We start from the raw sequence: 57,671 nt of genomic DNA, 5'->3' as shown, positions 1-57,671 counted from the left end.
CTCGGTTTGATGTTATTGTAACAGAAAATTTATTTGGTGATATTTTAAGTGATGAAGCATCTGTATTAGCAGGATCGCTTGGAATGCTTCCATCAGCAAGCCATGCAGAGAATGGACCTTCGCTATATGAACCAATCCATGGATCAGCGCCAGATATTGCAGGGGAAAATAAAGTGAATCCAATTGCGATGATGCGTTCGGTTGCGATGATGCTTGGACAGTCATTTGAATTAACAAGAGAAGGGAATGCGATTGAAGCGGCGATTGTTGCAGTACTCCAATCTGGAAAATATACATCTGATATAGGCGGAAATGAAACAACAACTTCGTTTACAGAGGCTGTACTTCAAGAAATGGAAGAACAAGCGCTAGTTGGGAGAGGGAGATAATGGGGAAAAGATTACTAGATAAGTTGTGGGAAAGGCATGTTGTCGAGACAAATGAAAATGGATTAGATTTACTATATATTGATCTTCATCTTGTACATGAAGTGACATCACCGCAAGCCTTTGAAGGCTTGCGGCTTGCGAATCGGAATGTGAGAAGACCTGATTTAACGTTTGCAACGATGGATCATAATATTCCAACAAAGGATGTTTGGAACATTACAGATCGCATTGCAAAGCAACAATTAGATACACTTCGTAATAATTGTAAACAATTTAATGTTCCATTAGCGGATATTGATGATGAAGCGCAAGGAATTGTTCACGTTATTGGTCCGGAGCTTGGACTGACGCAGCCAGGAAAAACAATTGTATGTGGTGATAGCCATACGGCAACTCATGGAGCTTTTGGAGCACTGGCATTTGGAATTGGTACAAGTGAAGTGGAGCATGTATTAGCCACTCAAACATTATGGCAACGAAAACCAAAAGCGATGGGCATTGAATTGAAAGGAAAGTTACCAAAAGGTGTATATGCGAAAGATATTATTCTACACCTACTCGCTACATATGGGGTAGCATTTGGAACAGGATATGTAATGGAGTTTTACGGCAAAGCAATTACAGATATGGAAATGGAAGAGCGCATGACGCTTTGTAATATGGCGATTGAAGGTGGGGCAAAAGCGGGAATAATTGCACCGGATGAAAAGACATATACTTATGTAAAAGGACGTCAGTATGCACCGAAAGAGTTTGATTTGGTAGTAGAAAACTGGAGTGAACTTTATACAGATCAGGATGCGGTATACGATATTGTTTATTCAGTTGATGTTACAACGCTAGCACCATATGTAACGTGGGGAACAAATCCAAGTATGGGTATGCGCATTGACGAATGTTTACCAGAAACACGTGATGCAAATGATGAACGGGCTTTTGCTTATATGGGGCTTCAGTCAGGGCAAAGTGCATTTGAAATTCCGATCCAGCATGTATTTATTGGTTCCTGTACAAACTCTCGTTTATCGGATTTAGAAATTGCCGCAGCTATTGTAAAAGGAAAAAAAGTAAAAGAAGGAGTACGGGCACTTGTTGTACCAGGATCAAAACAAGTGAGGGAGGCAGCGATGAAAAAAGGACTGCACCGTATATTTGAAGAAGCAGGTTTTGAATGGAGAGAGCCTGGGTGTTCTATGTGTCTTGGAATGAATCCGGATCAAGTACCAGAAGGTGAACATTGTGCGTCAACCTCGAATCGTAATTTTGAAGGAAGACAAGGAAAAGGTGCAAGAACACACCTTGTAAGTCCAGCAATGGCTGCAGCCGCAGCACTTTATGGTCATTTTGTTGATGTGAGAAAGGAGAGTTATGATGGAGCCATTTCGTATTCATAAAGGAACTGTTGCTGTACTAATGAACGATAATATTGATACAGATCAAATCATTCCAAAACAATATTTGAAGAGGATTGAACGAACGGGTTTTGGGAAATTTTTATTTGATGAATGGCGTTATGAGGATGATAGGAAAGAGAATCCGAATTTTCCACTAAATGCAGCTGAGCGAAAAGGAGCAAGTATACTCATTACAGGTGAAAATTTTGGCTGTGGTTCATCAAGAGAGCATGCGCCATGGGCACTTGCTGACTATGGATTTCGTGTTATTATTGCCGGGGGATTTGCAGACATTTTTTATATGAATTGTACGAAAAATGGCATGCTGCCAATCGTTATGGAAAAAGAAATGCGTGAAAAACTAGCAGCTGTTGATCCAAGAGATGTCATAGAAGTTGATTTAGAGAATGAAGTGATTACAACTCCACTACATCGTTTTCATTTTACAATTGAGACGATGTGGAAAGAAAAGCTATTAAGTGGCTTAGATGAAATTGGAATCACGCTTCAATATGAACGAAAAATTCAAGAATATGAACAAAAAACAGCTCGCTAATTTTCTTAGCGAGCTGTCATAAAAAAATACATATAAGGCTATAATTGTGTTTACATTCTGAATTTTGTATTATATACTATGTGAAAACAAGAGGAGAAAGGGAGTAAGGATAATGTTTACATTACAACCTATCAATATGCTTACACAATTACATCATCATATATAAACCCTTGAACCTAGCGTGAACAACGTGTAGGTACAAGGGTTATTCCCGTTGTACCTACACTCTATGAAAGAGCCTTGTAGGTATTTTTTCTACAAGGCTCTTTTTATTTTGTTCGTGATTGCTTTGGTGGGCATACACTAGAATAGGAAGCTTGCTAATTAGAGTTTAAAGGAGTGTGAAGCGGTATGACAAAATGGAAACGAGCAAATCCAGATGGAACAAGAGATTATGTATTTGAGGAGTGCACGTTAATAGAAGAAGTTGAACAAAAATTACGACGTGCTTTTTTAGAAAGGGGATATGAGGAAATTCGAACACCCACGATTGAATTTTATGATGTTTTTGCTTTTCGTAATAGGCCTATAGATGAAGAGAAAATGTATAAATTTTTTGATCAACAAGGGCGCATTATCATTTTGCGACCTGATATGACAATTCCTCTAGCAAGGGTAATGGGAACGCTTCGAGAGGATTTGGCTTTGAAACTAACATATAGTGGGAATGTATTTCGGGCAAACGAATCACTATCTGGAAAATACAATGAAATCATCCAAACGGGTATTGAAATCATTGGGATTGATAATATACGTGCTGAAATTGAATGTATCATAAGTGCAATTCATGCTCTTCAAGCTGTAGGGATTCAGTCTTTTACAATAGAATTAGGGCAAGTGCAGTTATACAAGTGTATTGTTAAAAAGCTGTCATTTGGAGAAGAAGAGGAGTCGCTCTTACGTACGTATATTGAAAGTAAAAATTATGCGGAGCTATCCCGTTTTTTACAAGAAAAGAATTTAGATCGAAGTGATGAAACGGTACAGTTACTTGAAAGGTTACCAAGATTATTTGGGAAACTTGAAGTAATTGAAGAAGCGGAAAAGCTCGCTTCAAATCATGAAATGAAGCAAGCGATCGAACGGGTAAAAGAAATCTATAAAACGATTGAAAAATTAGGATATGGTTCGTATATATCGATTGATCTTGGGATGATTCAGCATTTGCATTATTATACAGGAGTTATTTTTAGAGGATATATATATGACATTGGGGGAGAAATTGTTAGTGGCGGAAGATACGATGAATTGCTTGGTAATTTTGGAGAGCCGATGCCAGCAGTTGGGTTAGCTGTACAAGTAAATCAAATTGTTCGGACATTACAAGAACAACAAAAACCGTTCAAACGAAAAAAATTAGATATGATTATTCATTATTCGTTAGATATGATAGCCGAAGCAGAAAGACTAGGTGGTTTACTTCAGAAAGATGGATGGAAAGTGGAACTATCTATGTTTGAGAATTTGCAAGATACATTTCAGTTTGCAAAGAAGAATGGGATTGTAACAGTGATTGAAGCGACTGGAAAAGCATTAGTAGAATATGTGTGGAAAGAAAAATGGGTAATACAAAAGGAAGGGGACACTTCATGCGTAACATTCAAATTGCGTTAACAAAGGGGAGACTTGAGAAACATGTCATTCCACTGTTTGAAAAAGTCGGGATCGATTGTTCGGAACTGCTGGATAAAGGAAGAAAGCTTGTATTTCAAAGCGCTAGTAGAAATGTTTCATTCATTCTAGTGAAAGCAGTAGATGTTGCAACTTATGTAGAGCATGGTGTTGCAGACATTGGTATTGTTGGAAAAGATATTTTAATGGAATACGAGAAAGATATATATGAAATGGTTGATTTAGAAGTAGGGTGTTGTAAGTTTTGTGTCGCCTCTATCCCAACATATAATCCGAAAGGTTATCGGAAAAAGAGAATTGCCACAAAGTATCCGCATATTACTTCCAACTATTTTCGTGATAAGGGAGAAGATGTAGAGATTATAAAAATAGAAGGTTCTGTGGAAATAGCTCCATTGCTCGGGTTAGCAGATGCAATTGTTGATATTGTAGAGACAGGAAAAACATTACAAGAAAATGGATTGATTATATTTGAAGAAATGTATTCAATATCTGCTCGAATGATTGTTAATAAAGCTGCTTTAAAAACAAAAAAAGACGAAATATTCGATATTATCCATAAAATGGAGTGTACAATTGCCTCAGGTAAATAAAAAGGGGGGATTATGATGGAGGTTATTTATAAGGACTATATGGAAGCGCTGAAGAAAATAAAGAAGCTAAGAGAACAGGCTAATATAATAGAAGAAACTGTGCAGTTACGTGTAAGAAAAATTGTTGAACAAGTGAGAAAAAGAAAAGACGAAGCACTAATTTCTTATACAAAGACTTTTGATGGTGTCGCAGTAACAAAGTTTCGTATTACAAAAGAAGAAATTGAACAAGCAAGTAAATATGTAGATTTTTCATTTCTAGAAGCATTGCAAGAAGCAAAGAAAAATATCATCTCATACCATGAAAAACAAAAAAGACAATCCTTTTTAGATTGTGAAAATGAAGGTGTGATTCGTGGTCAACTGATTAGACCATTGCAAACAGTTGGGGTATATGTACCAGGAGGAACGGCATCTTATCCATCATCTGTATTGATGAATGTATTACCTGCCAAAATTGCCGGCGTTCAGAAAATTATTATGGTTACACCACCAGGAAAAGAGGGGATAGATCCGCATATTTTAGTAGCGGCTGAAATTGCTGGTGTAGATGAAATTTATACAGTAGGCGGAGCGCAAGGGATTGCAGCATTGGCATTTGGGACGGAATCGATTCCGAAAGTTGATAAAATTGTTGGTCCTGGGAATATATATGTGGCTTTTGCAAAACGGGAAGTATTCGGAGCTGTTCATATCGATATGATTGCTGGACCATCTGAAATCGTTGTAATTGCTGACAAAACTGGGAATGCGTCTTTTATTGCAGCAGACCTATTATCTCAAGCTGAGCATGATGTGAGAGCAACAGCAATTTGTATTACAACTTGTGTAGACCTTGCTAACGAGATAGAAAGAGAGATACAGCAACAACTTCGGGCATTACCGAGAAGTGAAATAGCTCGTGAATCGATAGAAAGAAACGGAGCAATTCTAGTCGTTCCTTCGCTAGAGCAGGCGTTTCAATTGTCGAATGAGATAGCGCCGGAGCATTTAGAGTTACACATAAATGAACCGATGACTGCCTTAGGCTATATTAAGCATGCAGGTTCAATTTTTATTGGCCCATATGCTCCAGAACCGCTCGGGGATTATTTTGCAGGCCCCAATCATGTATTGCCAACAAGTGGCACAGCACGTTTCTTTTCGCCGTTATCAGTAGATGATTTTGTGAAAAAATCAAGTTTTGTATCGTATACGAAGGAAGCGTTACAAAACGTTCAGCATCATATTACAACGCTCGCGGATAAAGAAGGATTACATGCACATGCAAGAGCGATTCAAATTCGGTTTGAGGAGGAGAAATAATGCGTGAGGCAAATCAAGAGCGAGGAACGACAGAAACAAAAATTAAACTGAGTATACAACTAGATGAAAGTACAAACGTTTCGATTCAAACGGGTGTTGGTTTCTTTGATCATATGCTAACTTTGTTTGCAAAGCATGGGCGATTTGGTTTGCAAATTGAAGCGGAAGGTGATGTGTTTGTTGACGCTCATCATACTGTTGAAGATGTTGGTATTGTACTTGGGAATTGTTTGAAAGAAGCATTGCAAAATAAAGAGGGAATTAACCGCTATGGAGCGGCATATGTACCAATGGATGAGGCCTTAGGTTTTGTAGCAGTTGATATAAGCGGAAGATCTTATCTTGTCTTTCAAGGTGAATTGAAAAATCCTAAGTTAGGAGATTTTGATACTGAACTGACAGAGGAGTTTTTCAGAGCGGTTGCCCATGCTGCGAATATAACACTACATGCTCGCATTTTATATGGAAGTAATACCCACCACAAAATTGAAGCGATATTTAAAGCATTTGGACGTGCACTGCGCGAAGCAGTAGACAAAAATGACAAAATTGTTGGTGTAAACTCTACGAAAGGAATGTTGTAATTGATTGCGATTGTAGATTATGGAATGGGGAATATTCGCAGTGTTGAACAAGCATTAACACGTATTAGAGCTAAGCATATTGTAACCGATGATAAAGAGAGAATATTACAAAGTCACGGTGTGATTTTACCAGGAGTTGGAGCTTTTCCAAAAGCAATGATTGCCTTGCAGGAAAAAGGTCTTGTTTCAGTGATTCAAGAAATTGGAGCGCAAGAGAAACCACTTCTTGGAATTTGTTTAGGGATGCAACTTTTATTTGAAGAAAGTGAAGAAATTGAGAGAACAAAAGGGATAGGTTTGTTACCAGGAGTGATCCGAAAGCTGGAAGTTCCTTATAAAATACCGCATATGGGCTGGAATCAATTAAAGAAGAAGCGAGAAATTGAATTGTGGAATAAAGTAGAAGATGGTTCATTTGTGTATTACGTTCATTCCTATTATGCAGATTGTCCAAGTGAGGTTGTATGTGGAAGTAGTGACTATGAAATTGATATTCCAGGATTTGTTGCGAAAGGAAATATATTTGGAGCGCAGTTTCATCCTGAAAAAAGTGGTGATATCGGGATACAAATATTAAGGAATTTTAAAGGAGTGGTAGAATCATGGAAATCTTCCCAGCTATCGATTTAAAACAAGGACGATGTGTTAGGCTTTATCAAGGAGAATTTCAAAAGGAAACGGTTATGAATGAAAACCCAGTCGCTCAAGCGTTATTGTTTGAAAAGTTCGGAGCAAGAATGTTACACATTGTTGATTTAGATGGAGCTGTTGCTGGGCAATCTGTAAATTTATCTGTAATTGAAGACATATGTAAAGCTGTTCGTGTTCCAGTCCAAGTGGGAGGTGGAGTGCGGTCTCTTGCATCAATTGAAATGTTATTGTCGGTAGGAGTAGAAAAAGTTATTTTAGGAACGGCTGCATTGTATGATCGTCCTTTTTTAGAAGAAGCGGTTCGTTTATATGGGGAAAACATTATCGTTGGTATTGATGCGAAAAACGGTTACGTTGCCACAAGAGGTTGGTTAGATGTGTCTGAAATTTCTTATATTGACCTTGCGAAGGAAATGGAAAGTGTCGGTGTGAAAGCTATCGTTTTTACAGACATTGCAAAAGACGGTACGTTAGAGGGACCGAACTTTGAGCAATTGCAATTACTACAGAAGGCGGTAGCGATCCGTATTGTTGCTTCGGGCGGAGTATGTTCACTGCAAGATGTAAAGAAGTTGAATGATATGAATGTATACGGTGTAATCATTGGTAAGGCGTTATATGAAAAAACAATTAATTTAGAAGATGCATTGCAGGTGACGAAGATATGTTAACGAAGCGAATCATTCCTTGTTTAGACGTGAGAGCAGGTCGTGTTGTAAAGGGTGTGAATTTTGTGGGATTACAAGATGTCGGAGACCCTGTTGAAATAGCTGCTTTGTACAATAAAGCAGGTGCAGATGAAATTGTTTTTTTAGATATTACAGCGACGCATGAAGGTAGAAAAACAATTGTGGATGTTGTAGAGAGGGCGGCGTCAAAAGTGTTTATTCCACTTACAGTTGGAGGGGGGATTTCAACTGTCCAAGATATGTATACTTTGCTAAGAGCAGGCGCAGATAAAGTTTCGCTGAACTCAGCTGCGGTGCGAAATCCAAAGTTAATTGGGGAAGGTGCCGAACATTTTGGTTCGCAATGTATTGTGGTAGCGATGGATGCAAGGAAAGTAAAAGAAAATAAATGGAATATATATGTAAATGGTGGACGGATTGATACAGGTATCGATGCTGTACAGTGGGCAAAACAGGTGGAACAGTTAGGAGCAGGCGAAATTTTACTTACAAGTATGGATGCAGATGGAACAAAGGATGGTTATGATCTTAGTTTGACAGAAAAAATTTCTAAAACGGTTTCGGTTCCAGTAATTGCCTCAGGAGGGTGTGGAAGTGCCGAGCATATTGTAGAAGTATTTCAAAAAACGTCAGCAAATGCCGCTCTAGCAGCATCTATTTTTCATTACGGTGAATCTACTGTGCAAGAAGTAAAGCGAAAATTACGAGAAGCGAAAATTGAGGTGAGATTATGACGCCAGATTTTTCAAAAGGACTGTTGCCAGCTATTGTGGTGGAAGAAGGAACAAAAGAAATTTTAATGTTAGCTTATATGAATGAAGAAGCATATGAAAAGACGTTAGAAACGAAAAAAACATGGTTTTATTCACGCTCTCGGCAAGCGTTATGGAATAAAGGAGAAACGTCCGGGCACATGCAGTATGTTCAATCTCTTTATTTAGATTGTGATCAAGATTCAATTGTAATTATTGTGAAGCAAGTAGGACCAGCTTGTCACACAGGAGAGAAATCATGCTTTCATTATAAAATCATATAGGGGGACCTTGAGAATGGAAGATGTACTGAAGTCTTTATATGAAACTATTGGGCAGCGTAAAGAAAATCCAATTTCGGAATCATATACAAATTATTTGTTTACAAAAGGTGAAGATAAGATTTTAAAAAAAATAGGGGAAGAGTGTACAGAAGTCGTCATCGCTGCAAAAAATGATAATAAAGAAGAACTTATAAAAGAGATGGTTGATGTTATTTATCACTGCTTTGTTTTACTGGCTGCAAAAAATATTCCATTAGAAGATGTGTTAGAAGAAATGAAAGAGAGACAAGGGAAGCTCTCAAAAATAGGAGAGCGTAAAAAAATTGATACGTTATAAGGAGGAGAAACTATGAAAGTGGATTATCACCTTCATTTAGAGGAAGGCCCGTATTCAATACGGTGGTTGGCGAGAATAAATGAAGCGCTAGAATATTATCAACCGCTCAAAGAGAAAAAGAATTCTATTAAATGGCTCATGAAAACACAAGAACGCTTGCAAAAAAGAGTGCAGGAAGGGCCATTTACAGTAGAGTGGATTGATTTCTATTTAGAAGAAGCGCTGCGAAAAGGGATAAAAGAAGTCGGTATTGTTGATCATCTCTATCGCTTTTATGAGGCAAAGGAGTATTACGAGAAATATGTAGATATTAGTGAATCAAAGCTCGGGCGTTTGCAGAAAGAATGGTTAGATCAAGTGCGGGTAGCATCGATTTACGATTTTACAAAGGCGATCCAAGAGGCAAAGGAGCGCTGGAGAAAACGAGGAGTAGTACTGCGTCTTGGAATTGAGGCTGATTATTTTATTGGTGGCGAGCGAGAGCTAGAAAATTTATTGGCATTAGGAGATTGGGATTACGTGATAGGTTCTGTCCATTTTATTAATGGCTGGGGATTTGATAACCCTGATACGAAAGAATATTTTGAAAATCATGAGTTACATGCATTATATGATACGTTTTTTGCGACGGTCGAAAAAGCAATTCGTTCCAGGGTATTTGATATTGTAGCTCATCTTGATAATATAAAAGTGTTTAATTATCGATTAGATGAAAATGTGCAGGTTCCATATTACGAAAGAATTGCTAAGGTATTACTAGAAACAAATACAGCAACGGAGGTAAATGCTGGGTTATATTATCGTTATCCTGTTCGAGAAATGTGTCCAAGTCCGCTTTATTTACAAGTTTTAGCAAAGCATAAAGTACCAATCACTCTTTCATCAGATGCTCATTATCCAAATGATTTAGGAAATTATGCCGAGGAAAATGTGAAAACATTACGTAATCATGGTATCTCTCATGTAGCTACATTTGAAAAACGGGTGAGGAAGATGCAGCTGCTTGAAAAAGAATCAGCAACTGTTTCAAATTGAAAAATGATTTTGTGATGAAAACCTTTCTTTTTGTTCAAAATAAGAAAGAATGATAAAGGAGGGTTTTAAATGGCAAAACAAAATAACAAACAGAACATGAAAGTGACGAATCAAAGTTATACTTCTCAAACAAACGAGGAAGTCAACTCTGTAATCCAAGAACAAATTAGTGATACGGTAGCAGAAGGAACGATTGATGCAAAGCTTGGAAAACAATCTAGTGAAGAACAATAAGGAAAAGGGAGATCTCCATCTCCCTTTTTCTTATGAGAAAAAGTGTCAGTTTTTAGAACTGTAATCAAATTCCTTGGCTTTTTTAACTTAGATTTCTTACAATATAATATAAGGAAATTCCTATTTTTTAATAGAAGAGGTGCTTAGTAATGGCAAAAGTATTAGTAGCAGGAAATATTCCAAAAATCGGATTACAGTTATTACAAAATCATGAAATAGAAATGTATGACAAAGAAGAATTAATTAGTAGCGAAGAATTAGTAAAACGTGTGAAGGATAAAGACGCACTGCTAAGCTTACTTTCTACAAAGGTAACAAAAGAGGTAATTGATGCAGCACCTAATTTGGAAGTCATTGCTAATTATGGTGCGGGTTACGATAACATCGATTACATGTATGCAGCAGAAAAAGGAATTACAGTTACAAATACACCGAAAGTTTCAACAGAAGCAACGGCAGAATTAACATTTGCTCTTCTTTTAGCTGCGGCAAGACGAATTCCAGAAGGAGATACATTATGTCGTACAGTGGGATTTAATGGCTGGGCACCACTCTTTTTCCTTGGTCGAGAAGTATATGGAAAGACAATTGGAATTATCGGTCTTGGGGAAATTGGAAAAGCAGTTGCCAAACGTGCAAAAGCATTTGGAATGAATATTATTTACACAGGTCCAAATCGTAAGCTAGAGGCAGAAAACGAATTGGAAGCAACGTATGTAACGTTAGAAGAACTGTTACAAACAGCAGATTTTGTTACGATTAACTGTGCGTATAATCCAAGTCTCCATCATATGATTGATGAAGAACAATTTAAAATGATGAAGAAAACAGCATATATTGTAAATGCAGCGCGTGGTCCAATTATGAATGAACTAGCGCTTGCTCATGCGTTAGAGACAAATGAAATTGAAGGGGCGGCTCTTGATGTATTTGAGTTTGAACCGAAAATTACAGAGAGATTAAAGGGATTGAAAAATGTTGTCCTTACTCCGCATGTTGGAAATGCAACGTTTGAAACACGTGATGCCATGGCTGAAATGGCAGTACGTAACATTTTAGCTGTGTTAGAAGGAAAAGAAGCATTAACGCCTGTGAATCAAAAGGAATTAGTTACAAAATAAAGAGACACCTTCCGGCTTGGAAGGTGTCTCTTTATTTTTCTTTATTTGCTCGTTTTTTATGAGAAGGTCTTTGCCTAATAAATTGAGATAACATATACAAAATATAAAGTGGGATGGCAATGAACAGAAATACTGAAATATTGCCAAAGCTTGTTTTATACATTGTATAAATAATTCCGATTAAAAAGAGTGTAACAATAATACTGTATCGTGGAATTGGTACATCTTTTAAACTTGGGATACGAATACGACTTACCATTAAAAATGCAAACGTTACAAATACCGTAATGAGGACAATTTTTGGAATGGTATGTGAAAATAGTGTTAAGAAGGCAACGAGTCCTCCTGCTGCAGTAATAGGAACACCAGTGAAATACTTCATAGAAGTAGATGAAGGCGTTACATTGAAGCGCGCTAAGCGATATGCTCCGAACAGAGGGAATAGTCCTGCTATGTATAGTCCGATAATTCCATAATTGGAAAAGGAAGTGTAGTACATTAAAACTGCAGGCGCAGCTCCAAATGTTACAACATCTGCTAGTGAATCAAGTTCTTTCCCCATTTGTGAATCAACACGCAATAAACGAGCTAGCCGGCCATCAAGACTATCTAACATCATCCCGATTAGTACTAAAATAGCAGCTGGTTTATAATACCCTAAAGATGCATAGCCGATTGATAAAAATCCACTGTATAAATTTCCGAGCGTAAATAAGTTTGGAATTGCTGCTCTATACAAAATCTGATCCCTTGCTTTCTGTAATAAATTCTTAATTAGTGTATGAAAGTTTACTTTTTTTATCATAACATAAATTTCTTTCCACGTACGAAAAAATTCCCATTTCATGAAAGATTTCACGAATAGTTTATCCAGTGCTTAGCTTCTTTATTTCTATTGGACCTTTGAAGTGAGAAGCTGTATAAATCCATTTTGATTTTTCGTCATCTAAGCTGCGGCTATGAATAACAAAAGGTGGCCTGCACTCGCCTTCTCTCTTTGTTTTCACTTGGCGTGGGGCAGGAAAAGGAGCTGATCGCTTCTATACATGGTCGGATACTCTCTCCCACCTAAAAAGAAAGGGTTTCTATCAGTTTTTTGATTTTTAACATATAAAAATCACTGCTATGACAACAAAAACAGATCTCCACTCATTTTCTCCCTTTGTTTTCATTCGGCATGGGGCTAAAAAAGGAGCTGACCGCTTCTATGCATAGCCGGATGCGCTCTCCCACATAAAGATTGGGTTTTATGTCAGTTTTTAAATTTGTATTCATATAATAAAGTTACCATGTTTATGAAATGGTAAAGATTTAGCTAAGAAAGAAGCACCCTCAAATTGTTATCCGAGGGTGCTTTTAAGGTTATTCAAATTTAGTTATCATTGTTCCCGTTTTGTATTTATTGTTAGGATCAAATCGTAATAAATCTCCATAGATAAGTTTATCAGAATAATTTAATTCTGTTTTCGCTTTTTCAATATACGGCTGGCAAATCGTTGAATCAATCAGTTCACCTGTGCTTTTTTTATAGCACATATTTTTTGTATAAACATAATCGTTTGTTACGAAACTACCATCACGCATAATCATAAGTGTTTGTTCATTTTTGGTAAATAAATCAGTACCAAATTCAATAGATTGGTTTGTTTTGATACCAAGTAAATGAAGTAATGTTGGTTTTATATCGATTTGTCCAGATACTTTTGAAATGACTTTTCCTTCTTGACCAGGAACGTGAATAATAAGTGGTACACGTTGCAACTGCATCGAATCAAATGGAGTTATGGATTCCTTACCGAGAAATTGTGCCATAGCAGCATTATGATTTTCAGAAATTCCGTAATGATCTCCGTAAATAACAATAACTGAATTATCGTATAAACCCTCTTCTTTTAATCGATTGATAAATAGTTTAAGAGCTTCATCTGTATAACGAACGGTTGGGAAATAACGATTTAGTACACCGCTCTCAGAATTATACTCACTAATATATTGATCTTCTGGATTTAAAAGAAACGGGAAATGATTTGTTAATGTAATAAATTTTGTATAAAACGGTTTTGGTAAAGATTTAAGTTTTGAGATCGATTGTTCAAAGAACTCTTTATCTTTTAACCCCCAACCAACAGACATTTGTTCTGTTCCTATATAATCCTTTAAGTTAAAGTAACGATCGTATCCGAGTGCTGGATACATGATATCCCGATTCCAAAAGGTTTTATCATTCGAATGAAAGACGGCGGAATAGTATCCATATTTTTTTAACAACTCAGGAGTTGCTGTGTATTCATTGTTTGTATGTGTAAAGAATACAGAGCCACGGTCTAATGGATATAATGAATTTTCTACAATAAATTCAGCATCGGATGTTTTTCCTTGTCCAGTTTGATGATAAAAGTTATCGAAGTAATAACTATCTTTTATAAACTGATTTAAAAATGGAGTAATTTCTTTTCCGTTGATTTTTTTGTTGATAACAAAATTTTGTGTTGATTCCATTGAAATTAGAATGACATTTTTTCCTTTTGCAACTCCAAATAAGCTTTTATCAGCTTGTGTATCTTTTGAATTCACGTAGTTCTTAATTTCAGAAAAACCGTCTCCACTTGCGAATACACGCTCTGCAGAAGATTTAGATTGAAGTGTAATGTCAAATAGATGATACGTGTATAAACCTAGATTTTTCACAACGGTTTGACGATCAAAAGAACGTGAAAACAATTGTGGCTTATGAACGACCGAAACAATAATTTGTAATGCTAATAGAGCTGTTATACCACCAAAAAAGCTCCGTTTTTCAGAACGAGATAGTGGCGTGTTATCACAAAAGTTTGGGAACTTACGTGAAATAAACATTAGAATAATTGCATCCGCAAATAGAAGTAATGTTTTGTACGTAAATAGTTCTTTAATACTTGTTCCTAAATCAGCCATGTTATTGGTTTGGAATAGAACAGGGAATGTGACAAAGTCATTATAAAACCCATAAAACATCGCGTTTCCAAATAAAATAAATGACAGTAAAAAGCTGATTCCAATAATAATTCGATTTCGATATTTTGATGCTAATAAAGCTAGACCAAAAAATAAAAGCAATGAAGCAATTGGATTAAACAATAGCATCATTTCTTCGAAGAAGCTATCAATTTTAATATCAAAGGCTAGCTTGTACACAATATATGTTTTTATCCATAATAAAACGACTGCAACAAGTGCAAATCGTAATTTTGGAAACAAATGTTGTAGCATAATATACTCCTCTCCTACTATAAGTGACGGTTCTAGTGATTGTATTTCTAATGATAGAAGTTTCACTTTATATATACGAACAGTCGTTTATCTTTATGTACTATTATACGAAAACAAAATAGAATTGTGGATGATTTTTATAAGAATTGGTTAGAAAAAAAGAAAACGGAGACAATAACCATATCGCATTTTGATACGGAGGTTATGATGAAAAAGTTATTTTGTTTCATATGTAGTGGTTTTTTATTCTTTTCCACTCCTACAGTTTTTACTGCACAATATGATGCGCCGTTATTAGAAGATGCTCTTTATTCCGTTTTGTTTCCACAAATAAATGTAGCGATTCAGAAGCATTATGGGAAACAAAAACCGTATGAATGTCCGAAGATTGTTAGTTTAAAAAAATTGTATAGTGGTACATATTTATTTCAAGCTGTAATTGAAGTGACGAAATATGAAGCAGGCATAGGTGGGAAAGTGCTTCCGCCATTTGAAAAAATAAAAATTACGTTTGATAATGATGAAGGAGAATGGACTGTGAAAAAAATAGATATAAAGCGCTTGCCAAATGATACGAAATTAAATTGTAAAAAAACAATGTGAAAAATTGTTTGACAAATAATTTATTCGTTTGGTATTGTTAATACCAACATAAGATGTTTGAAAATTAAATAGACTTACCTCATCTACTCTCAAAGGTAGAGGCCGCGATAGGAAAGAGTAAGCTATGGGAGATTTAGTGGAATCCGTGATCATAGATTGAAAGGGACTATTGCCGAAATATAAGAGTGACCACGTCATTCATATATTGGGACTACATTGAATAAATGTAGTACTGTCATAAGATTTTATTTTATGGAGAGCTATTTGGAGATGTTGATGCGGTTTCTTATTTGAGAAGATAACAACTCGTTTATTTTTTCATGATACATTATTCCTAATAAGAAACGCGTGTGAACATTGTTCCGCGCGTTTTTTGTTTATCTAAAAACGCGCTGCAATGAATAGAAGAAGATTGGGGTTATGAGTTTTAGAGGAAATAAGGGAGGAATTCAAATGTATTTACACGGCACAAGCCGAATCAATGAGCAAGGACACTTAGAAATTGGAGGCTGCGATACAACGCAGCTAGCTAAACAATATGGAACACCACTTTACGTATACGATGAAGCTTCTATTCGGGAGAAATGTCGCGCATTTCATCGTGCTTTCCAGGAAAGTGGGTTCTCTTACCAAGTAGCGTATGCAAGTAAAGCGTTCTTGTGCATGGAGATGTGCCGAGTAGCTCGTGAAGAAAATATGTCTTTAGATGTTGTTTCTGGAGGCGAATTGTACACTGCTTTGCAAGCTGGTTTTCCTGCATCACGCATTCATTTTCATGGTAATAATAAAACGGAAGAAGAGATTATAATGGCGCTGCAAGCAGATATTGGCTGCTTTGTGGTAGATAATTTCTTTGAAATGGAAATATTACATGACTTAGCACAGCAGTATGGAAAAATTGTAAATATATTAATCCGAGTTACACCTGGAGTAGAAGCGCATACACATGAATATATTACAACAGGGCAAGATGATTCGAAATTCGGTTTTGGAGTTTCTACCGGCCAGGCAATGCAGGCGATTCAAATAGCGTTAGAGAAATCAAATTATAATGTGTTAGGTATTCATTCACATATTGGATCACAAATTTTTGAAACAGCAGGATTTGTTCGGGCGATCGAAGTATTGCATAACTTTTTAGAAGAGATAAGAGAACAGACTGGTTATGTTGTAACAGTGTTAAACGTCGGCGGAGGTTTTGGAATTCGCTATACGGAAGCAGATACACCACTTACACTTGAAACATATGTGCATGCTGTAACCGAGGCAGTGAGAGACCAATTTACACGAAATAATTATCCTCTTCCAGAAATATGGATTGAACCAGGGCGTAGTATTGTTGGGGATGCAGGAACAACAATTTATACAGTGGGAGCTGTAAAAGATATTCCGGGTATTCGTAAATATGTGTCAGTCGATGGGGGAATGACAGATAATTTAAGACCAGCTTTATATGGAGCGCGTTATGAGGCAATGTTAGCAAATCGAGGAAAAGAAGAGGCTGAAGAAGTTGTTTCGATTGCTGGAAAGTGTTGTGAGAGTGGGGATATGCTTATTTGGGATATAAAACTGCCGCAAGTTGCTTCAGCAGATTTGTTAGCGATCTCTTGTACCGGAGCATATGGATATTCTATGGCGAATAATTACAATCGTATTCGCAGACCGGCTGTAGTATTTGCAAAAGGTGGAACATCACAAGTGGTTGTTGAACGAGAAACATATGAAAACATAATTGGGAACGATCGCATACGTATAAAAGAGCTTGTATAATGCTAAAAGGAGTTGTTCAAATGGAGCAACTCCTTTTAAAAAAATAAAAAATATAAAATATATCGGAAAACTAGGATTGAAAAAAATCAGAATTATGATAAAATACAAATACAAAGCTTATCAAGAGAAGCGGAGGGAACTGGCCCTACGAAGCTCAGCAACCTGCTTATAGAAGCAAGGTGCTAAGTCCAGCAAAATGGCATCCATTTTGAAAGATAAGGTAAATATATTACCGAACAGTCTTTTCGAAATGGAAAAGATTTTTTTATGAATAAAAAGGGGGGCTGTTCGTGGGAGTGCGTGGACATTTTGACGAAGTAGCTGAGAAAATTCAAACGATGCTTGCGGATATGAAATATGGTTCTATTACAATTGTTGTGCAAGATGGAAAAGTGATTCAGCTTGAGAAAAGTGAAAAAGTACGCTTAAAGTAAAAAGCGCTGACTAGAAAAACTAGAGGCGGTTTTAATCTATTTTATTAGATTAAAACCGTCTTTTTGCGTTACAGGGGGAAAAACATGCTGACGTATGAAATGTGGAAAGAGGATTTCGTTTCTTTTTCTGAGGAAGATGAAACAAAAGGAGCGTTACAAGTATTAGAGTGGGCCTATAAACATTATGAGAGTGAAATTGTATATGCATGTAGCTTTGGTGTAGAGGGAATGGTTTTGTTACATCTTATAAACCAAGTAAATCCATCTGCGAAAGTTGTATTTTTAGATACAAACGTTCATTTTCAAGAAACATACGATTTAATTAAACGAGTGCGCGAAAGGTTTCCGGATCTCGAAATTATTGAAAAGCAACCATCGCTTACGCTTGAAGAGCAAGCAAAAAAGCATGGCGATAAGCTGTGGGAGCATAATCCAAACCTCTGTTGTAAATTAAGAAAAATTTTACCGCTTGAAGAATCTTTATTGAATGGAAAAGCGTGGATATCAGGGCTAAGAAGGGAACAATCTGAAACGCGGAAACATACAAGGTTTATCAATCAAGACCATCGCTTCAAATCTATTAAAATTTGTCCACTTATTCATTGGACGTGGAAGGAAGTATGGCGTTACGTATATAAGCATGGTTTACCTTACAATCCATTGCACGACGTCGGTTACCCAAGTATAGGGTGTGAAAAATGTACGTTGCCTGTGGGAGAAGGTGGAGATTCAAGAGACGGACGATGGGCTGGAAAGATGAAAACGGAATGTGGCCTTCATTATCAATAAGGTCATGATTGATTTTAAATATATGTGAAAGAGGCGTACAGGAAGATGAATGAAACAAATGAATTAGTAAATCGTGTTGATGAAACATGTGAAACAAAAGGTATTGCAAAAGAAATTGAATTGGACAAAATTTCTTTAAGTGACTTAGAGCTTCTTGCAACAGGTGGTTATAGCCCACTTACTGGCTTTTTAAAGGAGAAAGATTATCAATCTGTTATAGAAAAAATGCGTTTAGTAAGCGGTGATGTATGGAGTATACCTATTACACTACCAATAACCGAGGAGCAGGCAGAACAACTTCAAATTGGTGAAGAGGTTCGTCTTGTCAAAGAAGGAATCACGTATGGTGTTATTCAAATAGAAGATATTTTTACACCGGATAAGGAAAAGGAAGCATTGCTTGTTTATAAAACGGCTGATACTGTCCATCCAGGTGTGAAAAAGTTATATGACAGGCCAAATATTTATGTTGGGGGAACAATTACGCTTGTGAAGCGTTTTGAAAATGATAAGTTTGATTCTTATCATTTAGATCCAAGTGAAACACGTGCCGAATTTGCGAAACGTGGCTGGAAAACAGTGGTGGGGTTTCAAACGAGAAATCCTGTTCATCGTGCGCATGAATATATTCAAAAGTCTGCACTGGAAATTGTAGATGGCTTATTTTTAAATCCGCTCGTTGGTGAAACGAAATCAGATGATATTCCGGCTGATGTACGTATGGAAAGTTATGAAGTGCTTTTGAAAAATTATTATCCAAGTGATCGTGTCTTTTTAAGTGTTTTTCCAGCAGCAATGCGTTATGCGGGGCCACGTGAAGCGATATTTCACGCGCTGGTTAGAAAAAACTTTGGCTGTACACACTTCATCGTGGGACGTGATCATGCTGGGGTAGGTAATTATTACGGTACGTACGAAGCACAAGAGATTTTTACGAATTTTACAGTAGAAGAGTTAGGGATTACACCACTCTTCTTTGAGCATAGTTTTTACTGTACAAAATGTGAAGCGATGGCTTCTACGAAAACATGTCCGCATGGTAAAGAAGAGCATGTTATTTTATCAGGGACGAAAGTAAGAGAAATGTTGCGAAATGGAGAAATTCCACCAAGTGAATTTAGCCGTAAAGAAGTTGTAGAAATATTAATTCGTGGTTTACAAAAAGAAGTCGTTACAAAATAAGGAGAGAGTAGGATGGACGTAAATATAACTTGGCATACAGCATCTGTTTCAAAAGAGGAAAGACGAAAGAAAAGTGGTCACCACAGTTTTGTACTTTGGTTCACAGGATTATCAGCTTCTGGAAAATCAACAGTAGCAAATGCGGTTGCCCGAAAATTGTTCGAAAAAAATATTGGGAATTATGTACTAGATGGCGATAATATTCGTCATGGTTTAAATAAAGATTTAGGATTTTCCGAAAGTGATCGGACAGAAAATATTCGCCGGATTGGTGAAGTGGCGAAGTTATTTGTAGATCAAGGGACAATTGTACTAACAGCATTTATTTCTCCATTTCGAGTGGATCGCCAACAAGTAAGAGATATTCTCGAAAAAAATGAATTTATCGAAGTGTTTGTAAAGTGTCCAATAGAAGAATGTGAGAAACGTGATCCAAAAGGACTTTATAAAAAAGCGAGACAAGGCGATATTAAGCAATTTACCGGTATTGATTCGCCATATGAAAAACCTGTAGAGGCAGAAGCAGTGGTAGAAACACATATTTATTCAATCGAACAATGTGCAGAACAAATTATCGGTTACTTACAAGAGCGTAGCTTTATATAGGGGGAATAAAAATGAGTTATGAAAAAGTGTGGGCAAACAATGAAAAGTTAAATGCTACAGAGAAGAAGAAATTAGAAAAAGATGGATTGGAAATCTTTAAAGCGATTCCGTATTATGCTGAAAATGGATTTGATTCTATTCCGAAAGAAGAGTGGGATTCCTTTAAATGGGCGGGGTTATATTTACAGCGCCCAAAAGAAGCAGGGTATTTTATGATGCGCGTTAATATTCCTTCTGGTATTTTAACGAATGAACAAGTGGAGGTATTGGCTTCGATTGCGGAAGATTATGGTCGTGATGTTCTTGATATTACTACAAGACAGGCGATTCAATTCCATTGGCTTGAAATTGGTCAAATACCAGATATTTTTAACCGCTTAGAAAAAGTAGGATTATCAACAGCCGGAGCTTGTGGTGATATTACAAGAAATATTATTGGGAACCCTCTCGCTGGTATTGATGGTGATGAATTATTTGATACAGCACCAATTGTAAAAGAGGTATATGAGTTCTTCCAACATAATGACGAATTTTCGAATTTGCCTCGAAAGTTTAAAATGTCAATTAGCACAAACGTATATAATGCAGCAAATGCTGAAATTAACTGTGCTGCCTTTACTCCGGCTACAAAAGAGATTGATGGAAAAACCGTGGAAGGATTTCATCTGCGAGTAGGCGGTGGATTATCTGCCCGTCCGTATTTAGCGCAGGAGTTAGATTTATTTATTCTTCCTGAGCAAGTGAAGTCGGTAGCAATTGCAATAGCTACAGTTTTCCGTGATTTCGGATATCGTGAAAAGCGACATTTAGCACGTTTGAAATTTTTAGTTGCCGATTGGGGTGCGGAAAAATTTAAAGAAAAATTATTAGAATATACAGAGCCTTTACATGATAAAGGAAAGGATGCTTTGAAAGGATGGAATGCGGGTTATTTCTACGGTGTTCATAAGCAAAAACAAGGTGATTTATCATATGTGGGCTTTAATGTACCGGTTGGGCGTTTACACTCTGAAGAGTTCTTTGAAATTGCTAGAATTGCGAAACAGTATGGGAATGGTGAAATTCGCACATGTAACTCACAAAACTTCATTATTCCGAATGTTCCGGAAGAAAATATAGAAGGGCTGTTAAAAGAGCCTTTATTTGAAACTATTTCTGCAAGTCCAAAATCTTTTATAGGATATGCAGTATCATGCACAGGTATTGAGTATTGTAACCTTGCATTAGTAGAAACAAAAGAAAGGCTACGTAATATTGCAGATTATTTAGATACACAGCTTGTTCTAGATGTTCCCGTTCGCATTCATATGGTAGGATGTCCAAATTCATGTGGACAAAGACAAATTGCGGACATTGGTTTGCAAGGAGTGAAATTAAAAACGAAAGAAAAAGGAATTGTTGAAGCGTTTGAAATTTATGTAGGTGGTACGTTATTAGATGGTGGTGTCTATAACCAAAAATTAAAAGGGAAAATTGATGGAGAAGATCTTCCGAATGTTCTTGTATCGTTTTTAACATACTTTAAAGAGCAGAAACTGCCAGCTGAAACATTTTATGAGTTTGTAGAACGCGTTGGAGTAGAAGATTTACAAGCAGCATTGAATCATATTTTAGAAGAAGTGATTGCATCTTAGGAGGGAGCAATATGGATTTGTATCGTTTTGAAGCAGTATTGGCAAATGATGTTGTTCCTGTAGTAGTTGTTGCACAAAGTGAGGAACAGGCATTTAGACTTGTTGAGGTAGAATTAGAGAAGTATTTTTTACCGCTGCCAGAAGTGAAGGAAATCTCTCTATATGAAAAAAAGAAGATTCGAAAAGGTGCAGCATTTGTCATTCATGAGCAGGAAACGTTGTAATACAAAATGACACTGATTTGAATAGAAACTTCCATTCGTAATAGGAATGGAAGTTTCACTTTACCCCGCACTAACGGGCAGTAATAACCTCAATTTAAGGTTTTAGGAAATCAAAGAAGCTAACTGCCCGTTAGTGCCCGATTTGTAGGGCTAGCCATCAGTGGGGGATGAAACTTTTCACTGATGGAAGTTTCACTTTATAGTAGAAATGAGGAGAGATGATGGGAAAGGTGTATATTGTTGGGGCAGGACCGGGAGATCCAGATTTAATTTCTGTAAAAGGAGTAAAGTGTATCGAGCGGGCGGATGTTATTTTATATGATCGACTTGTAAATAAAGAATTACTTTCTTATGCAAAGCCAGATGCTGACTTAATATATTGTGGGAAATTGCCAAACTATCATACGATGAAACAAGAAACCATTCACGCCTTTCTTGTTAAATATGCAAAGAAAGGAAAAATCGTAACGCGATTAAAAGGCGGGGATCCATTTGTATTCGGAAGAGGTGGTGAAGAAGCAGAAGCGTTAGCGAAGCATGGTATTCCGTTTGAAATTGTGCCTGGCATTACAGCAGGGATAGCTGCTTCGGCATATGCGGGTATTCCTGTAACACACCGAGATGCGAGCGCAAGTTTTGCTGTTGTGACAGGGCACCGAAAAGATGGTGCTGAAGAAGAAGTGAAGTGGGAAAACTTAGCGAAAGGTGTCGACACGCTTGCTGTTTATATGGGAGTAAGTAATCTTCCTTATATATGTGAACAGCTTTTGAAACATGGAAAAGGGGAAGATACGCCAGTTGCTATTGTAGAATGGGGAACTACATCATCTCAGCGAACCATTACAGGAACGCTAGGGACAATTGTAACGATTGCTGAAAAAGCGCAGATCCAAAATCCGAGTATGATTGTAATCGGGGAAGTTGTTCGTTTTCGTGAAAAAATCCATTGGTTTGAACAACAAGCTGACATTACGTATCCAGTAAGCGGAGCGCTATAAAATGAAAGCTGTGTTATATATATGTCATGGAAGTAGGCTGAAAGAGGCAAAAGAAGAAGCGATAGGTTTTGTTTCTTCTTGTATGAACCGTGTATCAGCTCCTATTCAAGAACTGTGTTTTTTAGAGTTAGCACAGCCTGTTATTTCAGAAGGATTTGTTAATTGCGTAAGAAGAGGAGCAACAGAAATTGTCGTTGTTCCTGTCTTTTTATTAGCAGCAGGGCATGTGAAAGAAGATATCCCAAATGAATTAAAAAAAATGCAAAATAAATTTCCTTACATTGCAATTACTTACGGAAATCCGTTTGGTGTTTCGGAATCACTTGTATCGGCTACGTATGAGGGAAGTGGCATTAAAGAGTATGAAAGTGAAGTGACTTTATTGCTAGTTGCAAGGGGGAGTAGTGATCCTGAGACGTTACAAGATATGAAGCGTATTGCTTCTCTGTTTGAAAAAGAGGAGAAAGTTAGAAAGGTAGAAGTATGTTATTTAGCCGCAGCAGAGCCTCGATTTGAGGGGGAATTAAAAGAAATTGTAGAACGAAATGAGGAGAATGTTGTCATTCTACCTTATTTATTATTTACGGGTCTATTAATGAAACATATTGAGAAGGAAGTGCGTGGATACCATTCTACAAATATATATGTAAGTCCTTATTTAGGGAAAAATCGTATGTTTCAAGAGATGCTAATTCAGAGAACGGAAGAAATATTAAGGGGAGATGAGTGTGTATCCACTTACAGTACGAATTGAAAAAAAACGTGTTGTTGTCATTGGTGGTGGAAAAGTGGCATCATTTAAAATCGCTCCTTTACTAAAAGCAGGGGCAAATGTAATTGTAGTGAGTCGTGCATTAGATGCGAGCTTAGTAAAACTTGTAGAATCGAGACATATTCGTTGGTTTCAAAAAGACTATGAAAAAGGTGATCTAGAAGGCGCGTTTTTAGTAGTAGCAGCTACAAGTGATGCAATATTAAATGAACATATTGCACAAGATGCGGCAGTAAACCAGCTTGTTAATGTAATTACTAACCCCGAAAGCGGAAATGTTCATTTTCCGGCAGCTATTCATCGAGGGAGGCTCAATGTTGCCGTTTCTACTGGAGGTGCAAGTCCAAAACTTGCGAAAAAAATTCGGGATGATATTGCGGCGAAATACGATGAGGTGTATGAAGATTACCTTGATTTTTTATATGAAGTGAGAATGAAAGTGAAGAAATTGTCTCTAGAAAAAAGAAGACAGAATATTTTATTACAAGAAGTGTTGAAGCTTGAATATATTCAAAATCAGCAGAAAAGGGAAAGGTTTTTACAAGAGTTAGATGAAAGGCTATGTGTAGAATAGAATACACGTATTGCTGAAAATATAAATAAAAAAACGAGATAAACCTTTCTTTTTAGGTGGAAGAGAGTATCCGATCATGCGTAGAAGTGTGCCCCATGCTAAGTAAAAACAAAGTGAGAAAACGAGAACAGGCGATCTTTTGGTTTTCATAGCAGCGATTTATATATGGGGAAATTAAAATGGATTTATCCCGCAAAAGCTCGATTGATGAGGGTTTTTCATCAGTGGGGATGAAGAACATCTCACTGATGGAAGTTTCACTTTATATAGCTGGATAAATTAAATTCTTCTTTACAAATATAATAATCTACTCTATAATCACAAGTAACTTCAATAGATGAAATCGATGAGCAAGAAGAGTACGTATATTTGATGCGTTCAGAGAGCTGGGGTAAGGTGTGAGCCCGGTACGATAAAATATACAGAATGGGCTTGCGAGAGGTATGCTGAACAGATTAGTAGGCAACCCGGGTTCCGCCGTTACAAGGATAGGGTATCGGAATTTTTCCTGTACCTGAACAAGTGGGATTTTTTAATCCAATCGAGGTGGTACCACGGTATTCTATTACATATATCGTCCTCTACATGCATAGTAGCGTGTAGGGGACTTTTTTATTTTCTAAAGGAGGTGGGCGAGTATGAAATGAAAGTGTATAATTGAGAAAAATAAAAATATTCAGAAAAGGAGAAGTTACGATGAAAGAAACACAGCAATGGACGTCGAAAATTGGTTTTGTACTCGCAGCAGCCGGAGCCGCAGTAGGACTTGGAGCGATATGGAAGTTTCCATACGTTGCAGGTAATGGAGGGGGAGGGGCATTTTTCCTAGTCTTCCTATTATTAACGTTATTTATTGGTATGCCTCTTCTTTTAGCGGAGTTTGTTATTGGTCGTAGTACACAAAAAGAAGCGGTTACGGCATATAAATTGTTAGTACCAAATAGTAAATTATATCCATGGATTGGTCGTATGGGAGTTGTCACTTGTTTTAGTGTATTATCCTTTTATAGTGTTGTCGGTGGATGGATTTTATTATATTTATATTATAGCGTGACAGGAAACTTTTGGAGTGGGGCAGTTGAATACGGAAAATTGTTTGAACAAACAATTTCGAATCCTGCTAGCGCAGTAGGTGCTCAGTTAATCTTTATGCTTTGTACGATTTTTGTTGTAAGTAAAGGTGTAGAAAAAGGAATCGAAAAGGCAAGTAAGTATATGATGCCGTTATTATTTATTTTGTTTATTGCTATTATTATTCGTGCTCTTACGCTTGACGGTGCTTGGGCTGGTGTAGAGTTTTTCTTAAAACCGGATTTTTCAAAGCTAACAGCCGATACGATTTTATATGCAATGGGACAATCTTTCTTTTCACTAACAGTAGGTGCTTCGGTAATGGTGACATACAGCTCGTACTTAAAGAAAGAAGAGCATTTAGCAAAATCAGCAACATCAATTGTGAGTTTAACAGTTTTTATTACAGTGCTTGCGGGACTAGCCATTTTCCCGGCAATCTTCGCATTAGGGGTTAAACCAACAGAAGGGCCTGGTTTATTATTCATTGTTCTTCCGGCTGTATTTGCGAAAATACCATTCGGACAATTTTTCTTTATTATGTTTTTAATTTTATTCTTCTTTGCAACGTTAACTTCCGCAATTTCGATGCTTGAAATTGTTGTGGCATCTGTAGCGAAAGATAATGAGAAAAAACGCCCTTCGGCATCATTTATTATTGGATTACTCATTTTTGCGGTTGGAATTCCGTCAGCCTTATCTTTTGGAGTTATGAGTGACGTCAAAATCTTTGGAAAAACATTTTTTGACTTAGTGGATTTTGCGGTAAGTAATGTATTGCTGCCGTTAGGAGTACTAGCGATTTCATTGTTTGTACCGAATAAAATGAGTAAAGATTTATTAATGAAGGAATTAGAAGTTACAGAAACGAAAGGGAAAACATTATTTAACGTATGGTTTTTCTTACTACGTTATATTATTCCGGTAACGGTAGTGATTGTATTTTTAAATGCAATTGGCGTGTTTAAAATGTTTACAAAATGAGCGGGGATCTTTCCCTGCTTTTTAATTTGAGTTTAGTTTTGTCGTTTTTATTCATTCTAATTGTTAGGTAAATGGTGCGTTTTAGAATATATAAAATGCTATATGTTGTTAAATAATGATGGGCGGGACAGTATAACTAAATTTAGGTTATGTATTATTTATATAAAAAACTCGGCATGTGCCGAGTTTTTTGTCGTTAAATATAAGGTGCTGGATCTACTGCGTTTGTTTTACCTACATTCCATTCACCAATATGAATTTCAAAATGTAAATGTTGACCAGTAGATTGTCCAGTATTTCCCATGAAACCTAATTGTTGTCCTTGTTTTACAGTTTGTCCGACAGATACAGAGCGGCTGCTCATATGAGCGTATACTGTTGTATATGTTTTGCCGTTCATACGATGTGATAAATAGACAACATTTCCATAACTAGATGACATGTCAGATCGAATTACAACACCATCAGCAGCTGCTGCAATTGGTACTGTACCAGAAGCTGCGATATCTAAACCAGCGTGGTGACCTCGTGAAGGGTCGTTAAATCCTGAACTGAATCTTCCGGCTGCTGGTTTTATAAAGCCACTTTTATTTGTATCGTGTGGTGTTGGAGCAGCTTGTACATCTTCCTTAGCAGAAGCGGCTTGTGAAGCCTGTTTTTGTGCTTCCTCAGCTTTACGAGCTTCCTCTGCCTTTCGTGCTTCTTCAGCTTTACGAGCTTCTTCTGCTCGTTTTTCTTCCTCAATTGCTTTTTGAACAGCTTGGCGTTGATTTTCTAAAATGCTTTTAGATTCTTCTAGACCTTCAATTTCAGAATCTACTTTTGATACTTTGGCGTGTAAATCGCTAATAAGTGCTTGTTGTTCTTGTTGATTTTTTTGAAGCTCTTGTTGTTTTTGCTCCAACTTTTGCTTTGATTCGTTCAGTTGTTGTTCTTTCTTTTCAACAGCTTCTTTTTCTGTTGTTACAGTTTCTTGATCGGTTGTTTGTTTTTTTACAATTTCTGTATCGTTGTTTAAAATCAAGCTAACGGAATACATATTATCTACAAGATCCGCGAAATTGTTTGAGTTCATCAATACTTCAGTTATGATATTTGTTCTTGGTTTTTCTTGCATGGATTGTAGTCGTTGTTTAATGACGTCCTGACGAGTGTCAATATTTGTTTGCAATTGCTCGATACGTTTCTTTTTCTCGGCAATTGTTTGTTGTGTTTTACTAATTTCTGTTTCTATATCGTTTAAATCAGCTTCATTCTTATTAATAGAAGCTGTTAAATCATCAATCTTTTTTTGTAAGTCTTGTATTTCTTTTTCTATCTGTTCTTTTTCTGCCGACTTGTCCTGTAATTCTTGTTGGTTGCCCTCTAATTCGGACTGAATATTAGATAATTTATCTTGACTTGTTTCCGCATATGCAGGTGATTGCAACGGAGAAACAAAAATAGTGCCTGCTGCTAAGACGCTGAAAGCTACAAATTTCTTTTTCATAATAGTGGTCTAGCTCCTTTCCCTATGATGTATATATCATAATTGGAAGAATACTGTCTATTGTTGTAATCATAATGTAAAGAAAGTTTTATAAATGTACTATGAATTGTCGGAAATGAGGTAATTTCTGTATATTATGTCGTTTGATATGATAGAAATAATGTAAAGAGAATATTGATAAACACTTTAAGGAATCGTTCTCATGTTAGGTTTTCTGACATGGGTTTTGTTCTTGTCAAGAAAAATATTTGCGTTCACGCAAACTTATTTTGTTGTCAGATTTCATTTTTTGATTTATCATTTTTAACAGGGACAAATGTAGTGAATTGTCGAATAATATGTAATACTCTTAATTTCTTGGCTTTATAGAAAGACAGAAAAATAGAGTTAAAGCATTTAAGAAGGGGGTTGCAGCAAGTTATGAAGAGAATTGGACTTGCATGGCAAATTTTAATAGGTCTTGCGCTTGGTATTACAGTTGGGGCGATTTTTTATGGTAATGACGCAGTTGCAGGATACTTACAACCAATTGGTGATATTTTCATTCGATTAATTAAAATGATCGTAGTACCAATTGTCGTAGCGAGCATCGTTGTTGGTGTTGCTGGCGTTGGTGATGTGAAAAAGCTAGGACGACTAGGCGGAAAGACAATTATTTATTTTGAAATTATTACAACAATTGCAATTGTTGTTGGTCTACTGGTAGCGAATATTTTCCAACCAGGAAAAGGCGTAAATATGGATGAATTAACAAAGACAGATATTTCAAAATATACTCAAACGACAGAACAAGTACAGAGTCACTCTTTTGCAGATACATTTGTAAACATTGTTCCGACGAATATTATGAAATCATTAGCTGATGGTGATATGCTTGCTATCATTTTCTTCTCTGTACTATTTGGTTTAGGGATTGCAGCAATCGGTGAAAGAGGAAGACCAGTTCTTCAATTTTTCCAAGGCGTAGCTGATGCAATGTTTTACGTAACGAACCAAGTTATGAAATTTGCACCGTTCGGTGTATTTGCTTTAATTGGTGTTACAGTTTCTACATTTGGTCTATCTTCATTAATTCCATTAGGGAAATTATTAATTGTCGTATATGGAGCAATGATCTTCTTTGTTGTAGTTGTACTAGGACTTACGGCGAAAATATTCGGAATCAACATTTTCCAATTCTTCAAAATTTTAAAAGACGAGCTGATTTTAGCGTATTCTACTGCGAGCTCAGAAACGGTTTTACCGAAAATTATGGAGAAGATGGAGAAATTCGGTTGTCCGAAAGCAATTACATCTTTCGTTATTCCAACAGGTTACTCGTTTAACTTAGATGGATCGACACTATATCAAGCAATTGCAGCAATTTTCTTAGCGCAAATGTACGGTATTGATTTATCCATTACACAGCAAATTACATTATTGCTTGTATTAATGGTTACATCTAAAGGGATTGCGGGTGTACCAGGAGTATCGTTCGTTGTATTATTAGCAACGCTTGGTACAGTAGGTATTCCAGCAGAAGGTTTAGCATTTATTGCAGGTATTGACCGAATTCTAGATATGGCACGTACAGCAGTTAACGTTGTAGGTAACTCTTTAGCAGCTGTTGTTATGTCTAAGTGGGAAGGTCAATATGACGCTGAAAAAGGACAAGCTTATTTAAAAGAGATTTCCAATAAACAAGCAGCATAATTATAATTTGAAAAGCTCTCACATAATATGTGAGAGCTTTTCTGTATAGGGGAGGAGAAGTTATGAAACGTAAGTACGGTAACGGTTCTTCTTGGGAGCGATTAATAGAGAAGACGTATACGGTGAAGAGCATAGAAGAAGGCATGTTAGGCATATTGCATATACTGAAAGTGAAAGAGCCTAGTTATAAAGGGTATAACGATAGAGAACTTTGTATTGTAAACGATGGATATACGTGGGTGCAATATTTTATAAATGATAAAAACTTTGCCATTACAGCTATGTTAGATGAGCAGAAGAATTTGGTACAATATTATATCGATGTGGCGAAAGAATATAAAATAAATGAACATGGTCTGCCGTATTTTGATGATTTATATTTAGATGTAGTAACATTACCGAACGGTGAGATTTATCTATTAGATGAAGAGGAATTAGGAGAAGCGTATAGGACTGAGGATGTTTCTAAGGAAGAATATGATTTAGCTTGGCGTACGGCAGAATGGATTATTACAACAATCAAAAGAAGAGAGTTTTACTGGTTTGCAATTTTAGAAACAGAAATTCAAAAGTTAAAATGATTGATACATTCGCGTTTTTGTATAAATATCAAAAAATACCAAAAAAAATTATACAAATAATAATTGACTTTTGTTTTGTAAGCGAGTAAAGTTAGGAAAGAAATTATTATTAAAAATAAAATATGAAACCTTCTTATAAAGAGAGGCGGAGGGACTGGCCCTACGATGCCTCGGCAGCGGACTCGATTTCAGAGTGCTGTGCCAAATCCAGCAAGCATGTGCTTGAAAGATGAGAAGAGTGTTTCTTATAAATGTATAAGACCTCTTCTTTTCGGAAGAGGTCTTTTGTTATGAGATAGAAAAGGTTTAGAACTAGGGAGAGATGATATTTTGAAACAAACGAAAGGGAATGGCTTAGCATTATTACCGCTTGGAATATTCTTAGCGCTATTTATTGGTTCTGGAATTATTACAGGTGATTTTTATAAATTGCCGATACTTGTAGCAATCTTAATTGCTGTAGGTACTGCATTAGCGATGAATAGACAAGAAAGCTTTACATCAAAAGTAGAACGGTTTGCCAAAGGGGCTGGTAATCCGGACATTATGATTATGGTATTAATTTTTGTACTTGCTGGTGCGTTTTCTGAAACAGCAAAAGGAATGGGTGGAGTTGATTCTACAGTAAACTTAGCGCTGTCTATTTTGCCACAAGGGTTTATCGTTGCAGGAATTTTTGTTATAGGGTCCTTTATTTCATTAGCGATGGGGACTTCGATGGGAACAATTGCAGCGTTAGCGCCAATTGCAGTCGGTATTAGCCAGCAAACAGATATTTCTATTGCACTAGTAATGGCGACAGTTGTTGGTGGAGCGATGTTTGGTGATAATTTATCATTTATTTCTGATACAACAATTGCAGCGGTTCGCTCGCAAGGGACGGAAATGAAGGATAAGTTTAAAACAAACTTTTTAATTGTATTACCAGCTGCGGTTATTACAATTGTACTGTTGGTTATGCTTACACTTGGAAATGATACAGAAATAAAAGCTCATGCATTCGATTGGGTGAAAATTTTACCATATGCGGGTGTGTTAATAACAGCACTACTTGGTTGGAATGTACTGATTGTATTAACGGGTGGAACAGTTTTATCAGGTATTATCGGTCTTATTGATGGTAGCTACACATTGGCAAGCTTCTTTAAAAGTGTAACAACAGGAATTAATGGCATGATGGAGCTAGTGCTCTTATCAATTTTAATCGGCGGAATGGTTGAAATTATTCAATATAATGGTGGTATTCAGTATTTAATGGACGTATTAACACGTAATATTCGTTCGAAAAAAGGTGCTGAATTTGGAATTGCTGGTTTAGTTAGTATGACGAATATGTGTACTGCGAATAATACAATTTCTATTATTTTTACTGGACCACTGGCAAAAAATATTGCGAATCAATATGAAATTGATCCACGAAAATCGGCGAGTGTATTGGATCTTTTCTCATGTTGTGTACAAGGATTAGTTCCATATGGTGCTCAAATGTTAACGGCGGCAGGTTTTGCTGCATTGTCTCCGATTGAATTGCTGCCATATGCGTTTTATCCAATCTTAGTTGGGATATGTGGTATAGTTTCTATTTTAATTGGTTTTCCAAGGTTTTCAAAAGTAGCGAAAAAAAAACAATATCATAAAACAGCATAGAGAAAAAGGATGCCTTATACAAGGCATCCTTTTTCTTTATATTCACCCTAATATAAGGCTGACTTGGAATAGGTCTTAAGTCTGAGGCGAAAACGGTTCTTAAGCTCGTTATGGAAAAACGAAAAAATAGTTAAGATAAGAGTATCAAATCGAAGGGAGGCAAGCACAAGATGAAACAATTTCTAGCGTTTATCGCAGCCGGTATTTTGGCTTTAATTGCTCTTGGTAGTCTTGCTGGTATTGTAGGATTCGCAATTGGAGCAGGAATTGTGTACTGGAGCTATAAATCATTTGTGCGAGCACAATCATTTTTTGGAAAGTTAGCTTGGGGTATTGCTGGTTTAATCGGCTTGTCAATCGCTCTATCTCATTCCCCAGCATTAATCGGTATCGCAGCATTAGTAGTTCTATACTACGGGTACCGTGAGTGGAAAAAAGAAAAAGATGTAGTAGTTGATTCCGCTTCAGAAAGTTCTAAACCATATAGCAACTTTGAAGATGAGTGGAACAAGTTAATGAAAAACTAATATAAAATAATTTAAATCATAAAGTAGAAGAGAGGAAGATTATAATGAAACAATCTTTATTCGGACGTGTACGCGATGCAATTTTAGCAGATTTTCACAATGTTTTAGATGAGAAAGAAAGAAAAAATCCAATCGCTATGTTAAATCAATATTTACGTGATAGCGAGCGTGAAGTAACAAAAATTGAAAAATTAATTCAGCGTCATAAAACATTAAAATCTAACTTTGCTCGTGAACTTGAGCAAGCTCGTTATTTCGTAAATAAGCGATCAAAGCAAGCTGTAATTGCGCAAGAAGCAGGGGAAATACAATTGCATGAACGTGCATTAGAAGAAGTAGCATACTATGAAGGGCAAGTAGCTCGCTTAGAAGAAATGTATGCAGGTGTAGTGGAGCAAATTGATGAGTTAGAACGCCGCCTTTCTGAAATGAAAAATAAGCTAAAAGAAATGAATGCAAAGCGTATGGAATTAATGGCACGCGAAAACATGGCCCATGCGAATCGTCGTATGAATACAGCTCTTCATAAAATGGATGAGAATAATCCATTCTTACGATTCGAAGAAATTGAAGATCACATTCGTGATTTAGAGCTTCGCATGAATGAAGAGCATGAGCGTGATACATTTGATATGAAAATTGCAAAACTTGAACGTGAAATGAAAGAAAAAAATGAAGTATCTTTAGACAAAGAAGTAATAAAATAATTGTAGTATATTATAAAACGAGCTTATAATATAGTGATAGGAGAAAAGGTGTTGGAAAGCAATACCTTTTTCTTCTATTTATATGTAACAAGAAGGGGGGAGCTGAAATGAAGAAACAATTTTCAAAATCACAATTAGTGGGGATGCTCCTCATCATATTTGGATTTGGTCTTTTTCTTGATATGGTTCTCGGACATTTTGAACCGGGTGCCCTTATTTTTGCGTTTATTATGATTATGTTCGGAAGGCACTATCGAAAAAAGAATCGTTATGTGAGAGGGAATGTGTTTTTATTTGTCGGGGGGATTGTTTTTTTATTCTTCCTGTTTTCATCAGCGGCCTTCGTACTCGTTGTATTTGCTTGTTTAGCTTTCATTGGTTATCAGCTTATTCAGGGACAGCAGAAACCAAAAACTGTACAAGTAGAAATTAAGGAAAAAGGATATATAGATGAAGAAAAACAAATCTATCGTACAGAACCATACCTTAAGAATATAATGGCTGGTAACATAAGAATGATGGATCATATTTATGAGTTAGAAGATATTAATGTCCAGTACGGAGTCGGTGATGTTGAAATTGATTTGACGACGGCAATGATTCCAGAAGGAGAAACAGTTATTGTTATTCGAGGTGTCATTGGTAACATTCGCTTGTATGTCCCGTATGATATTGAATTATCTTTAAACCATTCTGTTATTGTTGGTAGAGTACTACTTCCAGGACATGAAGAGACAGGATTTAATCGAAATGTTACATTCAAAACAGAACAGTATAAAGAAGCTCCTCGTCGTATTAAAATCATTTCTTCGCTTGTCGTAGGCGATACGGAAGTGAGGAAAGTATAATGAAAAAACAAGGAAATATTTCATGGATGTATATTCGTTACTCTATGTTATCTTCTGTTAGTATCGCACTTATTTGTACGATTGTATATGTATGGAAAAGCGGGCAAGATGTATATGCTTTATTGTGGAAAGAATCCATTGCTTCTGTTCCAATCGGTTTGTTAATTATGAGTACAAGTCTTCTTATTGGAGGAATTGTAGGGTATGCAATTGGCTATTATATGCAGCAGCGTATCCAAGGCTTAAATACTTTCTTGTTTGAGGTAGAGCGCGGAAATTTTCCAAAGGATGTTTCGTTTACTGCGGAAGATGAATTTCATGAAGTAGAGCGAAAAGTCATCGCGCTGGCTCGAAGGTTAGAGGAACAGGCCGGGTTATTTCAAAAAGTAACGAATGAACGAGCTCATTGGAATGAAGAAATGAGGCAAGAAGCTATTTCTCAAGAAAGGCATCGATTAGCAAGGGAACTGCATGATTCAGTGAGTCAGCAGCTTTTTGCAATGTCCATGATGATGTCAGCGATTAACGAGCAGGTAGATCAAATTCCAGAAACAACAAAAAAGCAATTGCAGCTTGTGGAAAATATGGTTGTCAATGCACAATCAGAAATGCGGGCATTGCTTCTTCATTTGCGTCCTGTGCAATTAGAGGGTAAAAAATTAACAGAAGGTATAGAAGAATTGTTAACAGAGCTTTCAAGAAAACAACATATGAAAATTGAATGGTTGATTGAGCCAATCCAATTAAAAAAAGGTGTGGAAGATCATTTATTCCGTATTGTACAAGAAGCATTGTCTAATACATTGCGACATGCCAAAGCAAAGAAAACTGAAGTTCGTCTTCGTCAAATTGATCAATATGCAATTTTAAAAATCATTGATGATGGTGTTGGGTTTGAAGTAGGTGTCAATAAAGCTGGATCATATGGTCTAAGATCTATTCAAGAGCGTGTCCATGAAATTGGTGGAACATTAAAGGTATTAAGTTTTCCGAGTAAAGGTACACAAATTGAAGTGAAAGTACCAATTATGATAGAGAGAGAGGGGGAGTAGTGTGATTAAAGTATTGCTTGTTGATGATCATGAAATGGTTCGAATGGGTGTATCTGCATATCTATCGACTCAACCAGATATCGAAGTAGTCGGAGAAGCTGAAAATGGAAGAAAAGGTTCAGAATTAGCATTAGCATTAAAGCCAGATATTATTTTAATGGACCTTGTGATGGATGAAATGGATGGTGTTGAGGCAACCCGTGCAATTATTCAAGAATGGCCTGAAGCAAAAATTGTAGTCGTCACAAGTTTTCTAGATGATGAAAAACTATATCCTGTCATTGAAGCAGGTGCAACGAGCTATTTATTAAAAACATCAAGAGCGAGTGATATCGCAGATGCAGTACGAGCGACTTACGATGGGGAAACAGTACTCGAGCCGAAAGTCACTGGAAAAATGATGTCTCGTATGCGCCAAAAGAAAGAGCAGCCACTTCATGAAGATTTAACAGAACGAGAGTTTGAAATTTTATTATTAATTGCAGAGGGAAAAAGTAATCAAGAAATTGCAGATGAATTATTTATTGCACTTAAAACAGTGAAGACGCATGTGAGTAATATTTTAAACAAATTAAATGTAAGTGATCGTACGCAGGCGGTTATTTATGCGTTTCGACACCAATTAACGAAATAAGGTGAGACTTCCACTGGATATGACTTGTTTCATTGGTGGAAGTTTTCTTTATTGACGTATTTATTTGAAAGCGTTATCATTTAATTAGAAACAGTACATACAAAGGGGGAGAATGTATGTTAGTTCAAACAGTATTTGAAATGGGGAAAAGTAAAAACTTAGGAAGTTATGTGAATGCATTGCAATCACTTAAGGAGCAATATGATATTGAAACAGAGCGTATTGCGATAATTGAAGCGACAGAAGAATATTATTTATTTCTAATAAAACAAAAAGATAGCTATGATGTTGTGAAAGTAGAAACAGTTGATACGAATCTTGAGTATTATACGAAAGCATATAAAGTAAGTAGTTTTAATCATACTTCTTATCAAGTGTGAAAAAAACTCCCTGAAATGGGAGTTTTTTTACTAGGATACTTTAGGTTCAGAAGAGGTTTCCATTAGTGGTACTGGTTTTGTACCTTTTAACTTTGCGACTACAAGGCCGATGATTGCACCAGCTAATGCAGGTAAGACCCAGCCGATTCCTTCGTTATAGAATGGAATAAATTCAAAGTAAGAAGTAATGAATGTCACCGGCACATTCCCTTGTTTTAATCCATCAAATATACTTACGACTGCAGCTCCAATTAAAGAGCCGACATAAACAGAACGATAACCACCGAAATATTTATGAAGTAGTGATAGTAGTACAAGTACGATAGCAATGGGATATACAACAAGTAAAATTGGTACAGAGATTGTAATAATTTTTGTTAAGCCTAAGTTTGCTACTAAAAGTCCTAGTGCACAAATTGTGCCAGCTAAACTTTTGTATGAAAATTTTGTAAATAATGTTGAGAAATATTGGCTACATGCTGATACAAGTCCAACGCATGTTGTTAAACAAGCAAGTGTTACAATGAGTGCTAATAAGGAAAGACCATATGGACCGAATAGTTGTTGAACGATAACTGTAAGTAATTGACCACCATTTTTTGCATATCCAAGTGAAACGCTAGTTACGCCTAGCCAGCCAAGTGCCCCATATACGAGTACGAGTCCTGTGGCTGCAATAAGTCCTGCTTTTGTCGTTGCGATTGCAACTGCCTTGCGATCTTCTACACCTTTTGAGCGGATTGCATTCACGACGATAATTCCAAATGCCAGAGCCGAAATTGTATCCATTGTTAAATAACCTTCCATAAATCCTTTGAAAATTGGAGAAGTCTGATACTCTTGCATTGCTGGACCGGATTGTCCAAGTGGTGTAAATACACTTTTTACAAATAATATGAAAATAGAAAGTAATAAAATAGGTGTTAACACATTTCCGATTCGATCTACTAGTTTAGAAGGATTTAAGCTGAGCCAATATACGATAGCGAAGAAAATAACTGTATAAAGAAATAAAGCTAAGCTACTTGTTTGAATTGTTGCTGGTAGGAAAGAACTAACACCCATTTCATAAGCGACGTTAGCAACACGCGGAATTCCCATAGATGGGCCAATGGCAATATAGACAATAACTGTAAAGAAAATTCCGAACATTGGGTGAACATGACTTGCAAGTTGTTGCATTCCATTACCTGAAAGAGAGATGGCAATAACAGTTAATAGTGGTAAGCCAACCCCTGTTAGTAAAAATCCAAATATCGCTGGCCAAAAGTGTTCACCAGCATTTTGTCCAAGCATTGGAGGGAAAATTAAATTACCTGCTCCAAAAAATAAAGAAAATAGCATAAGACCTGTGGAAAAAACATGTTTTTTTGATACGGTGTTCATTGTTTTTCCTCCTTTTATAAAAATTCATTTGTAAGAACACAAAAAACTCGCCCCTTAAAAAGGGACGAGTTATATTTACCCGCGATACCACCCTAGTTCATACACGTAGAAATACATCTATATGTATGCGGCTTTGCAATGTACAACATGATACGTGTTCCTTGTAACGGGGGACAGCCGGTAAGAACTTACTACATCGTTCGGTTCTACTTCTCGGAGATGATTTTCGGTTACGCACTGAACATTGACTTTCAGCAAGATGCCAACTCTCTGGGGAACAGCCCTATAACGTACTCGTTCTCGTTAATGAATTTTGTTTAAGTATTCTGACAGTATTTTCACATGTTTTTTTATGAAGTCAATAGTTTTTTTGAATAAAGTTTTGGGGAAGTGTATTTATATGAGAAGTGGAACGAATAAAGTCTGCAAAAGCTTCTTGATCTGTCGGGCCTTTTATACGATTTCTTCCTGTTTTGAAAGTTATAAATTTATCTCCCCCATTTGCTAAAAAAGAGTTGACCACAACAGAGTATGTTTGATCGTCTTGTAAAGGTCTCCCGTTCTCTAATGAAATTGTTTGGATAACGTTATTTTTCCAACTATAGCGAATGCCTGAAACTTGTAGTATGCGAGTTTCTCCTTGCCATTGCTCTTGCAAGACGTTTCGAATTTCTTTTCCGGATAACTCCATTTTTATTAATGGATTGCCGAATGGTTGTATGAGGAAAGTATCTTCCCACGTAATTTTTCCTTTTTGTAAATTATGTCGGATGCTTCCAGGATTTACAAAAGAAATATCCGCTTGCATAGTTTGACGCTGAGCTATCGCAAGAAAGGTTCCCAATTTTGATTCGCCGTGTTCATTTTGATTCCGTGTTAACTCATATTCGGTTACTCCCAGTTGTTCATCTACTTTAGATTGGATTTTTGAGGCGTAAGAATCTATCCAGTTTTTTGTGTGTAAATCAGGAGAAATTGCATTTTGATAAACAGGGACAATTGTTGCATATTTCTTCGTAATATCTTTCGTTTGATGATTTAATGTAACAGTTACGTTTGAAAAGGCTTTTCCATATGAATACGCTTGAACAAGTAGTTTTCCGTTTACATTGCCGTTTATATAAGAGTGGCTATGCCCACCAAATATAATATCAACGTCAGTATCTAACTGATTTGCCAAAGCAGCTAAAGCGCCGTTAGTGTTACCTCCTGTTGTATTACCGCCAAGATGGGCAAGAATAACAAATGCATGAATACCTTTCTTTTGTAGTTGATGTACATAGGAATTAATGGAAGAAGCTTCATCCAAAAAGAGAACAGAGGACATATCGGTATGCATCGTTAAAAAGGGGGTATCTTTTGTAACGACACCAATGAAGGCAATTGGAATACCATCAATCCATTTAATTGTATAGGGAGGGAAGAGAGTCTGTTTCGTGCTACTATCTAAAACATTGGCACATACATAAGGAAATGAACTGCCTGAAAACGAATTTGCTTCTGTAGAGGAGTGACCACTAATCAATTGTTGCAGAGCATCAGGGCCTCTATCAAACTCGTGATTTCCTATTGTACCGACATCAAATTGAAGATTATTTAAAAATTCCATTGTTGGTTCATCATGAAACAGTGCTGAAATCGGAGGACTCCCGCCAATCATATCTCCTGTATGAACAAGTAGGGTGTTATGGTTTTTATCTCGGTAGGATTCAATATAAGCGGCTACGTAATCAGCGCGTCCTACGGCCTTACCGTGCAATGTTGAAGTGGTATTTAATTGGCCGTGAAAATCATTGAGGCCGAGAATTTGCACGGATACATCGGTAGGTGGAGAAGGAGAGAATAGAGCGGAAAAAATCAGTTTGATAAGAAAAGAGAGTAATAAGAAATAGTTCATATTGACACTCCTCTATTAAACTTATTTTAAGGTGTGGATTTCACTGGTTGATCGTGTATTTCTTTTGCACGGATGGATAGTAATCATTTAACTATATACATATAAATTAAAAAACGACATGAAATCATTCTTTTTAGATGGGAGAGAGGATCCGACTATGCATAGAAGCGGTCAGATCCTTTTCCTGCCCGATGCGAAGTGAAAACAAAGGGAGAAAATGAGTATGGGTTCCTTTTGGTCTTTCATAGCAGCAATTTATATGTTGGGAAATGGAGAAAACCTACATTGATGGAAGTTTCACTTTATTGTATGAGGAGTGGGAGGGAATCTTTTGTAAAAAGTACGTAAAAGTATAGAAGAAATGTAAATTTTTTTGAGAAATATGACAATTAAAAACAGGAAGGCAGGAATCTTTTTTATCAATAGAGAATAATACTACAATCCACTTGATGGAAAGAACAAACCAAAAAGAGGTGACGGAAATGCTTGCGATGGGTGTATTGTTTGGAATTATAGTAATTTGTGGTTTCATATGGTTATATTATTCGCGTTCGTTTAAACAAGCAGAAGTGTTACTCTTACAAAAAGGTAGTTTGTTGACAAGTCAATCTAGATATTTAGTATGTCCAAGGTGTGGAAGTGCACAGGCCAGAAGTGGAGGATATCAAGAGTGTTGCAAAATTAGGTTATGAAAGAAGAAGCCTCACATAATTATGTGAGGCTTTCTTAAGATTTTGTGGCACTCCAAATGGTCCAGCAATCTTGTTCGATAATCGGAGCTATGTTGTGTAGCTCAGTATGAATATGATGTAGAAGCTGAGAAAGTTCATTGTCCGTTAATTCGTATAAAATAGATCGGCCTGTTCGTGGTGATAAATCTTGTAGTAGTGTTTCAATGGAATCATGGATTTTTCGTACTTCCCACATTGTTTGAAGTGGAAGTGGGTGCATGCCGTGTTGTGCTATTAATTGTAGTATGTGCGTTGCTTTCGGTCTTCGCTTTTCCTCTATTTGAAGGAGCTTAGGATGGACGGAGAAGAAATATCCACGAATATGTTCTGGGCTTCCGGGAGTTGTACAATCTTCGATGGTGCGATCTTGAAGAATAAGCATTCCATTTTTCTTTAAGATACGTGAGGCCTCTTGTAAAAATTTCGGGATGTCTTGTAAATGATGGATAACAGCACGAGAAATCACAATATCAAAAGCTTCATTAGCAAACGGCATATGGTGGGCATCACCGTGAATGAATGAGATGTTTTGGAAGGAAGCGCAATTTTCTGCCGCTGCTTGCAACATCTTTTTTGAGAAATCGAAGCCAACGACGTTGCTAGCTCCCATAAGAGCCAGTTCTTTCGTATAAATACCACCACCGCAGCCAATATCGATTATGTTTTTACCACTCACATCAATTATATTTTGGATCATTTCACACCAAGAAAAATCTGCTTTTCGCGCAGCGTAGGTGTATTTATTAGTAGCATCATGAAAATTAATGGACATATGAAAATCTCCCTTCGTGTTTAGTATATCTCATTTCATCATACATAACGTTTTTGTTTCATTTTCAAGGACAATAAGCTTTTCTTATTGTTCTAGATAGGAGGATTTGGAGTGAGCAGAAAGTATTTGCTAATTATATTCCTTTTTTTATTAGCATCTTGTAGTCAAGTTGAACAAAAAAAGGAGAAAAAACAAGTAGAAGAGACGGTGAATACTATGCAGGAAAGTATGCAAGTAATAATTATGCAGAAAGGAAAGCTCGAAAAGGTTTTAAAACAAGAGGAAGCAAAAAAAGTAGTCGATATTATTGATAGGGCTGAGAAACAAAAAATAACAGGGAGTTTTGGAGAGCCAGAGTACGAAATTCAAATTGAGAACAATGGAAAGAAGAAAATATATCGTGCATGGTTAAGAGGAGAAGATCGCCAAGGTTGGCTACAAGATGAAAAGGACACGTATATGCTTACAAAATCTGATACAGAACAACTTTTATCTATACTTCCGATTGTCCCTGAATCAATAAGCGATGATGCGAAAGAGAATGTATTAACAGAAGTGACAAAAAAGGATTTGCAAATTACTGCTTTTCACATTAAAGCAAATGAAAAGCACATAAATTATACAGTATTTTATACAATTTCGGATTCTTTATATAAAACATTGGAAAAAGAAAAAGAGTACTATTTTCAATTGACTTTTCCTGCTAAAGTACAACAAATAATTGGAAAGAAAACAAGTGAAGTGATGAAAGGTGAGAAAGTGAGAGAGGGATATAAAAAATATGAAGTGAGTATTGTTGTACCAATAGAGCATGTATCAGCTTCTCAAATAAAAGCATTAGAAACTTATTACGATGATTATGATTTACAAGTATTAAATCATAAAGAAGAAAAAGTAGGCGTGTTTCAAAATATTATTCAAATTGTAAAAGATTATGGTGAAAAAATGAATTTGCAAAGATAGCTAAACTCTTTCCTAGGAAATGATAATAGAGTGAACCTAAAAGGTCCACTCTATTATTTTGTTCTTGTAGACGGCTCATTTAGTGATTTTCGTGTAATAAGATAGGAAATCATAAGAGCAGAAAGAATAATAAGAATAATAAATAGATGCTTTGGTAACAAATCTAATAGCAAGACATAGCCAACGGTATAAAAGATTAATGCCGAAGCTAAAAAGGAAAGGGTGCTAATTATGAAAGATTGTAATGTCATTTTTTCTCTACCTCCTTTCGTTATTAGTTTTGGCTAAAATTGGATAAAATAAACGTGGTTTCCAATGAAAGAAAAATATGGCATAAAAGAGCAAAAGAAAATGGAAGGAGAGAGAGATGAAAAATAATACAAAAGGGTTATGGGGAATTGTAGCGGCAGTGGGAATATTTCTGCTTTCTAAGTTGAAATGGGTATTTGCGATTTTTAAATTCGCAAAGTTCTCAACAGTATTGAGTATGCTATTATCACTTGGGGCATATGCTGCTATATATGGATGGAAATTTGGTGTAGCGCTGATTTATCTGCTTTTTGTTCATGAAATGGGACATTTGTGGGCAGCGAAACGAAAAGGTATACCTACGTCTCCAGCAATCTTTATTCCATTTATGGGTGCCCTTATTGGAATGAAAGAGATGCCAAAAAGCGCAAAGGATGAAGCTTACCTTGCTTATATGGGTCCTTTTTTTGGACTGTTATCATTTTTACCAGCAATTCCGCTCTATATGATAACAAAGGAACCCTTTTGGGCTCTTGTTATTTTACTTGGAAGTATGTTGAACTTTTTTAACTTGATTCCAGTTTCTCCGCTAGACGGGGGACGAATTATTTCTGTTGTAAGTACAAAAATTTGGATATTGGGTCTAGCTGTATTACTTGGATATTCTATTTTCTTTAAGAGTATTATGGGGGGATTCATCTTTATAATCGGTTGTATGGAGCTGTATAGGGTAATGAAGCGAAATAAACCAATTGAAGAATTAGGATATAAAATAGATGTGATGAAGGTTTACCTTGTGAAATTTCAAGAAGAGCTCCAAGAAACAGAAGCTGTTCACCGAACAATCTATATGATCCATCATGAAATGAATTTACTAAAGAAAAGAGAAAAAGAGAATAAATTAGAAATAGGAGAGCGAAAAAAGATTGAAGTATTAGAGTACTTACTACCAAAATTTGAGCCGCTTGACTATGTACCATATGAAGATGAAAAAGAAGAGCATTCTATTCGTATAAAAGAAGCACTAGAGGTATCAGAAAGAAAAATGAACGAATGGAAAAAAGAAAAGAAACAGCAAGAAGACTACTATAAAGTGGATGCAAAAACAAGATGGATAGTGTTTGCTTGTTATATTGGCTTACTTGCGATACTTAGTTATGCTGCTTATGAAGGGTATGCTGTTTTGCAAGATCACCTGCCGCAGCGAAATGTGTAGAAAAAAGTGTCGAAATGATAGGAAGTATTTATACAGGAATTCTGTTTCTGCAAGAGAATGTTACAAATATAACAGTATATATAAGTACCAATTGAAAAAAGGAGTTATATAGAAATAGATGTAACATTCATGGTAGAAAAGGAGTTTGGTATATGAAGAGAGTGTGGGCGATACTTGGAATTGTTATTGTGATGGGCATTACAAGCTATAGTTTAATGAGAGTAGTGTTACATTATGCGAGTAAACCTGTTGGAGTATCTGCACTGCCGCAAGTAGAAAATGTGGAAGAAAAGAAAAAAGTATTACAATTCATCCACACGACACACGAAGATTATAACAATCTCTTAAATTATGGAAAAGCTGAGAGATATACGGAAGGGGATTGGAATCATTTAGTGCAGTGGTTTCAAGAACAAGAACCGTCTTTAAAAGATATACATAGGGAGATAAAAAATGAGAAGATAAAACAAGATGTAAAACGAAGTTATGAAATATTGAAAAAAGGCATAGAGGTTCGGAAGATTGAATATGTAGTTTATGCTCATCGTGTTTATCACGACTTGGATATTTTAGTAAATAAATATACGGGTGAAACAAATATATGGGGATATACAGAGTTTGGAAATGGAAAAGATGTAAAAGTGATTGAACAAATTTTATAAATCTAGTAATAAGCTAGCTAAAATATTGGCTAGTTTATTTTTTTTTTTTTGGGAAAGATAGGAAAATAAATAAAGTGAACATTTAATCAGTGTTTTACTAGTACGTAATGAAGGTTAAATCTAAATCGTTCATACATTTTTCACAAAAACACCATGTTTATAGTGATTAAAATCACAACCTTCCATCTTGGCTTCATTTACAATAACAATAGACAAGGAAATAGAGGAGTGGAATTCAATGTTAAGTGAAAAAACAATTGAAATTGTAAAATCAACAGTACCATTATTACAAGAAAAAGGTGTTGAAATTACGACGCGCTTTTATCAAATTATGTTCTCGGAACATCCTGAGTTATTAAATATTTTTAACCATGCAAATCAGAAAAAAGGAAGACAGCAACAGGCACTGGCAAATGCTGTTTATGCCGCAGCGATGTATATTGATAATTTAGAAGCTATTATCCCTGTTGTAAAACAAATTGCTCATAAACATAGAAGTTTAGGGATTAAAGCAGAACATTATCCAATTGTAGGTACATGTTTACTACAAGCAATTAAAGAGGTTGCAGGAGCTCCAGAAGAAGTGTTAAATGCTTGGGGAGAAGCGTACGGTGTGATTGCTGATGCATTTATTAGTGTTGAAGCAGAAATGTATGACGAAGCAGCGAAAAAAGAGGGTGGCTGGAGAGATTTCCGTAACTTTGTCGTTTCGAAAAAAGAGCAAGAAAGCGACGTAATTACATCGTTTTATTTAAAACCAGAAGATGGAGAAGAGTTATCTTCATTCTTACCAGGTCAGTATGTAACGGTTCAAATAAAAATAAATAGTGAAACATATACACATAATCGTCAGTACAGCTTATCAGATGCTCCTGGAAAAGGCTACTATCGCATTAGTGTGAAACGAGAAACAGGTGCTGAGACACCGGATGGAAAGGTATCTAATTATTTACATGATCATATTCAGGAGGGAGATATCCTGCCACTAAGTGCACCAGCGGGAGACTTTGTATTAAATATGGATTCAAATCTACCGGTTGTGCTAATCAGTGGTGGCGTTGGTATTACGCCGATGATGAGTATGTTAAATACATTAATTGAGCAAGCTTCAAATCGTAAGGTATACTTTGTTCATGCAGCATTAAATAGCAAAGTGCATGCGATGAAAGAGCACATGCATCAAGTAGAGAGCGACTATGAGCAAGTAGAAGCATACACTTGTTACTCTTCACCGACAGAACAAGATCTACAAGCACAAAACTTTGATAAAGAAGGTTTCATTGATTTAGATTGGTTACAATCGATTATTCCTACAAATGAAGCGGAATTTTATTTCTGCGGCCCAGTACCATTTATGAAGCATATTAATAAGGCTTTAGTAGAATGGGGCGTTTCACCTGAACGCATTCATTATGAATTTTTTGGACCAGCAGCAAGCTTAGCATAAGGCAAATAAAAAACGAGGTGTTAGTTCACCTCGTTTTTTATTTGTTCTCGTAACAAGCGATTTACTGTTTCGCGACGTACACCGATAAGTTGTCCAATTTCGGTTTGTGTTAATATTTCGTAGATGGGAATGCCCCCTAAATATAGTGCAAACCACTCTTGTAAACGATGTAGACGTTCTTTTGGAGAAACAGTTGTTAATTGATCGATTCGCTGCTGCATCATTCGTAATTTCGTTTGTAGTTGCATGGCGATATCAGCATATAATTCTGGATTCTCTTGTAGTTTTTCGTACCATGTATTACATACAATGGGCTCGACCTCTGTTTTAATTAAAGCGATGGCTGTACCATGATATTCTTTCGGTGAAATTAAAGAATGGTGAGGGATTGTCTCACCGGGTACGATAATGTTAAATAAAAATGGTGTTCCGTCTTCTTGTAACCGAACGACTTTCAATAGACCAGTTTTAATAAAATATAAAGGTCCTTCCTCACCTTGACGGAATAATATGTCTCCTTTATGTAAAATCAATGTTAGCACCTCATTTAAGCATTCCTATTGGTTCATTTTAACAGATTTATAGTGTTTCCGTATTAAAAATATACATATAGAAGAAGATAAGCTCGCAAAACAGCAATTTTATTGACGAAATGTATGCTATTACAGTAGTATACTACTTAGTGTGTAATAGTACTAGCAATGAATACGCTGTAGGGGGTTTAGTATATTGTTAGATGCGAAAATGACTGATATGAAAATTCCAGCTAATGCGGTAATACATGTGGAAGAGATGAAAGGTGGAGTCGTTCTATCAGTTGAAATAGATGGTCAAATTATCTATACAATGGCTTATGACGAAGAAACGGATAGTTATGCTGAATTGTATGATAGAAATGATAAACGAGCACGTCAAGTACATGAAGATTTTATGGGATGGTCACTCCTTCACTAAAAAGATGTCAATATGACATCTTTTTTTGTTAAATCGATAGATTATACGAATTCATGTAATAAATGGATGAGAGTTGTAATAATTGCTTTTGCATTGTTAGCACTTTGTAACGGCAAAGTCTCTATTTTTTCGCTATGATAGGAATAACAGCCACAGCTATAGGAGTGATCAACTTGAACAGATTAAATATTTCAAATTTAATGTTGTTATGTGTGTGTGCAGTATTATGTGTCGTGTTAGGGACATTTTTATATTCTTGCGTATAAAAAAACGCATTCTAAAAAGAACGCGTTATAGAAATGAAGTAATAATTAATCTAGTTCCAAGAATAATCAATGTAATACGTAATAAATTAATAATCGCATTACCGCTTAATTTTGTATTAATGTAAGCTCCGATTTTTCCACCAATCCAAGCACCTGGAATAAGAATCAATGCATAGATCCAGCTAACATTTCCAAGAGAAATATGAGTCAAAGAACTTACAATTGCTGATAAAAAGACAATAAACATTGAAGTTGCAACAGCAATTTGTGCAGGAAATACAAAAAGAAGCATCATTGCTGGAACGAGCAGTGCACCGCCACCAATTCCAAATAATCCAGATATGAAACCAACTGCAAATGCGATAATAATGGAGAGAAACGGTGGGAATTGATAATGAACAGTTTTACCTTCAGCATCTGTGAAAGTTCGTTTAATAACAGTTGCATTTGAGAGGGAAAGAGGTTTCAATTTATCACGTAACAAGAGAAGAATAGATACAAAAATAAGGAAAATTCCAAAGTATAAAGAGAAAGAATCCTGATTCAAAAATTTGTTTGCCCACGATCCAATAATACCTCCAGGACCGCTCCCTACAAATAAAATAAGTCCACTTTTATAATCTACTCGCTTATGTTTCATATAAGTAAGAGTAGAGGAGAGACCAGTGAAAACTACGGTCACCATTGATGTTCCAACTGCGAGCTGTGGTGATAAACTATGCAGTCCAATCAGTAAAGGTACAATGATAATTCCCCCACCAAGTCCTACTAGGCTTCCGACTGTTCCTGCGATTAATCCAATGAAAAGTAACATGATGTATTCCAAAATTGCCAACTCCCCTGTATAACTAATACAACATTTATTATACACACTTTTTGAAAGGAAATAAGATTGTTCACAAAAAAGTCGTCTTCCTAGAAAAATAAGGAAGACGACTTTTGATTAGAAAATTAAATGTAATAGGTAATAGAATAAAGCAGCTAAAGAAGCTGAAATTGGAAGTGTAATTACCCATGTAATTAACATACGTTTTGCAGTTCCCCATTTTACACCTTTTACACGATGTGATGCACCTACCCCTAAAATAGAAGAAGAGATAACGTGCGTTGTACTAACTGGTAAATGAATAAATGTTGCGCCAAAAATAACAAGTGATGATGATAAATCGGCAGCTACCCCGTTTACAGGACGAATTTTCATAATTTGTCCACCGACAGTTTTAATAATTTTCCATCCACCGACAGAAGTACCAAGCCCCATTGCGATCGCACAAGATAATTGTACCCAGAACGGGATATCGCTAGAAGTATGATAGTTATTTGCCATAAGAGCCATCGTAATGATTCCCATTGCTTTTTGTGCATCATTCGTACCATGTGTATAAGCTTGTAATGCTGCGGTAAACACTTGGAATAAACGGAAATTTTGATTTGTTTTCGTTAAGTTAAAGTTTTTAAAGACAACTTTAAAAATACTATACACGATAAAACCAATAACAAATGCAACGATTGGTGAAATGATTAAAGCTTCAAGAATTTTTATGAACCCTTTAAAATTTAACGAGCTAAAACCAGCAGCAGCAATTGCTGCACCTGCGATTGAGCCAATGATTGCATGCGAAGAACTACTTGGAATACCATAATACCAAGTGATCAAATTCCAAGCTATTGCCGCAAGCAAAGCAGCTAAAATTACAAGGGAGCCATTTGGTAAGGCAAATGGGTCAACGATATCTTTTGTAATCGTTTTTGCTACACCTGTAAATGTCATTGCACCTAAAAAGTTCATAATAGCTGCCATAATAATTGCATGTCTAGGCTTTAGAGCTTTCGTCGAAACAGCTGTTGCAATAGCGTTTGCTGTATCGTGAAATCCATTGATAAAGTCAAAAGCTAAAGCGCAAATGACTACTAAAACAGTCAGTATCAAGAGTGTATCCATGATCAAACTCCTTACGCGTTCTTCATAATAATTGTTTCTAATACGTTTGCAACGCTTTGACAGCTATCAGCTACTTCTTCAAGCTCTTCGTAAATCTCTTTAAATTGAATAATTTTAATCGGATCTTTTTCACGAGAGAATAAGTGCTTAATCGCATGACGACGAATATCATCACATTGTGACTCGTAATCCTTAATCTTAATCGCATTTGTACGAATGTCGACTAATTTTTTGTTAGACATTAGTTCAACAGAGTTTGCAATTTCAATCGCACATTGATTAATTGCTTCTACGAATTTAATCATGTATTCATCAGCTTCTGTAATAGAATACATTTCGAATAGACCAGCACTGTGATCTAATCCGTCTAATACATCATCCATACTCATTGCAAGCTGTAGGATGTCTTCACGTTCAATAGGAGTAATAAACGCTTTGTTTAGCTCCATAATGATTTCGTGAATAAACGAGTCACCTTTTGACTCATATTCTTTCATGCGCATAGAAAATTCTTTTAAATCGCTAGCATTTTTAATTTTATACTCCACGAAAAACTGCGCGCCTTCTTTTAAATTTTCAGAAACATTCATTAACATTTCAGAAAATTTATCTTTTTTAGATTTAAAGACCATTATTGTTACCCCCACGATAAAGTAATATATGTAAAATATATTGGCTAGTCAATTCTAACAAAAAACTGTCGTTTTTTAAAACATTTTATCGAAAAGTTTACAAAAACTTAACATAATACATATTGATGCATTAATAATATTACTAAAGACTAATGAATATCTTACTTGTAGAATGTCCTCTTCTTGTAAAAAGTATGAATGTGAAAGAAATACTTTACACTTGACGAACTATTGCGTTATTATAATAAATTTAAAAGGAGAGAGTTTCTTCCTTTTTCTAACGGAAGTGTAAATAAATGAAGGAAGTGAATAAATGAAATTGAACAACACTCATTTCAAGAAAATGCTTGAGTGGTTCAACAAGAGGAAAAAACTGCGCAATATATTATTAATTTTTGGCGTTTTTTTCGTTACCCTATTTATTGCGGTAAATATAATGATCTCCATTCAAGACATATCTGCATTAAAACAGGCTGTTCCGCAGCCAACACTTATTTATGATGCAAATAAAGAAGTGGCAGCAAAGCTATCTTCTTCCAAGACGGAAGGGATTAAAAGAAAAGATATCCCTGATATTATGATTCAAGCGATTGTAGCAGTAGAGGATAAGAAATTTTATAGTCACCGTGGTATTTACTATAGTGGGATTATGAGTGCAATAATAAAGAATATTACTGCTGGGGAAGTGGTGGCTGGAGGTAGCACGATTACACAACAGCTTGCCAAAAATGTGTTTTTAACGCAAGAACGTACATTCTCGCGCAAATTTAAAGAGTATTTTCTTACAAAAAAAATAGAACGTACGTATACAAAAGATGAAATTATTGAAATGTATATGAATCAAATTTATTTTGGTGAAGGAGCTTGGGGTGTAAAAAAAGCGGCTAAATCATATTTCGATAAAGAAGTAAAGGATTTAACAATAGCAGAAGCGGCGACAATAGCAGGATTAATTAAGGCACCATCAACCTATTCACCATATAAAAATTTTAATAAGTCAATTGAAAGACGTAATGTTGTTTTAGCTTTAATGAAAGAGCAAGGTTATATTACAGAAAATCAATACAAGAAGGAGCAAGAAACAGGCCTTGTATTACGCCGAGGTGTTGATGATAAATATAAAGGGGAATATTCACAGTATGTAGATTATATTGTCCGAGAGGCAATGGAGAAATATGAATTGACCCAAAATGAAATTTTAGCTGGTGGATATCGTATTTATACAGAACTGGATCCAAAAAAGCAACAAGCAGTAGAAGATGTTGTGAATAACGATAAGTATTTCCAAGGAAGTAATGCTGATCAGCTTATGCAAACAGGAATTGTTTTGATGGACCCGAAAACTGGTGGTGTACCCGCACTAGTCGGCGGGAGAGGGACGTATCAATTTCTACAATTTAATCATGCAACGCAATTAAAAAGACAACCTGGTTCAACATTAAAACCTCTTGCAGTATATGTACCAGCACTAGAGCAAGGCTATGAAGTGTATGATATTTTAAAAGATGAGCCACTTCATATAAAGGATTATACGCCTCAAAATAGTGATCATACTTTTCATGGGGATGTTACCATGTATGAAGCGGTTGCAAGGTCTTATAACGTCTCAGCTGTTTGGCTGTTAGAACAAATTGGATTAGAAAAAGGTTTGAAGTCATTAGAGCGTTTCGGTATTCCCTTGCAGGAAGAAGACCGTACGCTCCCTATTGCTTTAGGGGGAATGCATAATGGAACTTCTCCATTTGTAATGGCTCAGGCTTATGCAACACTTGCAAATGATGGAGTACAAATTGAAGGGCATGCAATTCGTGAAATACAGAATGCTGAAGGAGAAATAGTAGGGAAATGGTATAAAAAAGAAACCCGTGTAACAAGTGAAAAGGTTGCTCAAAAAATGACGTATTTATTAAAAGGCGTTGTTGAAAAAGGAACAGGCGAAAAAGCAAAGGTGAAAAATATTGATACTGCTGGGAAAACAGGAACCACGCAGCTTGTAGATGGTCCAAGCAGCGGAGCAAAAGACTCATGGTTTGTTGGTTATACTCCGGATCTTGTTGGCGCAATTTGGGTAGGATATGATAAAACAGATAGCGAGCATTACGTTCCAGGTGGTAGTCAAATTACAACGACAATGTTTCGAGATATTATGAAAAAAGCTACCGGAAATCCTACTCAAAAAGCATTTCATTTGTCACTTATCTCAGAGGCTGACTATTCAAAACAATTAAAGACTATTGCAGAAGAAAAAAGAAGAAAAGAGGAAGAAAAACAGAGAAGAGAACAACAGAAAGAGTGGGTTGATAAAGTAAAAGAGTGGATTCCATTTTTGTAAAAATCAAAAGAGGCGAATGATTATAAGGCCACTGAAAAACGTAAGTTTTTCAGTGGCCTCGATTTTTTATAAAGTGAAACTTTTTTCAGTAGGTGTAGTACTATTCATTGAGACGAACGATTGCGTTGGAATGAGATTGTGAATTATAAATAATGGAAATTGTTCCTTTGCTGAGTGGCTCATAAGGTAGGTCTTCTTCGTATTTTCCAGTATTTTTGTTGTGAATCGATAATATGATTTCATCGATTTTCTGGTTTTTATACTGTTCTTTAATTTTTTTTGCAATCCGATCCAGATCATGATGGGAAGAAGCTTCTGTAATAATCATTCCTTTGATAACTCTTTTTTCTTTAGATGACAAAGATGATTGGGGTACTGTATTTGGTTTTGCATATAATAGCTCATATGGAGCTATATCACTATTTTCTGCTGCTTTTGATGTAGTAGTGTATTCTAAAGTCAAAAAGAGTCCTGAACATAAAATTATGCATGACATAAGGGCGATCCAAAAGCGTATTGATAATAAGACTTTCATTTTCATCCCTCTTTCATATCATTGTCTTCATTATCTATCATACAAAATAAGCGTTAAGCTAGAGTAAATTTGAAGTAAAGAAACGTAAAGAAGGAAATTAAGTATTTCACATATAGACAGATTGAAAAACCGAGATAAAACCTTTCCTTTTAGGTGGGAGAGAGTATCCGTCCATGCATAGAAGCGGTCAGTTCCTTTTTTAGCCCCATGCCGTGTGAAACCAAAAGGAGAAAACGAGTGGAAATCTCTTTTTATTTTCATAGCCGTGACTTATATGTCGGAAAATCAAAATGAATATATATAGAATGGATAGTCGCTAGTTATTTCTTACTGTGTATACTGAGTTTGGAATAGAGGAAGAGACATTGTGTAAGCGTGCGCTTACAGCTAGAGTGGTTATATTGATATATTGAAAGAAGTGAAACAGTTGAAGAGACATCGAACCTAATGAAGTTTTATGGTATTTCTCATGAAAGAGGAAAAGGAATTGTAATACATAGTGGCGAGGGGACCGATTGGTGAAGAGCTTAGGAAGTGTGCTGAAAGTTAATGAATTGTATATTTTAAATATATTAACTTAATTATATCAGTGGGGCTTCATCCCCACTGATGGAAGTTTCCCTTTACTTTTAGGAAAATACTATAAGCCCGCCCTTTTTTGTGTTAATGGAATTGAGATGATAAATGTTGTACCATTTTCATTACTAGAAACTTTTAAAGTTCCATTGTGATTTTGAATGATTTTTCTTGTTACGGATAATCCGAGTCCAGTTCCTGCATCTTTTGTAGAGAAGAATGGATCAAATATATATTCTTGAATCGCTGGAGGAATACCGGTTCCATTATCTTGAAAAGTAATGCGAGCAAAATTATCTAAGCGATGACTAGTGATTTGGATAGATAAAGGTTTATCACTTTTTGCATCAACAGCATTTTGAAATAAGTTTAGGAAAACTTGAATGAGCTCATGTCGATCAATATTCACTAGTATGTCTTCTAATTCGGGAGATAATTTATATTCAATAGAAATGTTATGCAAAAATACTTCACTAGCTAGAAGCTGTTGGATATATTCACGTAAAAAAGTATTGATGGGAAACGGTTCTCTTTTAAATTTGTGTGCTTTTGAAATAGATAAAAATTTAGTGATAATACTATTTGCACGATCTAGTTCAGGAATGAGTAGATTTTGAAAAAGTTCTTTATTAGAAGGTGAAACACTTTCTTGTAAAAATTGTAAATAACCACGTACTGTTGTAAGTGGATTACGAACTTCATGTGCAATTCCAGCTGCAATTCGACCAGCTAATGCGAGTTTTTCAGCATCACGCTCGGTATTTAGATAATGAAAAACACTGATAACACGGAAAATTTCTCCGTTGTAATCGCGAATGATACGATTATTGCAAATCCCATAGTTCTGATCTAGAACTTCTTCATTATAGATTTCTTTTCCACTCCGTAATGTTTCTAAAGCTTTAATTTTTTCTTCAGGTAAGTTTAATAACTTTTGAATTGGTTTGCCAATGATATCGCTCCGTGATATTCCGAAATCATCTGCTGCAGATTGGTTGCATAATGTAATAATACCTCTATTGTCAATGAAAGTGACATGATGTGAAAATGCATCAAAAATATGAACAAAGTGCTTTTCAAGTTGCTCAAATAGAAATAAGGAATCGCAAGTTAGTACAAAATTTGGTTCTATATCTTTTTGTGGTATGCGATTAATGGAATGAGAAGTCCCTTTTTTATGTAACTGTAAACCTAGTTGTGAGTTTTCATATGTAAAATGATGTGGTAATTGATTGACCAACTGCTCATAAAACTGTACTTTTTTTTCTAATTTTTTTATTTGCTTTTCATGAGATAAAGTAGTATCCTCTTGAATCATAAATAAATAACTCCTCAATTTAAAAATTCTTCCATCTAGTATATCATATTTTATAAAGATGCTCTTGAAGAAAGTTGAAACTTTGTTAAGTAGGCTGAAGTATTTGTTTTCGCTAATTAGGTATGTACTGATTGACAGAAACGAGATAAGGAGGAATAAAGTTGATTTCAATTGGTTTAACAGGTTGGGGAGATCACGATTCTTTATATACAGATTCCTATGAAAATAGAAATAAATTGCGAACATATAGTGAATATTTTCCTATTGTTGAAGTCGATAGTTCGTTTTATGCCATGCAACCAGTTCGAAATTATATGAAATGGGCCACGGAAACACCAAAAGATTTTTCGTTTGTTGTTAAAGCGTATCAAGGGATGACGGGACATATGCAAGGAGAGATTCCATTTTCAAATATTGATGAGATGTTTGAAACATTTAAACAATCGATTGTTCCGCTTCAAGAAGCACATAAATTAAAGACGATATTATTCCAATACCCACCTTGGTTTGATTGTCAGAAGAAAAATGTAGATTTACTTCGTTATACAAAAGAAAAAATGGAAGAATTGCCGTGTGCCATAGAATTCCGAAATCAAACGTGGTTTAATCCCAATATGCATGATAAAACATTACAATTTTTAGAACAGGAAAAATGGATTCATACGATTTGTGATGAACCACAAGCTGGAATTGGTTCTGTTCCACTTGTATTAGAAGCAACACATTCTGAAATGGCACTGATACGCTTTCATGGTCGCAATATTCATGGATGGCTTGATAAAGGAGAAAATTGGCGAGCAGTTCGCTGCTTATATCGCTACAATAAAAAAGAGCTTGAAGAATGGGTGGAACGATTAGAGAAATTACAGAAGAAGACAAAGAACATATATGTATTATTTAACAATAATTCAGGCGGAGATGCTGCGGATAATGCAAAGCAACTCATGGAAATGATGAATATTACATATGGAGAACCAAAGCCGGAACAGCTCAATTTATTTGAATAAATATAAATTGAAACTTTAATCAGTGGAGGATTACTGTTCACGAATAGCGGGATAAAAAGAAAAACACTGTACAAACAGGGGGAATGTACAGTGTTTTTCTATATGAAAAAGAGGGGTAACAATGTTACTGAGCGTTTGGTTGATTCATCAATTGTTGGCTTCATAATAAATGATAATGGTTATCATTATCATTGTCAATGGTTTTTCAGAAATAAAATAAAAAAGTATTTAATTCTGCAGATGTAAATGAAAATAAGAATCTAGATAAGAAGTGAGAGTAATATATAATGGATTATGAATGCAGAAAGAGAAGAAATTGAAAAAGAACAGCTACTAGAGCTGTTCTTTTTCAGTTACATATTGTTGTAAATCAAATGGAGTTATTTCTTGAATAAACTCTCTTGAGATAAGAGATTGAACGAGTGTACTTTCTGAAATGGTAGCACCTGTTTTCTTTTGATAGGCTTGTTTTAACAATCCAAGCTTTTCTACCGTTTCTTTTGGTAATTCAATTGTTAATGTGTTCATAATTTCTCCCCCTTATTACTAGAGTACCACTACAAAATAGGAGAAACAAGGAAAGAGAAAATGAAACATAAAAAAGGTTACCAACTTTAAACTTGGTAACCTTTTTTATGTATAAGAACCATACTTGTTTTTTATGCAATACCGATATATTTTAAAGTTTTTGATGGGGTACTATGATCAAAGAAGTGTTGTAAAAATGCAATATCAACACCAGATTTGTATGCACAATATCCCCAAGTTTTTCGAAGTGTATGTGAGCTAATCCCTTCTAAACCAACTTCTTTTGCAGCTTTGTTTAAAATATACCATGCATGCTGTCTTGTAATGGATTTTGTTCCTTTTTGTGACTTTAACAATGGTTCACTTCGTTTCCACGTTTTACGTTCTCTCATGTAATCTTCGATTGCATGCTGTAAGTCTTCGTTTACAGCAAACCATTTATGTTTTTTTACTTTTTCATTGTAAAATAAAATGGAGTGACGAACATTCTCATTTTCATCGATGACATCACCGACTTTTAATTGTAAAATCTCACTTACTTTTAGGCCAGAATTTACAGCTAATACGAATAATAAGCCATCACGTTTCGAAGATTGTAAAAGTATATTTTTGATTTTTTCTAATTGTTTTTCGTTTTGAATAGGTTGTCCTGCTTGTTTCATTTCACGCACTCTCCTCTGTTATATGTGTAAAGGAAAGGATTAACTTGTTTACTACTATAAAGGGAGAGTGTGAATTTCATGTGAACTCCTCGTGAAATTAAGACAAATTATTTGACTTCTTTTACTTTTTGTAAATCAAAATAAAAAACGACACTATCATTGGTATTATACACACCATATTCGGCGTGATGAAGCTCTAAAATGTTTTTGACAATCGATAGACCAAGTCCGGTACCCCCAGTATGACGGCTACGGGAGGCATCTAGACGGTAGAAGCGATCCCATATTTTTTGTAAACTTTCATCTGGGATTGGATTACCAGTGTTCTCAATTTCTACTTTTACTTTGTCTTCATGTTCTATAACACGAATACGAATTTCTTTCCCGTCAGGTGTATAGCGAATTGCGTTGCTGAGTAAATTCACAACAACTTGTTCAATGCGGTTGCGATTTGCTTTGACATATATAGAAGGATTTGCATCGATTTCTACTTGTAATTGTTTTTCTTCCATACTAAATAAAAGCTTTGTATATACTTGTTGAACAAGCTCACCAAGTGAAAAAGGGTCCATCTCTAATTTATACGTGCCAGATTCTAGTTTCGCCAGTTCTAGCATTTCGACGATGAGTCGATTCATGTTTTCAGTTTCCTCTAAAATAACATCTGTATAGTATGTGTTATCTTTGCTGACGCCATCTTTAATACCTTCTGCAAAGCTTCTAATAACACTTAGTGGTGTTTTTAATTCATGGGATACACCAGAAATAAATTCTTTTCGAGTCTTTTCTAATTGGCGTTCACGTTCAATATCTTGTTGTAATTTTGTATTTGCAACGTTTAATCGATCTATTCGATCTTTTAAGTTTACAGATAATGTATTGATACTGCTAGATAAACCGCCAATTTCATCATCTGCTGAAACTGGTAACTTTTCAGTGAAATCAAAATTAGCCATTTTTTTTGTAACTCGATTCATTTTAATAAGCGGTTTAACAATAATTTTTGAATAATAAAAGGATAATAAAATAATAACAAGAAATACGATAATTAAAGCATAGACGTAATAATCTTTTAAAACGAGCATTGCTTCATTAACAGGCTGTAAGGAGGTCATCGCAAAAGCAAATTCTTTAACTTTACGGTTTTCGATGACTGGCTTTACAAAAATTTGGCTTTTTCCATTTTCCTCTTCTCCGATTGTAAATGTTGTTAATTCATTTGAATTTGTTTTACCTAGCATTACGGATAGTTCCCAGTGCTGAATGCCTTGTAATGTTTCTAAATTATTTGCGAGACGAAGGTCGTTTTTGGAAGGAAGGTGTATTTTTGATACAACCCCCTTAAATGTATGGATGCCAAGTCTTGTATCTTTTACATATTTGTTTTTCTTAGCGCTTGCCCAATCAATATCGAATAATTTAAAGTCAGAGATGATGTTATCATTTTGCCATGAATTATAACGTGTCGTAATGGTAACAGGTATAATTACGTCTTTTTTTAAAATTCCATCTATAAGAATGATATCATTATTTTTTAACTGTAAATTCATAAATTTAGTATATTCATCGTTCGTTAAAATATTGTTCAGTGGA

60 protein-coding genes, 3 riboswitches and 2 other annotated features (2 of these 65 cut by a window edge) are annotated in these 57,671 nt (G+C 35.8%); of the genes, 44 read left to right on the top strand and 16 right to left on the bottom strand.

The window, feature by feature from the left end; all coding sequences use genetic code 11:
• The 15 genes from leuB to Y7E_RS0117715 form a co-directional block, all read left to right on the top strand.
• Positions 1 to 389, top strand: partial view of a 3-isopropylmalate dehydrogenase gene (gene leuB, locus Y7E_RS0117785; protein ID WP_017152619.1) — the end only. It extends 676 nt beyond the left edge of the window; only the last 389 of its 1,065 coding nucleotides appear in the window; its start codon lies off the left edge, out of view; the stop codon is at positions 387 to 389.
• Entirely contained in the window at positions 389 to 1,783 is a 1,395-nt protein-coding gene (gene leuC, locus Y7E_RS0117780) for a 3-isopropylmalate dehydratase large subunit (RefSeq protein ID WP_017152618.1), read from the top strand. Before leuB ends, leuC begins: the two co-directional genes overlap by 1 nt.
• Positions 1,761 to 2,339: a 3-isopropylmalate dehydratase small subunit gene (gene leuD / locus Y7E_RS0117775; protein ID WP_017152617.1), complete on the top strand. Its 579-nt coding sequence runs from the start codon at positions 1,761 to 1,763 to the stop codon at positions 2,337 to 2,339. The genes leuC and leuD overlap by 23 nt, the downstream gene beginning before the upstream one ends.
• 351 nt (positions 2,340 to 2,690) lie before the next feature.
• Positions 2,691 to 3,953: an ATP phosphoribosyltransferase regulatory subunit gene (gene hisZ, locus Y7E_RS0117770; protein WP_017152616.1), complete on the top strand. Its 1,263-nt coding sequence runs from the start codon at positions 2,691 to 2,693 to the stop codon at positions 3,951 to 3,953.
• Complete coding sequence (gene hisG, locus Y7E_RS0117765) at positions 3,929 to 4,564, top strand: ATP phosphoribosyltransferase (RefSeq protein ID WP_017152615.1); 636 nt, start codon at positions 3,929 to 3,931, stop codon at positions 4,562 to 4,564. The genes hisZ and hisG overlap by 25 nt, the downstream gene beginning before the upstream one ends.
• Positions 4,565 to 4,579: 15 nt before the next feature.
• Complete coding sequence (gene hisD / locus Y7E_RS0117760; RefSeq protein WP_017152614.1) at positions 4,580 to 5,869, top strand: histidinol dehydrogenase; 1,290 nt, start codon at positions 4,580 to 4,582, stop codon at positions 5,867 to 5,869.
• The gene (gene hisB / locus Y7E_RS0117755; protein ID WP_017152613.1) at positions 5,869 to 6,453 is read left to right on the top strand and encodes an imidazoleglycerol-phosphate dehydratase HisB; all 585 of its coding nucleotides are present in this window, start codon (positions 5,869 to 5,871) and stop codon (positions 6,451 to 6,453) included. The genes hisD and hisB overlap by 1 nt, the downstream gene beginning before the upstream one ends.
• Positions 6,454 to 7,083, top strand: a complete 630-nt coding sequence (hisH, locus tag Y7E_RS0117750; protein WP_017152612.1) for an imidazole glycerol phosphate synthase subunit HisH — start codon at positions 6,454 to 6,456, stop codon at positions 7,081 to 7,083.
• Positions 7,056 to 7,775 (top strand): 1-(5-phosphoribosyl)-5-[(5-phosphoribosylamino)methylideneamino]imidazole-4-carboxamide isomerase, encoded by a 720-nt coding sequence (gene hisA / locus Y7E_RS0117745; protein ID WP_017152611.1) that lies wholly within the window; start codon positions 7,056 to 7,058, stop codon positions 7,773 to 7,775. Before hisH ends, hisA begins: the two co-directional genes overlap by 28 nt.
• On the top strand, positions 7,769 to 8,527 hold the full coding sequence (gene hisF / locus Y7E_RS0117740; RefSeq protein ID WP_017152610.1) for an imidazole glycerol phosphate synthase subunit HisF: 759 nt from the start codon (positions 7,769 to 7,771) through the stop codon (positions 8,525 to 8,527). Before hisA ends, hisF begins: the two co-directional genes overlap by 7 nt.
• Positions 8,524 to 8,829, top strand: a complete 306-nt coding sequence (gene hisI, locus Y7E_RS0117735) for a phosphoribosyl-AMP cyclohydrolase (RefSeq protein ID WP_017152609.1) — start codon at positions 8,524 to 8,526, stop codon at positions 8,827 to 8,829. Before hisF ends, hisI begins: the two co-directional genes overlap by 4 nt.
• 13 nt (positions 8,830 to 8,842) lie before the next feature.
• Positions 8,843 to 9,166 (top strand): phosphoribosyl-ATP diphosphatase, encoded by a 324-nt coding sequence (hisE, locus tag Y7E_RS0117730; protein WP_017152608.1) that lies wholly within the window; start codon positions 8,843 to 8,845, stop codon positions 9,164 to 9,166.
• A 12-nt stretch (positions 9,167 to 9,178) separates the two neighbouring features.
• The gene (locus tag Y7E_RS0117725; RefSeq protein WP_017152607.1) at positions 9,179 to 10,201 is read left to right on the top strand and encodes a histidinol phosphate phosphatase domain-containing protein; all 1,023 of its coding nucleotides are present in this window, start codon (positions 9,179 to 9,181) and stop codon (positions 10,199 to 10,201) included.
• A gap of 69 nt (positions 10,202 to 10,270) precedes the next feature.
• Positions 10,271 to 10,435, top strand: coding sequence for a DUF4025 domain-containing protein (locus Y7E_RS31015; protein ID WP_017152606.1), 165 nt, complete (start codon positions 10,271 to 10,273; stop codon positions 10,433 to 10,435).
• Positions 10,436 to 10,584: 149 nt separating this feature from the next.
• Positions 10,585 to 11,556, top strand: coding sequence for an NAD(P)-dependent oxidoreductase (locus Y7E_RS0117715; RefSeq protein WP_017152605.1), 972 nt, complete (start codon positions 10,585 to 10,587; stop codon positions 11,554 to 11,556).
• A 31-nt stretch (positions 11,557 to 11,587) separates the two neighbouring features.
• Here Y7E_RS0117715 and pssA read toward each other — a convergent pair whose 3' ends face one another.
• On the bottom strand, positions 11,588 to 12,295 hold the full coding sequence (gene pssA, locus Y7E_RS0117710) for a CDP-diacylglycerol--serine O-phosphatidyltransferase (protein WP_026049256.1): 708 nt from the start codon (positions 12,293 to 12,295) through the stop codon (positions 11,588 to 11,590).
• A 623-nt stretch (positions 12,296 to 12,918) separates the two neighbouring features.
• Complete coding sequence (locus tag Y7E_RS0117705) at positions 12,919 to 14,805, bottom strand: LTA synthase family protein (protein WP_017152603.1); 1,887 nt, start codon at positions 14,803 to 14,805, stop codon at positions 12,919 to 12,921.
• A gap of 207 nt (positions 14,806 to 15,012) precedes the next feature.
• Between Y7E_RS0117705 and Y7E_RS0117700 the strand changes: the two genes are divergently transcribed.
• The 12 genes from Y7E_RS0117700 to Y7E_RS0117645 all read left to right on the top strand — a co-directional run bounded on the left by Y7E_RS0117700 (position 15,013) and on the right by Y7E_RS0117645 (position 26,446).
• Positions 15,013 to 15,408 carry a DUF3888 domain-containing protein gene (locus tag Y7E_RS0117700; protein WP_017152602.1) on the top strand — a complete coding sequence of 132 codons (396 nt, stop codon included), beginning with the start codon at positions 15,013 to 15,015 and terminating at the stop codon, positions 15,406 to 15,408.
• 88 nt (positions 15,409 to 15,496) lie between these two features.
• Positions 15,497 to 15,679: riboswitch (Lysine riboswitch) on the top strand.
• 182 nt (positions 15,680 to 15,861) lie between these two features.
• A complete protein-coding gene (gene lysA / locus Y7E_RS0117695; protein ID WP_017152601.1) occupies positions 15,862 to 17,178 on the top strand; it encodes a diaminopimelate decarboxylase in 1,317 nt (438 codons plus the stop codon).
• A 114-nt stretch (positions 17,179 to 17,292) separates the two neighbouring features.
• Positions 17,293 to 17,400: riboswitch (SAM riboswitch) on the top strand.
• 68 nt (positions 17,401 to 17,468) lie between these two features.
• Entirely contained in the window at positions 17,469 to 17,612 is a 144-nt protein-coding gene (locus Y7E_RS31010) for a YezD family protein (RefSeq protein ID WP_003196202.1), read from the top strand.
• A gap of 84 nt (positions 17,613 to 17,696) precedes the next feature.
• Positions 17,697 to 18,401, top strand: a complete 705-nt coding sequence (locus Y7E_RS0117685) for a phosphoadenylyl-sulfate reductase (RefSeq protein WP_017152600.1) — start codon at positions 17,697 to 17,699, stop codon at positions 18,399 to 18,401.
• Between the two features lie 45 nt (positions 18,402 to 18,446).
• Positions 18,447 to 19,583 carry a sulfate adenylyltransferase gene (sat, locus tag Y7E_RS0117680; RefSeq protein ID WP_017152599.1) on the top strand — a complete coding sequence of 379 codons (1,137 nt, stop codon included), beginning with the start codon at positions 18,447 to 18,449 and terminating at the stop codon, positions 19,581 to 19,583.
• A gap of 12 nt (positions 19,584 to 19,595) precedes the next feature.
• Positions 19,596 to 20,189, top strand: coding sequence for an adenylyl-sulfate kinase (gene cysC / locus Y7E_RS0117675; protein ID WP_017152598.1), 594 nt, complete (start codon positions 19,596 to 19,598; stop codon positions 20,187 to 20,189).
• A gap of 11 nt (positions 20,190 to 20,200) precedes the next feature.
• Positions 20,201 to 21,823, top strand: a complete 1,623-nt coding sequence (locus Y7E_RS0117670) for a nitrite/sulfite reductase (protein WP_017152597.1) — start codon at positions 20,201 to 20,203, stop codon at positions 21,821 to 21,823.
• Between the two features lie 11 nt (positions 21,824 to 21,834).
• Positions 21,835 to 22,047: a DUF3906 family protein gene (locus Y7E_RS0117665; protein WP_017152596.1), complete on the top strand. Its 213-nt coding sequence runs from the start codon at positions 21,835 to 21,837 to the stop codon at positions 22,045 to 22,047.
• A 221-nt stretch (positions 22,048 to 22,268) separates the two neighbouring features.
• Positions 22,269 to 23,045: a uroporphyrinogen-III C-methyltransferase gene (gene cobA / locus Y7E_RS0117660; RefSeq protein WP_017152595.1), complete on the top strand. Its 777-nt coding sequence runs from the start codon at positions 22,269 to 22,271 to the stop codon at positions 23,043 to 23,045.
• Between the two features lies 1 nt (position 23,046).
• Positions 23,047 to 23,799, top strand: coding sequence for a sirohydrochlorin chelatase (locus Y7E_RS0117655; protein ID WP_017152594.1), 753 nt, complete (start codon positions 23,047 to 23,049; stop codon positions 23,797 to 23,799).
• Entirely contained in the window at positions 23,774 to 24,391 is a 618-nt protein-coding gene (locus Y7E_RS0117650) for an NAD(P)-binding protein (RefSeq protein WP_017152593.1), read from the top strand. The genes Y7E_RS0117655 and Y7E_RS0117650 overlap by 26 nt, the downstream gene beginning before the upstream one ends.
• 337 nt (positions 24,392 to 24,728) lie before the next feature.
• Positions 24,729 to 24,976, top strand: a binding site (T-box leader).
• 111 nt (positions 24,977 to 25,087) lie between these two features.
• Positions 25,088 to 26,446 carry a sodium-dependent transporter gene (locus Y7E_RS0117645; RefSeq protein ID WP_017152592.1) on the top strand — a complete coding sequence of 453 codons (1,359 nt, stop codon included), beginning with the start codon at positions 25,088 to 25,090 and terminating at the stop codon, positions 26,444 to 26,446.
• 196 nt (positions 26,447 to 26,642) lie between these two features.
• On the opposite strand, the gene Y7E_RS0117640 is transcribed toward Y7E_RS0117645, so the two are convergent.
• On the bottom strand, positions 26,643 to 27,935 hold the full coding sequence (locus Y7E_RS0117640; protein ID WP_017152591.1) for a murein hydrolase activator EnvC family protein: 1,293 nt from the start codon (positions 27,933 to 27,935) through the stop codon (positions 26,643 to 26,645).
• Positions 27,936 to 28,355: 420 nt separating this feature from the next.
• Between Y7E_RS0117640 and gltP the strand changes: the two genes are divergently transcribed.
• The 9 genes from gltP to Y7E_RS0117595 all read left to right on the top strand — a co-directional run bounded on the left by gltP (position 28,356) and on the right by Y7E_RS0117595 (position 36,003).
• Positions 28,356 to 29,627: a glutamate/aspartate:proton symporter GltP gene (gene gltP / locus Y7E_RS0117635; protein WP_017152590.1), complete on the top strand. Its 1,272-nt coding sequence runs from the start codon at positions 28,356 to 28,358 to the stop codon at positions 29,625 to 29,627.
• Between the two features lie 62 nt (positions 29,628 to 29,689).
• Positions 29,690 to 30,208 (top strand): ribonuclease FAU-1 family protein, encoded by a 519-nt coding sequence (locus Y7E_RS0117630; RefSeq protein WP_017152589.1) that lies wholly within the window; start codon positions 29,690 to 29,692, stop codon positions 30,206 to 30,208.
• A 130-nt stretch (positions 30,209 to 30,338) separates the two neighbouring features.
• Positions 30,339 to 30,444, top strand: a riboswitch (SAM riboswitch).
• Positions 30,445 to 30,538: 94 nt separating this feature from the next.
• Positions 30,539 to 31,855: a Na+/H+ antiporter NhaC family protein gene (locus tag Y7E_RS0117625; RefSeq protein WP_017152588.1), complete on the top strand. Its 1,317-nt coding sequence runs from the start codon at positions 30,539 to 30,541 to the stop codon at positions 31,853 to 31,855.
• Between the two features lie 170 nt (positions 31,856 to 32,025).
• Entirely contained in the window at positions 32,026 to 32,382 is a 357-nt protein-coding gene (locus Y7E_RS0117620; protein WP_017152587.1) for a lmo0954 family membrane protein, read from the top strand.
• Positions 32,383 to 32,426: 44 nt separating this feature from the next.
• On the top strand, positions 32,427 to 33,089 hold the full coding sequence (locus Y7E_RS0117615) for a PspA/IM30 family protein (protein WP_017152586.1): 663 nt from the start codon (positions 32,427 to 32,429) through the stop codon (positions 33,087 to 33,089).
• Between the two features lie 107 nt (positions 33,090 to 33,196).
• A complete protein-coding gene (liaF, locus tag Y7E_RS0117610; RefSeq protein WP_017152585.1) occupies positions 33,197 to 33,937 on the top strand; it encodes a cell wall-active antibiotics response protein LiaF in 741 nt (246 codons plus the stop codon).
• The gene (locus Y7E_RS0117605; RefSeq protein ID WP_017152584.1) at positions 33,937 to 34,989 is read left to right on the top strand and encodes a sensor histidine kinase; all 1,053 of its coding nucleotides are present in this window, start codon (positions 33,937 to 33,939) and stop codon (positions 34,987 to 34,989) included. The genes liaF and Y7E_RS0117605 overlap by 1 nt, the downstream gene beginning before the upstream one ends.
• Position 34,990: 1 nt before the next feature.
• Positions 34,991 to 35,623: a response regulator gene (locus Y7E_RS0117600; RefSeq protein WP_003196238.1), complete on the top strand. Its 633-nt coding sequence runs from the start codon at positions 34,991 to 34,993 to the stop codon at positions 35,621 to 35,623.
• 116 nt (positions 35,624 to 35,739) lie between these two features.
• A complete protein-coding gene (locus Y7E_RS0117595; RefSeq protein WP_017152583.1) occupies positions 35,740 to 36,003 on the top strand; it encodes a DUF3992 domain-containing protein in 264 nt (87 codons plus the stop codon).
• A gap of 30 nt (positions 36,004 to 36,033) precedes the next feature.
• Here the strand turns inward: Y7E_RS0117595 and brnQ3 are convergent, their stop codons facing one another.
• Positions 36,034 to 37,389: a branched-chain amino acid transport system II carrier protein BrnQ3 gene (gene brnQ3 / locus Y7E_RS0117590; protein ID WP_017152582.1), complete on the bottom strand. Its 1,356-nt coding sequence runs from the start codon at positions 37,387 to 37,389 to the stop codon at positions 36,034 to 36,036.
• Positions 37,390 to 37,446: 57 nt separating this feature from the next.
• Positions 37,447 to 37,705, bottom strand: a binding site (T-box leader).
• 42 nt (positions 37,706 to 37,747) lie between these two features.
• Positions 37,748 to 39,286 (bottom strand): bifunctional metallophosphatase/5'-nucleotidase, encoded by a 1,539-nt coding sequence (locus Y7E_RS0117585; protein ID WP_017152581.1) that lies wholly within the window; start codon positions 39,284 to 39,286, stop codon positions 37,748 to 37,750.
• Positions 39,287 to 39,768: 482 nt separating this feature from the next.
• On the opposite strand from Y7E_RS0117585, the gene Y7E_RS0117580 reads away from it, so the two are divergent.
• Positions 39,769 to 39,978, top strand: a complete 210-nt coding sequence (locus Y7E_RS0117580; RefSeq protein WP_017152580.1) for a hypothetical protein — start codon at positions 39,769 to 39,771, stop codon at positions 39,976 to 39,978.
• Positions 39,979 to 40,012: 34 nt separating this feature from the next.
• Here Y7E_RS0117580 and Y7E_RS0117575 read toward each other — a convergent pair whose 3' ends face one another.
• Complete coding sequence (locus Y7E_RS0117575; RefSeq protein WP_017152579.1) at positions 40,013 to 40,789, bottom strand: class I SAM-dependent methyltransferase; 777 nt, start codon at positions 40,787 to 40,789, stop codon at positions 40,013 to 40,015.
• A gap of 111 nt (positions 40,790 to 40,900) precedes the next feature.
• Here Y7E_RS0117575 and Y7E_RS0117570 point away from each other — a divergent pair, with 111 nt between their 5' ends.
• A complete protein-coding gene (locus Y7E_RS0117570) occupies positions 40,901 to 41,752 on the top strand; it encodes a YhfM domain-containing protein (RefSeq protein ID WP_017152578.1) in 852 nt (283 codons plus the stop codon).
• A 53-nt stretch (positions 41,753 to 41,805) separates the two neighbouring features.
• On the opposite strand, the gene Y7E_RS0117565 is transcribed toward Y7E_RS0117570, so the two are convergent.
• Positions 41,806 to 42,003 carry a hypothetical protein gene (locus tag Y7E_RS0117565; protein ID WP_017152577.1) on the bottom strand — a complete coding sequence of 66 codons (198 nt, stop codon included), beginning with the start codon at positions 42,001 to 42,003 and terminating at the stop codon, positions 41,806 to 41,808.
• A gap of 116 nt (positions 42,004 to 42,119) precedes the next feature.
• Here Y7E_RS0117565 and Y7E_RS0117560 point away from each other — a divergent pair, with 116 nt between their 5' ends.
• From Y7E_RS0117560 to hmpA, 3 genes are all read left to right on the top strand, one after another.
• Positions 42,120 to 43,217 carry a site-2 protease family protein gene (locus Y7E_RS0117560; protein WP_017152576.1) on the top strand — a complete coding sequence of 366 codons (1,098 nt, stop codon included), beginning with the start codon at positions 42,120 to 42,122 and terminating at the stop codon, positions 43,215 to 43,217.
• A 152-nt stretch (positions 43,218 to 43,369) separates the two neighbouring features.
• The gene (locus tag Y7E_RS0117555) at positions 43,370 to 43,879 is read left to right on the top strand and encodes a hypothetical protein (protein ID WP_017152575.1); all 510 of its coding nucleotides are present in this window, start codon (positions 43,370 to 43,372) and stop codon (positions 43,877 to 43,879) included.
• Between the two features lie 238 nt (positions 43,880 to 44,117).
• Complete coding sequence (hmpA, locus tag Y7E_RS0117550; RefSeq protein ID WP_017152574.1) at positions 44,118 to 45,326, top strand: NO-inducible flavohemoprotein; 1,209 nt, start codon at positions 44,118 to 44,120, stop codon at positions 45,324 to 45,326.
• A 20-nt stretch (positions 45,327 to 45,346) separates the two neighbouring features.
• On the opposite strand, the gene Y7E_RS0117545 is transcribed toward hmpA, so the two are convergent.
• The gene (locus Y7E_RS0117545; RefSeq protein ID WP_017152573.1) at positions 45,347 to 45,859 is read right to left on the bottom strand and encodes a Crp/Fnr family transcriptional regulator; all 513 of its coding nucleotides are present in this window, start codon (positions 45,857 to 45,859) and stop codon (positions 45,347 to 45,349) included.
• A 196-nt stretch (positions 45,860 to 46,055) separates the two neighbouring features.
• Between Y7E_RS0117545 and Y7E_RS0117540 the strand changes: the two genes are divergently transcribed.
• Entirely contained in the window at positions 46,056 to 46,280 is a 225-nt protein-coding gene (locus tag Y7E_RS0117540; RefSeq protein WP_003196257.1) for a hypothetical protein, read from the top strand.
• 291 nt (positions 46,281 to 46,571) lie between these two features.
• On the opposite strand, the gene Y7E_RS0117535 is transcribed toward Y7E_RS0117540, so the two are convergent.
• The 3 genes from Y7E_RS0117535 to Y7E_RS0117525 form a co-directional block, all read right to left on the bottom strand.
• A complete protein-coding gene (locus tag Y7E_RS0117535) occupies positions 46,572 to 47,372 on the bottom strand; it encodes a sulfite exporter TauE/SafE family protein (RefSeq protein ID WP_017152572.1) in 801 nt (266 codons plus the stop codon).
• A 117-nt stretch (positions 47,373 to 47,489) separates the two neighbouring features.
• Entirely contained in the window at positions 47,490 to 48,488 is a 999-nt protein-coding gene (locus Y7E_RS0117530) for an inorganic phosphate transporter (protein WP_017152571.1), read from the bottom strand.
• Positions 48,489 to 48,499: 11 nt separating this feature from the next.
• Entirely contained in the window at positions 48,500 to 49,120 is a 621-nt protein-coding gene (locus Y7E_RS0117525; protein WP_000231447.1) for a DUF47 domain-containing protein, read from the bottom strand.
• Positions 49,121 to 49,433: 313 nt separating this feature from the next.
• On the opposite strand from Y7E_RS0117525, the gene Y7E_RS0117520 reads away from it, so the two are divergent.
• On the top strand, positions 49,434 to 51,452 hold the full coding sequence (locus Y7E_RS0117520; RefSeq protein ID WP_017152570.1) for a transglycosylase domain-containing protein: 2,019 nt from the start codon (positions 49,434 to 49,436) through the stop codon (positions 51,450 to 51,452).
• 100 nt (positions 51,453 to 51,552) lie between these two features.
• Here Y7E_RS0117520 and Y7E_RS0117515 read toward each other — a convergent pair whose 3' ends face one another.
• Together Y7E_RS0117515 and Y7E_RS0117510 are read right to left on the bottom strand one after the other, a co-directional pair.
• Positions 51,553 to 51,987, bottom strand: coding sequence for a hypothetical protein (locus tag Y7E_RS0117515; protein ID WP_017152569.1), 435 nt, complete (start codon positions 51,985 to 51,987; stop codon positions 51,553 to 51,555).
• Positions 51,988 to 52,627: 640 nt separating this feature from the next.
• A complete protein-coding gene (locus Y7E_RS0117510; RefSeq protein WP_017152568.1) occupies positions 52,628 to 53,881 on the bottom strand; it encodes an ATP-binding protein in 1,254 nt (417 codons plus the stop codon).
• Positions 53,882 to 54,042: 161 nt separating this feature from the next.
• Here Y7E_RS0117510 and Y7E_RS0117505 point away from each other — a divergent pair, with 161 nt between their 5' ends.
• A complete protein-coding gene (locus tag Y7E_RS0117505; RefSeq protein WP_017152567.1) occupies positions 54,043 to 54,888 on the top strand; it encodes a DUF72 domain-containing protein in 846 nt (281 codons plus the stop codon).
• 333 nt (positions 54,889 to 55,221) lie between these two features.
• On the opposite strand, the gene Y7E_RS0117495 is transcribed toward Y7E_RS0117505, so the two are convergent.
• The 3 genes from Y7E_RS0117495 to Y7E_RS0117485 form a co-directional block, all read right to left on the bottom strand.
• Entirely contained in the window at positions 55,222 to 55,416 is a 195-nt protein-coding gene (locus tag Y7E_RS0117495) for a DUF3924 family protein (protein ID WP_017152565.1), read from the bottom strand.
• Between the two features lie 131 nt (positions 55,417 to 55,547).
• On the bottom strand, positions 55,548 to 56,078 hold the full coding sequence (locus Y7E_RS0117490) for a tyrosine-type recombinase/integrase (RefSeq protein WP_017152564.1): 531 nt from the start codon (positions 56,076 to 56,078) through the stop codon (positions 55,548 to 55,550).
• 107 nt (positions 56,079 to 56,185) lie between these two features.
• On the bottom strand, positions 56,186 to 57,671 hold the 3' portion of the coding sequence (locus tag Y7E_RS0117485) for a sensor histidine kinase (RefSeq protein WP_017152563.1). The gene runs 329 nt beyond the window's last position; only the last 1,486 of its 1,815 coding nucleotides appear in the window; the start codon falls outside the window, past its right edge; the stop codon is at positions 56,186 to 56,188.

The organism is Bacillus bingmayongensis, from assembly GCF_000299035.1.
Taxonomy (GTDB): Bacteria; Bacillota; Bacilli; order Bacillales; family Bacillaceae_G; genus Bacillus_A; species Bacillus_A bingmayongensis.
The sequence above is the reverse complement of the archived record's forward strand: the minus strand, read 5'-3'. Positions and strand labels throughout refer to the sequence as shown.

Excerpts from the sequence above, each read along its gene's own strand:
- Y7E_RS0117520 (WP_017152570.1), top strand. The coding sequence starts at position 49,434 with ATGAAATTGAACAACACTCATTTCAAGAAAATGCTTGAGTGGTTCAAC.
- hisD (WP_017152614.1), top strand. The coding sequence starts at position 4,580 with ATGGAGGTTATTTATAAGGACTATATGGAAGCGCTGAAGAAAATAAAG.
- Y7E_RS0117685 (WP_017152600.1), top strand. The coding sequence starts at position 17,697 with ATGCTGACGTATGAAATGTGGAAAGAGGATTTCGTTTCTTTTTCTGAG.
- cobA (WP_017152595.1), top strand. The coding sequence starts at position 22,269 with ATGGGAAAGGTGTATATTGTTGGGGCAGGACCGGGAGATCCAGATTTA.
- Y7E_RS0117565 (WP_017152577.1), bottom strand. The coding sequence starts at position 42,003 with ATGACATTACAATCTTTCATAATTAGCACCCTTTCCTTTTTAGCTTCG.
- brnQ3 (WP_017152582.1), bottom strand. The coding sequence starts at position 37,389 with ATGAACACCGTATCAAAAAAACATGTTTTTTCCACAGGTCTTATGCTA.
- Y7E_RS0117705 (WP_017152603.1), bottom strand. The coding sequence starts at position 14,805 with ATGCTACAACATTTGTTTCCAAAATTACGATTTGCACTTGTTGCAGTC.
- leuD (WP_017152617.1), top strand. The coding sequence starts at position 1,761 with ATGGAGCCATTTCGTATTCATAAAGGAACTGTTGCTGTACTAATGAAC.
- Y7E_RS0117605 (WP_017152584.1), top strand. The coding sequence starts at position 33,937 with ATGAAAAAACAAGGAAATATTTCATGGATGTATATTCGTTACTCTATG.
- Y7E_RS0117630 (WP_017152589.1), top strand. The coding sequence starts at position 29,690 with ATGAAACGTAAGTACGGTAACGGTTCTTCTTGGGAGCGATTAATAGAG.
- hisG (WP_017152615.1), top strand. The coding sequence starts at position 3,929 with ATGCGTAACATTCAAATTGCGTTAACAAAGGGGAGACTTGAGAAACAT.
- Y7E_RS0117515 (WP_017152569.1), bottom strand. The coding sequence starts at position 51,987 with ATGAAAGTCTTATTATCAATACGCTTTTGGATCGCCCTTATGTCATGC.
- Y7E_RS0117580 (WP_017152580.1), top strand. The coding sequence starts at position 39,769 with ATGCTTGCGATGGGTGTATTGTTTGGAATTATAGTAATTTGTGGTTTC.
- hisI (WP_017152609.1), top strand. The coding sequence starts at position 8,524 with ATGACGCCAGATTTTTCAAAAGGACTGTTGCCAGCTATTGTGGTGGAA.
- gltP (WP_017152590.1), top strand. The coding sequence starts at position 28,356 with ATGAAGAGAATTGGACTTGCATGGCAAATTTTAATAGGTCTTGCGCTT.
- hmpA (WP_017152574.1), top strand. The coding sequence starts at position 44,118 with ATGTTAAGTGAAAAAACAATTGAAATTGTAAAATCAACAGTACCATTA.
- Y7E_RS0117495 (WP_017152565.1), bottom strand. The coding sequence starts at position 55,416 with ATGAACACATTAACAATTGAATTACCAAAAGAAACGGTAGAAAAGCTT.
- Y7E_RS0117715 (WP_017152605.1), top strand. The coding sequence starts at position 10,585 with ATGGCAAAAGTATTAGTAGCAGGAAATATTCCAAAAATCGGATTACAG.
- Y7E_RS0117575 (WP_017152579.1), bottom strand. The coding sequence starts at position 40,789 with ATGTCCATTAATTTTCATGATGCTACTAATAAATACACCTACGCTGCG.
- Y7E_RS0117640 (WP_017152591.1), bottom strand. The coding sequence starts at position 27,935 with ATGAAAAAGAAATTTGTAGCTTTCAGCGTCTTAGCAGCAGGCACTATT.
- Y7E_RS0117615 (WP_017152586.1), top strand. The coding sequence starts at position 32,427 with ATGAAACAATCTTTATTCGGACGTGTACGCGATGCAATTTTAGCAGAT.
- sat (WP_017152599.1), top strand. The coding sequence starts at position 18,447 with ATGAATGAAACAAATGAATTAGTAAATCGTGTTGATGAAACATGTGAA.
- hisB (WP_017152613.1), top strand. The coding sequence starts at position 5,869 with ATGCGTGAGGCAAATCAAGAGCGAGGAACGACAGAAACAAAAATTAAA.
- cysC (WP_017152598.1), top strand. The coding sequence starts at position 19,596 with ATGGACGTAAATATAACTTGGCATACAGCATCTGTTTCAAAAGAGGAA.
- Y7E_RS0117555 (WP_017152575.1), top strand. The coding sequence starts at position 43,370 with ATGAAGAGAGTGTGGGCGATACTTGGAATTGTTATTGTGATGGGCATT.
- hisA (WP_017152611.1), top strand. The coding sequence starts at position 7,056 with ATGGAAATCTTCCCAGCTATCGATTTAAAACAAGGACGATGTGTTAGG.
- Y7E_RS0117665 (WP_017152596.1), top strand. The coding sequence starts at position 21,835 with ATGGATTTGTATCGTTTTGAAGCAGTATTGGCAAATGATGTTGTTCCT.
- Y7E_RS0117595 (WP_017152583.1), top strand. The coding sequence starts at position 35,740 with ATGTTAGTTCAAACAGTATTTGAAATGGGGAAAAGTAAAAACTTAGGA.
- Y7E_RS31015 (WP_017152606.1), top strand. The coding sequence starts at position 10,271 with ATGGCAAAACAAAATAACAAACAGAACATGAAAGTGACGAATCAAAGT.
- Y7E_RS0117560 (WP_017152576.1), top strand. The coding sequence starts at position 42,120 with ATGAAAAATAATACAAAAGGGTTATGGGGAATTGTAGCGGCAGTGGGA.
- Y7E_RS0117525 (WP_000231447.1), bottom strand. The coding sequence starts at position 49,120 with ATGGTCTTTAAATCTAAAAAAGATAAATTTTCTGAAATGTTAATGAAT.
- Y7E_RS0117670 (WP_017152597.1), top strand. The coding sequence starts at position 20,201 with ATGAGTTATGAAAAAGTGTGGGCAAACAATGAAAAGTTAAATGCTACA.
- leuC (WP_017152618.1), top strand. The coding sequence starts at position 389 with ATGGGGAAAAGATTACTAGATAAGTTGTGGGAAAGGCATGTTGTCGAG.
- Y7E_RS0117620 (WP_017152587.1), top strand. The coding sequence starts at position 32,026 with ATGAAACAATTTCTAGCGTTTATCGCAGCCGGTATTTTGGCTTTAATT.
- Y7E_RS0117725 (WP_017152607.1), top strand. The coding sequence starts at position 9,179 with ATGAAAGTGGATTATCACCTTCATTTAGAGGAAGGCCCGTATTCAATA.
- Y7E_RS0117490 (WP_017152564.1), bottom strand. The coding sequence starts at position 56,078 with ATGAAACAAGCAGGACAACCTATTCAAAACGAAAAACAATTAGAAAAA.
- Y7E_RS0117700 (WP_017152602.1), top strand. The coding sequence starts at position 15,013 with ATGAAAAAGTTATTTTGTTTCATATGTAGTGGTTTTTTATTCTTTTCC.
- hisZ (WP_017152616.1), top strand. The coding sequence starts at position 2,691 with ATGACAAAATGGAAACGAGCAAATCCAGATGGAACAAGAGATTATGTA.
- Y7E_RS0117655 (WP_017152594.1), top strand. The coding sequence starts at position 23,047 with ATGAAAGCTGTGTTATATATATGTCATGGAAGTAGGCTGAAAGAGGCA.
- Y7E_RS0117645 (WP_017152592.1), top strand. The coding sequence starts at position 25,088 with ATGAAAGAAACACAGCAATGGACGTCGAAAATTGGTTTTGTACTCGCA.
- Y7E_RS0117510 (WP_017152568.1), bottom strand. The coding sequence starts at position 53,881 with ATGATTCAAGAGGATACTACTTTATCTCATGAAAAGCAAATAAAAAAA.
- hisF (WP_017152610.1), top strand. The coding sequence starts at position 7,769 with ATGTTAACGAAGCGAATCATTCCTTGTTTAGACGTGAGAGCAGGTCGT.
- hisE (WP_017152608.1), top strand. The coding sequence starts at position 8,843 with ATGGAAGATGTACTGAAGTCTTTATATGAAACTATTGGGCAGCGTAAA.
- lysA (WP_017152601.1), top strand. The coding sequence starts at position 15,862 with ATGTATTTACACGGCACAAGCCGAATCAATGAGCAAGGACACTTAGAA.
- Y7E_RS0117530 (WP_017152571.1), bottom strand. The coding sequence starts at position 48,488 with ATGGATACACTCTTGATACTGACTGTTTTAGTAGTCATTTGCGCTTTA.
- liaF (WP_017152585.1), top strand. The coding sequence starts at position 33,197 with ATGAAGAAACAATTTTCAAAATCACAATTAGTGGGGATGCTCCTCATC.
- Y7E_RS0117585 (WP_017152581.1), bottom strand. The coding sequence starts at position 39,286 with ATGAACTATTTCTTATTACTCTCTTTTCTTATCAAACTGATTTTTTCC.